53 protein-coding genes (2 of these 53 cut by a window edge) are annotated in these 55,994 nt (G+C 69.3%); 27 read left to right on the top strand and 26 right to left on the bottom strand.

The annotated features are described in order from the left end of the window. Together ABRP18_RS12415 and ABRP18_RS12410 are read right to left on the bottom strand one after the other, a co-directional pair. Positions 1 to 993, bottom strand: partial view of a serine hydrolase domain-containing protein gene (locus tag ABRP18_RS12415; protein ID WP_349884748.1) — the 5' portion only. 354 nt of this gene lie to the left of the window's left edge; the window shows 993 of its 1,347 coding nt (coding positions 1–993); the start codon lies at positions 991 to 993; the stop codon falls past the left edge of the window. Further along, the gene (locus ABRP18_RS12410) at positions 990 to 2,477 is read right to left on the bottom strand and encodes an amidohydrolase family protein (RefSeq protein ID WP_349884747.1); all 1,488 of its coding nucleotides are present in this window, start codon (positions 2,475 to 2,477) and stop codon (positions 990 to 992) included. The genes ABRP18_RS12415 and ABRP18_RS12410 overlap by 4 nt, the downstream gene beginning before the upstream one ends. Before the next feature lie 180 nt (positions 2,478 to 2,657). On the opposite strand from ABRP18_RS12410, the gene ABRP18_RS12405 reads away from it, so the two are divergent. From ABRP18_RS12405 to ABRP18_RS12385, 5 genes are all read left to right on the top strand, one after another. After that, entirely contained in the window at positions 2,658 to 3,671 is a 1,014-nt protein-coding gene (locus tag ABRP18_RS12405; RefSeq protein ID WP_046749709.1) for a LacI family DNA-binding transcriptional regulator, read from the top strand. Positions 3,672 to 3,933: 262 nt separating this feature from the next. Beyond that, positions 3,934 to 5,454, top strand: a complete 1,521-nt coding sequence (gene mmsA, locus ABRP18_RS12400) for a multiple monosaccharide ABC transporter ATP-binding protein (RefSeq protein WP_218867587.1) — start codon at positions 3,934 to 3,936, stop codon at positions 5,452 to 5,454. Continuing rightward, complete coding sequence (gene mmsB, locus ABRP18_RS12395) at positions 5,451 to 6,821, top strand: multiple monosaccharide ABC transporter permease (RefSeq protein WP_349884746.1); 1,371 nt, start codon at positions 5,451 to 5,453, stop codon at positions 6,819 to 6,821. Before mmsA ends, mmsB begins: the two co-directional genes overlap by 4 nt. A 62-nt stretch (positions 6,822 to 6,883) precedes the next feature. Then, positions 6,884 to 7,999 (top strand): sugar-binding protein, encoded by a 1,116-nt coding sequence (locus ABRP18_RS12390; RefSeq protein ID WP_113680701.1) that lies wholly within the window; start codon positions 6,884 to 6,886, stop codon positions 7,997 to 7,999. Positions 8,000 to 8,122: 123 nt separating this feature from the next. Then, positions 8,123 to 8,371 (top strand): hypothetical protein, encoded by a 249-nt coding sequence (locus ABRP18_RS12385; protein WP_193761577.1) that lies wholly within the window; start codon positions 8,123 to 8,125, stop codon positions 8,369 to 8,371. Between the two features lie 78 nt (positions 8,372 to 8,449). On the opposite strand, the gene ABRP18_RS12380 is transcribed toward ABRP18_RS12385, so the two are convergent. Both ABRP18_RS12380 and ABRP18_RS12375 read right to left on the bottom strand, forming a co-directional pair. Further along, positions 8,450 to 9,883, bottom strand: a complete 1,434-nt coding sequence (locus tag ABRP18_RS12380; protein ID WP_349884745.1) for a DUF222 domain-containing protein — start codon at positions 9,881 to 9,883, stop codon at positions 8,450 to 8,452. A gap of 60 nt (positions 9,884 to 9,943) precedes the next feature. Beyond that, a complete protein-coding gene (locus tag ABRP18_RS12375) occupies positions 9,944 to 10,801 on the bottom strand; it encodes a MurR/RpiR family transcriptional regulator (RefSeq protein ID WP_349884744.1) in 858 nt (285 codons plus the stop codon). Positions 10,802 to 10,948: 147 nt separating this feature from the next. Between ABRP18_RS12375 and ABRP18_RS12370 the strand changes: the two genes are divergently transcribed. From ABRP18_RS12370 to ABRP18_RS12360, 3 genes are read left to right on the top strand one after another with little or no spacing between them, the layout of a single operon-like run. Continuing rightward, positions 10,949 to 11,845, top strand: a complete 897-nt coding sequence (locus ABRP18_RS12370; protein ID WP_349884743.1) for a BadF/BadG/BcrA/BcrD ATPase family protein — start codon at positions 10,949 to 10,951, stop codon at positions 11,843 to 11,845. Further along, positions 11,835 to 12,770 carry an N-acetylmuramic acid 6-phosphate etherase gene (gene murQ, locus ABRP18_RS12365; RefSeq protein WP_113681730.1) on the top strand — a complete coding sequence of 312 codons (936 nt, stop codon included), beginning with the start codon at positions 11,835 to 11,837 and terminating at the stop codon, positions 12,768 to 12,770. Before ABRP18_RS12370 ends, murQ begins: the two co-directional genes overlap by 11 nt. A gap of 36 nt (positions 12,771 to 12,806) precedes the next feature. After that, positions 12,807 to 13,472, top strand: a complete 666-nt coding sequence (locus ABRP18_RS12360; RefSeq protein WP_127012442.1) for an SDR family oxidoreductase — start codon at positions 12,807 to 12,809, stop codon at positions 13,470 to 13,472. A gap of 88 nt (positions 13,473 to 13,560) precedes the next feature. On the opposite strand, the gene ABRP18_RS12355 is transcribed toward ABRP18_RS12360, so the two are convergent. Further along, complete coding sequence (locus tag ABRP18_RS12355) at positions 13,561 to 15,546, bottom strand: primary-amine oxidase (RefSeq protein WP_113681731.1); 1,986 nt, start codon at positions 15,544 to 15,546, stop codon at positions 13,561 to 13,563. A 112-nt stretch (positions 15,547 to 15,658) separates the two neighbouring features. Beyond that, complete coding sequence (locus tag ABRP18_RS12350; protein WP_349884742.1) at positions 15,659 to 16,243, bottom strand: TetR/AcrR family transcriptional regulator; 585 nt, start codon at positions 16,241 to 16,243, stop codon at positions 15,659 to 15,661. Between the two features lie 81 nt (positions 16,244 to 16,324). Here ABRP18_RS12350 and ABRP18_RS12345 point away from each other — a divergent pair, with 81 nt between their 5' ends. Continuing rightward, positions 16,325 to 16,876 (top strand): hypothetical protein, encoded by a 552-nt coding sequence (locus ABRP18_RS12345; protein WP_153002351.1) that lies wholly within the window; start codon positions 16,325 to 16,327, stop codon positions 16,874 to 16,876. A gap of 9 nt (positions 16,877 to 16,885) precedes the next feature. On the opposite strand, the gene ABRP18_RS12340 is transcribed toward ABRP18_RS12345, so the two are convergent. From ABRP18_RS12340 to ABRP18_RS12315, 6 genes are read right to left on the bottom strand one after another with little or no spacing between them, the layout of a single operon-like run. After that, positions 16,886 to 18,103, bottom strand: a complete 1,218-nt coding sequence (locus ABRP18_RS12340) for a multidrug effflux MFS transporter (protein ID WP_349884741.1) — start codon at positions 18,101 to 18,103, stop codon at positions 16,886 to 16,888. Then, positions 18,100 to 19,083, bottom strand: a complete 984-nt coding sequence (locus tag ABRP18_RS12335; RefSeq protein ID WP_193761583.1) for an alpha/beta hydrolase — start codon at positions 19,081 to 19,083, stop codon at positions 18,100 to 18,102. Before ABRP18_RS12335 ends, ABRP18_RS12340 begins: the two co-directional genes overlap by 4 nt. Then, entirely contained in the window at positions 19,080 to 20,087 is a 1,008-nt protein-coding gene (locus ABRP18_RS12330; RefSeq protein ID WP_141369090.1) for an alpha/beta hydrolase, read from the bottom strand. Before ABRP18_RS12330 ends, ABRP18_RS12335 begins: the two co-directional genes overlap by 4 nt. A gap of 46 nt (positions 20,088 to 20,133) precedes the next feature. Further along, positions 20,134 to 21,102, bottom strand: a complete 969-nt coding sequence (locus ABRP18_RS12325) for an aldo/keto reductase (RefSeq protein WP_349884740.1) — start codon at positions 21,100 to 21,102, stop codon at positions 20,134 to 20,136. A gap of 7 nt (positions 21,103 to 21,109) precedes the next feature. Continuing rightward, the gene (locus ABRP18_RS12320; RefSeq protein WP_349884739.1) at positions 21,110 to 22,210 is read right to left on the bottom strand and encodes a zinc-binding dehydrogenase; all 1,101 of its coding nucleotides are present in this window, start codon (positions 22,208 to 22,210) and stop codon (positions 21,110 to 21,112) included. Between the two features lie 10 nt (positions 22,211 to 22,220). Then, complete coding sequence (locus ABRP18_RS12315) at positions 22,221 to 22,967, bottom strand: SDR family NAD(P)-dependent oxidoreductase (protein WP_349884737.1); 747 nt, start codon at positions 22,965 to 22,967, stop codon at positions 22,221 to 22,223. 88 nt (positions 22,968 to 23,055) lie between these two features. On the opposite strand from ABRP18_RS12315, the gene ABRP18_RS12310 reads away from it, so the two are divergent. The 10 genes from ABRP18_RS12310 to ABRP18_RS12265 all read left to right on the top strand — a co-directional run bounded on the left by ABRP18_RS12310 (position 23,056) and on the right by ABRP18_RS12265 (position 33,735). Continuing rightward, positions 23,056 to 24,018, top strand: coding sequence for an aldo/keto reductase (locus tag ABRP18_RS12310; protein ID WP_349884736.1), 963 nt, complete (start codon positions 23,056 to 23,058; stop codon positions 24,016 to 24,018). 39 nt (positions 24,019 to 24,057) lie between these two features. Continuing rightward, on the top strand, positions 24,058 to 24,345 hold the full coding sequence (locus ABRP18_RS12305; RefSeq protein WP_349884735.1) for a hypothetical protein: 288 nt from the start codon (positions 24,058 to 24,060) through the stop codon (positions 24,343 to 24,345). Positions 24,346 to 24,362: 17 nt separating this feature from the next. After that, a complete protein-coding gene (locus ABRP18_RS12300; protein ID WP_349884734.1) occupies positions 24,363 to 25,712 on the top strand; it encodes a DUF222 domain-containing protein in 1,350 nt (449 codons plus the stop codon). Between the two features lie 407 nt (positions 25,713 to 26,119). Then, positions 26,120 to 27,649: an ABC transporter substrate-binding protein gene (locus tag ABRP18_RS12295; protein ID WP_349884733.1), complete on the top strand. Its 1,530-nt coding sequence runs from the start codon at positions 26,120 to 26,122 to the stop codon at positions 27,647 to 27,649. Between the two features lie 70 nt (positions 27,650 to 27,719). Beyond that, on the top strand, positions 27,720 to 28,661 hold the full coding sequence (locus tag ABRP18_RS12290) for an ABC transporter permease (protein WP_349884732.1): 942 nt from the start codon (positions 27,720 to 27,722) through the stop codon (positions 28,659 to 28,661). Beyond that, the gene (locus tag ABRP18_RS12285) at positions 28,658 to 30,463 is read left to right on the top strand and encodes a dipeptide/oligopeptide/nickel ABC transporter permease/ATP-binding protein (RefSeq protein ID WP_349884731.1); all 1,806 of its coding nucleotides are present in this window, start codon (positions 28,658 to 28,660) and stop codon (positions 30,461 to 30,463) included. The genes ABRP18_RS12290 and ABRP18_RS12285 overlap by 4 nt, the downstream gene beginning before the upstream one ends. Next, the gene (locus tag ABRP18_RS12280; RefSeq protein WP_046749686.1) at positions 30,460 to 31,293 is read left to right on the top strand and encodes an ATP-binding cassette domain-containing protein; all 834 of its coding nucleotides are present in this window, start codon (positions 30,460 to 30,462) and stop codon (positions 31,291 to 31,293) included. Before ABRP18_RS12285 ends, ABRP18_RS12280 begins: the two co-directional genes overlap by 4 nt. Before the next feature lie 47 nt (positions 31,294 to 31,340). Next, entirely contained in the window at positions 31,341 to 31,928 is a 588-nt protein-coding gene (locus tag ABRP18_RS12275) for a TetR/AcrR family transcriptional regulator (RefSeq protein ID WP_046749685.1), read from the top strand. A 34-nt stretch (positions 31,929 to 31,962) separates the two neighbouring features. Further along, positions 31,963 to 32,673: an alpha/beta fold hydrolase gene (locus tag ABRP18_RS12270; protein ID WP_058632911.1), complete on the top strand. Its 711-nt coding sequence runs from the start codon at positions 31,963 to 31,965 to the stop codon at positions 32,671 to 32,673. A 72-nt stretch (positions 32,674 to 32,745) separates the two neighbouring features. Further along, on the top strand, positions 32,746 to 33,735 hold the full coding sequence (locus ABRP18_RS12265; protein ID WP_349884730.1) for a methyltransferase dimerization domain-containing protein: 990 nt from the start codon (positions 32,746 to 32,748) through the stop codon (positions 33,733 to 33,735). Between the two features lie 116 nt (positions 33,736 to 33,851). On the opposite strand, the gene ABRP18_RS12260 is transcribed toward ABRP18_RS12265, so the two are convergent. From ABRP18_RS12260 to ABRP18_RS12250, 3 genes are read right to left on the bottom strand one after another with little or no spacing between them, the layout of a single operon-like run. Next, entirely contained in the window at positions 33,852 to 35,198 is a 1,347-nt protein-coding gene (locus tag ABRP18_RS12260) for an amidohydrolase family protein (protein ID WP_349884729.1), read from the bottom strand. 58 nt (positions 35,199 to 35,256) lie between these two features. Next, positions 35,257 to 35,580, bottom strand: coding sequence for a multidrug efflux SMR transporter (locus ABRP18_RS12255; RefSeq protein ID WP_058632908.1), 324 nt, complete (start codon positions 35,578 to 35,580; stop codon positions 35,257 to 35,259). After that, on the bottom strand, positions 35,577 to 35,945 hold the full coding sequence (locus tag ABRP18_RS12250) for a multidrug efflux SMR transporter (protein WP_046749681.1): 369 nt from the start codon (positions 35,943 to 35,945) through the stop codon (positions 35,577 to 35,579). Before ABRP18_RS12250 ends, ABRP18_RS12255 begins: the two co-directional genes overlap by 4 nt. Positions 35,946 to 36,150: 205 nt before the next feature. On the opposite strand from ABRP18_RS12250, the gene ABRP18_RS12245 reads away from it, so the two are divergent. Together ABRP18_RS12245 and ABRP18_RS12240 are read left to right on the top strand one after the other, a co-directional pair. Continuing rightward, positions 36,151 to 37,599, top strand: a complete 1,449-nt coding sequence (locus tag ABRP18_RS12245) for a glyceraldehyde-3-phosphate dehydrogenase (protein WP_349884728.1) — start codon at positions 36,151 to 36,153, stop codon at positions 37,597 to 37,599. A 57-nt stretch (positions 37,600 to 37,656) separates the two neighbouring features. Continuing rightward, the gene (locus tag ABRP18_RS12240) at positions 37,657 to 38,718 is read left to right on the top strand and encodes a winged helix DNA-binding domain-containing protein (RefSeq protein WP_058632907.1); all 1,062 of its coding nucleotides are present in this window, start codon (positions 37,657 to 37,659) and stop codon (positions 38,716 to 38,718) included. 45 nt (positions 38,719 to 38,763) lie between these two features. Here ABRP18_RS12240 and ABRP18_RS12235 read toward each other — a convergent pair whose 3' ends face one another. Beyond that, on the bottom strand, positions 38,764 to 40,206 hold the full coding sequence (locus tag ABRP18_RS12235; RefSeq protein WP_349884727.1) for a helix-turn-helix domain-containing protein: 1,443 nt from the start codon (positions 40,204 to 40,206) through the stop codon (positions 38,764 to 38,766). A gap of 109 nt (positions 40,207 to 40,315) precedes the next feature. Between ABRP18_RS12235 and ABRP18_RS12230 the strand changes: the two genes are divergently transcribed. Continuing rightward, positions 40,316 to 42,178: a phosphoenolpyruvate carboxykinase (GTP) gene (locus tag ABRP18_RS12230; RefSeq protein ID WP_058632905.1), complete on the top strand. Its 1,863-nt coding sequence runs from the start codon at positions 40,316 to 40,318 to the stop codon at positions 42,176 to 42,178. Between the two features lie 284 nt (positions 42,179 to 42,462). Here the strand turns inward: ABRP18_RS12230 and ABRP18_RS12225 are convergent, their stop codons facing one another. Together ABRP18_RS12225 and ABRP18_RS12220 are read right to left on the bottom strand one after the other, a co-directional pair. Then, on the bottom strand, positions 42,463 to 44,349 hold the full coding sequence (locus tag ABRP18_RS12225; protein ID WP_349884726.1) for an ABC transporter ATP-binding protein: 1,887 nt from the start codon (positions 44,347 to 44,349) through the stop codon (positions 42,463 to 42,465). A 78-nt stretch (positions 44,350 to 44,427) separates the two neighbouring features. Next, the gene (locus ABRP18_RS12220) at positions 44,428 to 44,634 is read right to left on the bottom strand and encodes a hypothetical protein (protein WP_045262938.1); all 207 of its coding nucleotides are present in this window, start codon (positions 44,632 to 44,634) and stop codon (positions 44,428 to 44,430) included. A 74-nt stretch (positions 44,635 to 44,708) separates the two neighbouring features. On the opposite strand from ABRP18_RS12220, the gene ABRP18_RS12215 reads away from it, so the two are divergent. After that, positions 44,709 to 45,332 (top strand): HAD-IA family hydrolase, encoded by a 624-nt coding sequence (locus ABRP18_RS12215; protein WP_061017688.1) that lies wholly within the window; start codon positions 44,709 to 44,711, stop codon positions 45,330 to 45,332. On the opposite strand, the gene ABRP18_RS12210 is transcribed toward ABRP18_RS12215, so the two are convergent. Then, positions 45,329 to 46,789: an MFS transporter gene (locus tag ABRP18_RS12210; RefSeq protein WP_046749673.1), complete on the bottom strand. Its 1,461-nt coding sequence runs from the start codon at positions 46,787 to 46,789 to the stop codon at positions 45,329 to 45,331. The two genes, ABRP18_RS12215 and ABRP18_RS12210, sit on opposite strands and share 4 nt — an antisense overlap. A 150-nt stretch (positions 46,790 to 46,939) precedes the next feature. On the opposite strand from ABRP18_RS12210, the gene ABRP18_RS12205 reads away from it, so the two are divergent. The 3 genes from ABRP18_RS12205 to ABRP18_RS12195 are packed head-to-tail and all read left to right on the top strand — an operon-like array spanning position 46,940 to position 47,807. Then, positions 46,940 to 47,437 (top strand): metallophosphoesterase, encoded by a 498-nt coding sequence (locus ABRP18_RS12205; protein ID WP_349884725.1) that lies wholly within the window; start codon positions 46,940 to 46,942, stop codon positions 47,435 to 47,437. Further along, the gene (locus tag ABRP18_RS12200; RefSeq protein ID WP_349884724.1) at positions 47,434 to 47,643 is read left to right on the top strand and encodes a hypothetical protein; all 210 of its coding nucleotides are present in this window, start codon (positions 47,434 to 47,436) and stop codon (positions 47,641 to 47,643) included. Before ABRP18_RS12205 ends, ABRP18_RS12200 begins: the two co-directional genes overlap by 4 nt. A gap of 5 nt (positions 47,644 to 47,648) precedes the next feature. After that, on the top strand, positions 47,649 to 47,807 hold the full coding sequence (locus ABRP18_RS12195; protein ID WP_230977834.1) for a hypothetical protein: 159 nt from the start codon (positions 47,649 to 47,651) through the stop codon (positions 47,805 to 47,807). Positions 47,808 to 47,837: 30 nt separating this feature from the next. Here ABRP18_RS12195 and ABRP18_RS12190 read toward each other — a convergent pair whose 3' ends face one another. The 7 genes from ABRP18_RS12190 to ABRP18_RS12160 all read right to left on the bottom strand — a co-directional run bounded on the left by ABRP18_RS12190 (position 47,838) and on the right by ABRP18_RS12160 (position 53,439). Continuing rightward, complete coding sequence (locus ABRP18_RS12190) at positions 47,838 to 48,191, bottom strand: hypothetical protein (protein WP_046749662.1); 354 nt, start codon at positions 48,189 to 48,191, stop codon at positions 47,838 to 47,840. 53 nt (positions 48,192 to 48,244) lie between these two features. Continuing rightward, positions 48,245 to 48,718 carry a 6,7-dimethyl-8-ribityllumazine synthase gene (gene ribH, locus ABRP18_RS12185; RefSeq protein ID WP_058632892.1) on the bottom strand — a complete coding sequence of 158 codons (474 nt, stop codon included), beginning with the start codon at positions 48,716 to 48,718 and terminating at the stop codon, positions 48,245 to 48,247. Continuing rightward, on the bottom strand, positions 48,715 to 49,983 hold the full coding sequence (ribA, locus tag ABRP18_RS12180) for a GTP cyclohydrolase II (RefSeq protein WP_349884723.1): 1,269 nt from the start codon (positions 49,981 to 49,983) through the stop codon (positions 48,715 to 48,717). The genes ribH and ribA overlap by 4 nt, the downstream gene beginning before the upstream one ends. Next, a complete protein-coding gene (locus tag ABRP18_RS12175) occupies positions 49,980 to 50,609 on the bottom strand; it encodes a riboflavin synthase (RefSeq protein WP_179515890.1) in 630 nt (209 codons plus the stop codon). The genes ribA and ABRP18_RS12175 overlap by 4 nt, the downstream gene beginning before the upstream one ends. Next, positions 50,609 to 51,670, bottom strand: a complete 1,062-nt coding sequence (ribD, locus tag ABRP18_RS12170; protein WP_046749658.1) for a bifunctional diaminohydroxyphosphoribosylaminopyrimidine deaminase/5-amino-6-(5-phosphoribosylamino)uracil reductase RibD — start codon at positions 51,668 to 51,670, stop codon at positions 50,609 to 50,611. Before ribD ends, ABRP18_RS12175 begins: the two co-directional genes overlap by 1 nt. Positions 51,671 to 51,955: 285 nt before the next feature. Further along, on the bottom strand, positions 51,956 to 52,819 hold the full coding sequence (locus ABRP18_RS12165) for an Fpg/Nei family DNA glycosylase (RefSeq protein ID WP_193761598.1): 864 nt from the start codon (positions 52,817 to 52,819) through the stop codon (positions 51,956 to 51,958). A gap of 56 nt (positions 52,820 to 52,875) precedes the next feature. Next, complete coding sequence (locus tag ABRP18_RS12160) at positions 52,876 to 53,439, bottom strand: GNAT family N-acetyltransferase (protein ID WP_349884722.1); 564 nt, start codon at positions 53,437 to 53,439, stop codon at positions 52,876 to 52,878. A gap of 78 nt (positions 53,440 to 53,517) precedes the next feature. Here ABRP18_RS12160 and mfd point away from each other — a divergent pair, with 78 nt between their 5' ends. Beyond that, a protein-coding gene (gene mfd, locus ABRP18_RS12155; RefSeq protein ID WP_349884721.1) for a transcription-repair coupling factor crosses the window boundary here: on the top strand, positions 53,518 to 55,994 show its 5' portion. The gene runs 1,099 nt beyond the window's last position; the window shows 2,477 of its 3,576 coding nt (coding positions 1–2,477); it begins with the start codon at positions 53,518 to 53,520; the stop codon falls past the right edge of the window.

Below are 55,994 nucleotides of genomic sequence, written 5' to 3'. Positions count from 1 at the left end.
CGCTTTCCCGCCACCGCTGTTGGTCAGGACCGTGACCGCGAGGTCTTCGTCGGGGGCGAGGACGAACTCGCTGAGCTGCGTGTCGGCGATGTTCCCTCCGTGCATCACGACCCGCGCCGAACCGTGATGGCCGAGCAGCCACGGCAGACCGATCGCATCGACGGGCGGGCCGGCCGCGAGGTGGGGCTGCTGCATCAGGAGTCGCGTGGCGTCGCTGACCGGCGTCGTTCCCGAGGTCTCGCCGCGCATCTGGAAGCGGGCGTATGCGAGCTGATCGCGTACGGACGACACGATCCCGCCCTCCGGTGCGATGTCACGGGTCAGCGGCCAGTGCGGGAACGTCGTCATCGCTCCTGACCCGTCGGGGACGTGACCCACCGCGTGCGGACGGGCGATCACATCCCAGGGGAAGAAGAACGTCGCCGACATGACCAGTGGATCGAGCACGACGCGCTGCACGGCACGTTCGAACGTCTCGCCGGTGACCCGCTCGATCACACGGCCGAGCAGCCGGATTCCCGCGTTGCTGTACGAAGCGATGGTGCCGGGAGGGAAGAGCTGCGGGAGCTCGGCGAAGGTCGCGACGTTGCGGGCGAGGGCATCGTCGTCCCACCCGGGGCGCTCATCCGCATCGCCGAGGAAGCCGCCGGAGTGCGTGAGGAGATGCCGGATGCGCAGCTCAGCCAGCGCCTCCTCGTCGGCGAGCCGGAGGCCGGGGAGCACCTCGACCACGCGGGTGTCGAGGTCGATGGCCCCGGTCTCGACCAGATGCATCGCGACCGTCCCGGTGAAGGTCTTCGAGGTGGAGCCGATCTGGAACAGGGTGCGCTCCGTCACGGCTGCGCCCGTGTCGACCGCCGCGACACCGGTCATCGAGACGATCTCCCTGTCCCCGTCGATCACCCCGACGACCGCGCCAGGCACGTTTAGGGCAGCGGCCGTCTCATCGAGGAACCCCTGCAGGTCTGCGCTCGTCCCCCGTGCTGTGCTCATGATGCATCCCCCCGCACGGCGCGCCCCGGAAGCGCAGCGGTCACGAGCTCTCCTTCGTGCACGACGCGAGTGCCGTGCACGAACAGCTCCCGTACGCCCTGCGACGGTCGGGTCGGATCGGCGTAGGTCGCCCTGTCGCTCAGCGTCGTCGGGTCGATCACCACCACGTCCGCATCCGCTCCGACGGTCAGATGCCCCTTGCTCCGCATCCCGGATGAGACCTCGTCCAGCACGCGCGCGGGCAGGAAGGAGCAGCGGCGGAAGGCGTCGAGCCAGCTCCACGTGCCGCTCTCGAGCACCATGAGCCGGAGCGACTTGGCGAACGTGCCGGCGGTGCGCGGATGCGTGTGCCCACCGGGAGGGAGCGGCCAGTCGCGCTGCTCGTACAGCGTGCGGCCGTCGATCCCCGTCCAGGAGACCGGCATCGCGTCGCTCGCCACGATCGCGTCGGGGTAGGCGAGTGCGCGGTGCAGGTGCGCGCGGTCGAACGGATCGGCCTCGTCGAGGAACGTCACGATGCAGGTCGCTCCGGGGTCGGTCGCCCGCACCTCCCGCAGCCGGGCTTCGTCGGCGATGCGCTCGCCGGTGTCCACGAGCACCAGCGAGCTCGGGGTGATGCCCAGGCCCGGGAGCTTCTCGGGGGCGAGGAAGAACGCGCCGATCGCGGTGCTGCCCGCGCCGTAGGGGTAGGCCTCGACCGTGACGCGGGACCCGGCGGCGCGGCTGCGGTCGATCAGCCCCAGCACGCGGTCCACGTGCCGCAGCGAGGTGCTGTTCACGTGGCAGTGGTGCATCGCGGCACCCGTCTCGGCGGCGGCGCGGACGAGCTCCTCAGAGCCGTCGATCGGAGTGCGGGGGTCGGCTTCGATCAGCTCTCGCACATGCGTGAAGGTCGGAGCGTGCGCGGCGGCGGCGAGGCGAGAGAGGTCGAGGTACTCGTCCGGATCGGAGCGTGGCGCGTACCCCATGAGCACGCCGATGCCGAGGGCACCGGCTCCCAGCTCGTCCTCCAACAACCCCAGCCAGCGGCGGCGCTCCGCGGGGGAGGACGAGCGCTGCCACTCCGGCTTGCCGAGCAGGTCCATCGACGCGGTGAAGTCGGCGACGGGCACCCGGTCGAGGTGCGCGTACGCCCGCGCCTGCGACCAGGAGGCCGAGAATCCGTAGTTCAGCGGTCGGCCGTCCGCGGCGGCACGGGCGAGGGCTTCGGCGATGGGCATGAGTCCGGCTTCGAGGTCGAGTGCCGTGGTGACGCCGTCCATCGCCTGCAGCCGCTGTCCCGCGATGGAGTGCACGTGGCTGTGCAGGTCGACGAACCCCGGCCCGACGATGAGACCGGTGGCGTCAACCACCTCGGCATCGGCCGGCGCCGTGAGTCCGTCGCCGAGAGCCGCCACGCGCCCGTCGGCGAGGAGGAGGTCGGTGATCCGGTCGGTCTCCGTCTTCGGGTCGATGACGCGCCCGCCGCGCAGCAGAGTGTCCACGCTGTCACCCTGCCACGCGGGACGAGGGCGATCCGGTGCGGTGCGACGAAACCGGGTGGTGGTTCCGGTGCCGCCGTACAACCCGTTCTGCGCGCCCCGGTCCACGGGGAGGTGCACGGGAAGGCGTCGACAGACATAATGTACTGGGGATGTGACCGTGCACACGCAAGGAGGCAAGTGATGTCCACCGCCTCCGAGCGCGCCCGCCTGCCGAGTATCCGCGACGTCGCCCGCCTCGCCGGTGTCTCGCATCAGACCGTGTCCCGCGTGCTCAACGATCATCCGAGCATCCGGCCGGAGACGAAGGCCAAGGTGCTCGACGCCATCTCGGTCCTCGACTACCGGCCCAATCTCGCCGCGCGCGCCCTGGTCACCAGCAAGTCGAACATGCTGGGGATCCTGTCCGCGACGATCGGCGAGTTCGGACCCACCTCGTCCATCGCCGGCATCGAGGATGCGGCGCGGGAGGAGGGCTATTCGGTCTCGACGCTGAACCTCGCCGACACGACGCCGGAGGCGATCGGCCATGCGGTGCGGCAGCTGTCGCGTGAGCAGGCCGATGGGATCGTGGTGCTCGCCCCCCAGGTGCGGGTCTTCCATGTCCTGCGCGGCATGTCCGTCGACATGCCGTTCGTGACGCTGCAGACGGCGTCCGGATCCGACGGCGTGAGTCTGTCGGCGGACCAGGTGGCCGGTGCGAAGGCGGCAACGGAGCACCTCATCTCCCTCGGACACAGCGACATCCTGCACCTGGCCGGTCCCCAGGACTGGATCGAGGCGGAGTCGCGCATGCGGGGCTATCTCGACGGATTGCGTGAGGCCGATCTGCCCACGTTCCCGCCCATCCGTGGCGACTGGACGGCGGACTTCGGGTACTTCGCGGGCAAGGAGCTCTCGCTTCGACGCGACTTCACGGCGGTGTTCGCCGCGAACGACCTGATGGCCATCGGTCTGATGCACGGGTTCCGGGATTCGGGCGTGCGGGTGCCGCACGACGTGAGTGTCATCGGCTTCGACGACATCCCCGTCGCGGCACACGTCGCTCCGACGTTGAGCACCGTGCACCAGGACTTCCCCGAGCTCGGTCGTCGGGCGGTGCGGATCCTGCTCGCGGAGATCCGCGGCGAGCAGGTGCCGGCCTTCGGTCCGCTGCAGACGATCCTGCGCGCCCGCGAATCCGCCGTCGCCCGCTGACTCGTTCCCTGCGGCGCTGCGCGGAGGCTCGCGAACCCATCGAATCCTTTCGATCCGAGCTGTCGCCTGGGGGCTCGCGATCGCGCGCATCTCGGCAGTGTCACGGTCCGGATTCGAAATGCCGATGCCGACTTGACAGCAGTCCCGACGAAGACGACGATATAGCGATGTGAACGGTCACATCGAAGGTGACCGCACGTCGCGAGGAAGATCCGTGAGCACCACAGCAACGTTGCCTACCGTGTCAGGCCCCATCCTGGAGATGCGCAGCATCACCAAGGAGTTCCCTGGGGTCAAGGCGTTGGCCGACGTCTCCATCACCGTCCGAGCCGGCGAGATCCACGCGATCTGCGGTGAGAACGGCGCCGGGAAGTCGACCCTGATGAAGGTCCTGTCCGGGGTGTACCCCTACGGGACCTACGACGGCGAGATCCTGCTCTACGGCGAGGAGCAGCGGTTCAGGGACATCGCGGCCAGCGAGCAGGCGGGCATCGCGATCATCCACCAGGAGCTCGCCCTCATCCCCGAGCTCTCGGTCACCGAGAACATCTTCCTCGGCAATGAGATCCAGCGCGGTGGCCGCATTGACTGGACGGCTCAGAAGGAGCGGGCCATCGAGCTCCTCGCCCGCGTCGGGCTGAGCGAAGACCCCGACGCGCAGATCAAGACCCTCGGCGTCGGCAAGCAGCAGCTCATCGAGATCGCGAAGGCGCTCAACAAGGACGTCAAGCTCCTGATCCTCGACGAGCCGACCGCCGCGCTCAACGAGAACGACTCGCAGCATCTGCTCGACCTGATCCTCGGGCTGAAGGCCAAGGGCATCGCGTCGATCATGATCAGCCACAAGCTCAACGAGATCGAGCAGATCGCCGACGAGATCACGATCATCCGCGACGGCCGCACGGTCGAGACGCTCGACATCTCGCGCGGAGAGATCAACGAGGACCGCATCATCCGCGGCATGGTCGGTCGTTCCCTGGAGAGCCGCTACCCGGATCGCACCCCCGAGATCGGCGAGGTGTTCTTCGAGGTCAAGGACTGGTGGGTGCAGCACCCGACCGTGCCCGAGCGCATGGTCGTCAAGGGCTCGAACATCAACGTGCGCCGCGGCGAGGTCGTCGGCATCGCCGGTCTCATGGGAGCGGGTCGCACCGAGTTCGCCATGAGCATCTTCGGGCGCTCGTACGGCACCTTCCTCTCCGGAACCCTGATCAAGGACGGCCAGGAGGTCGCCCTGCACGACGTCGCCTCGGCGATCAAGCACGGGCTCGCGTACGTCAGCGAAGACCGCAAGGTGCTCGGACTCAACCTGCTCGACACGATCAAGCGGTCCATCGTCGCGGCGAAGCTCTCCAAGATCGCGCACAACGGCGTCGTCGACTCCCGTGAGGAGTTCTCGGTGGCTGAGCGCTACCGCAAGGCGCTGCGCATCAAAACGCCGTCGGTCGAAGAGGGCGTCGGCAAGCTCTCCGGTGGAAACCAGCAGAAGGTCGTGCTGGCCAAGTGGATGTTCACCGATCCCGACCTGCTGATCCTCGACGAGCCGACCCGCGGCATCGACGTGGGCGCGAAGTACGAGATCTACGCGATCATCAACGAGCTCGCCGCCCAGGGCAAGGGTGTCATCGTCATCTCCAGCGAGCTTCCCGAACTCCTCGGCATCTCCGACCGCATCTACACCGTCTTCGAGGGTCGGGTCACCGACTGCATCCCGGCCGATCAGGCGACACCCGAGGACCTCATGCGCAGCATGACCTCCACGAACCAGAAAGCATCCGCATGACCACCGACACCACCGCAACGAAGCGCGGCTTCCACTTCAAGGACATCACGAAGATGTTCGGGGGAGGGCAGTCGACCCTCCGTCAGTTCGGCATCCTCGGCAGCCTCGTCGTGATCCTGGTCGTCTTCCAGGTGCTGACGTGGATCTTCAAGGGCACCGGACTGACGCTGTCCTCCGGCAACCTGATCAACGTCGTCAACCAGTACTCGTACATCCTGATCCTGGCCATCGGCATGGTGATGGTCATCATCATGGGTCATATCGACCTCTCCGTCGGATCCGTCGCCGCGTTCACGGGCATCGTCGTGGCCAAGGCCATGGCCGACTGGAACCTCCCCTGGCCGCTGGGCATCCTGCTCGGTCTCGGTGTCGGCGTGCTCGTCGGTGCCTGGCAGGGGTTCTGGGTGGCCTACGTCGGGGTGCCGGCGTTCATCGTGACGCTGGCGGGCATGTTGTTCTTCCGAGGCGCGAACCAGTGGGTCGGCGACTCGCAGTCGGTGCCGGTGCCGCAGGGCTTCAAGGTGATCGGTGCCGGGTACCTGCCCGAGTTGCCGTTCATCCCGGTGGACTTCAACGTGCTCACGATGCTCCTCGCCCTTCTCGGGGTGGCCTGGATCGTGTTCTGGGAGTTCCGCACGCGTCGCATCCAGCGCAAGATGGGTGCCGAAATGGCGCCGGCGTGGGTGAGCGTCACCAAGGTCGTGCTGATCTCCGCCGTGATTTTGATCGCGGGCTGGCTGTTCGCCACCGGGCGCGTGGGCACCAGCTTCCCGATCTCCGGCATCATCCTGCTCGCCCTGGTCATCCTCTACTCGTTCATCACGAACAACACCGTCTTCGGTCGCCACATCTACGCGGTCGGCGGCAACCGGCAGGCTGCGCGCCTGTCGGGTGTGAAGGACCGCTGGGTCGACTTCTTCGTGATGATGAACATGTCGGTGCTCGCGTCGCTGGCCGGCATGATCTACGTCGCCAGGGCGACCGCCTCCGGTCCCCAGGACGGCAACGGCTGGGAGCTGGATGCGATCGCCTCGGTCTTCATCGGTGGCGCGGCCGTCTCCGGCGGGATCGGAACCGTGATCGGGTCGATCATCGGTGGTCTCGTGATGGCCTTCCTCAACAACGGTCTCGCCCTCCTGGGCGCCGGTGCCGACGTGGTGTCGATGATCAAGGGCCTCGTGCTGCTGTTCGCCGTCGGTGTCGACGTCTGGAACAAGCAGCAGGGACGCCCGTCGATCATCGGATTCCTCACGCGTCGCTTCGGCCGCAAGCAGGACCCGGCGACCGACACGTTCGATCCGACCAAGACGAACTACCCCACCAGCCAGAAGTACGAAGCCCCCGCCGTCGAAGAGACGCGCGGATAGTAGGGGCCCAGGCGCGTACCGCACGCGCACCTGGACCTTCACACACCAGAGAAAGAGATCACATGAAGAAGATTCTTCTGTCGGCGACAGCGCTTGTCGTCGCGGGCGCCTTCGCCCTCACCGGCTGCTCCTCGGAGCGCGGTGGCACCGGATCGGGAGCGGGGGAGGAGACCGCCAAGGGCTTCGCCGCCGACGCCACGATCGGTGTCGCCCTTCCGGACAAGACCTCGGAGAACTGGGTTCTCGCCGGTCAGCTGTTCACCGACGGCCTGAAGAAGGCCGGATTCAAGCCGGACGTGCAGTACGCACCGGCCAGCAACACGGTCGCCGAGCAGCAGAACCAGATCCAGGCGATGGTCACCGGTGGCGCCAAGGTCATCATCATCGGCGCGAAGGACGGCAAGCAGCTCGCCACCCAGGTCGAGGCCGCCCGTGACGCCGGCGTCACGGTCATCGCGTACGACCGTCTGATCGAGAACACCGAAGCCGTCGACTACTACGTGGCGTTCGACAACTTCAAGGTCGGTCAGCTGCAGGGTCAGGCTCTGCTCGACGGTCTCGCCGAGCGCGCGGGTCACGAGGCTCCGTACAACATCGAGCTGTTCTCGGGCTCGCCCGATGACGCGAACTCGGCCGTGTTCTTCAACGGTGCGATGGACGTGCTGCAGCCGAAGATCGATGACGGCACGCTCAAGGTCGTCTCGGGTCAGACCGAGATCGCCCAGACGGCGACCGAGGGCTGGAAGGCGGAGAACGCTCAGCGCCGCATGGACTCGATCCTGACGTCGACGTACAGCTCCGAGACGCTCGACGGCGTCCTGTCCCCGAACGACACCCTCGCTCGCGCCATCATCACCTCGGTGCAGGGTGCGGGCAAGCCGGTCCCGGTGGTCACGGGTCAGGACTCCGAGGTCGAGTCGGTGAAGTCGATCATGGAGGGCATCCAGTACTCCACGATCAACAAGGACACCACGCTCCTCGTCGAGCAGTCGATCAAGATGGTCGGCCAGCTCCAGAAGGGCGAAGAGGTCGACGTCAACGACACCGAGCAGTACGACAACGGCGTGAAGGTCGTTCCGGCCTACCTGCTCGACCCGATCATCGTCACCAAGGAGAACGCGGCAGAGGCCTACGCCAACGTCCCGAGCCTCCTCGAGATCGTGAAGTCGTACCAGTAAGACACATCGCTCCGCGACGCTCGTCGTCGCGGAACACGAGCCGTCCGGACCCTCGGGTCCGGGCGGCTCGTTCGCGTTGCGAGGGTGCTCGCGTCGGGTGGCTCCGATGATTACGGTGAAGGTGTGAAGCTCGCTCTGCGTCCGATGATCCCCGCCGATGCGGAGACGTTCGCGTCGTGGGCCGAGGATCCGGTGTTCCGCGCACACGCGGGGTGGAGCCAGGACACGACGGTCGATCGAGTCGCCTCGTGGTGGCGCGAGATCATCGAACACCCCGACCCCCGCTTTCTCGGCGCCGATTCGCGGTACCTGCGGTTCCACTTGTCACGGGCCGATTGGGTACGCGGCAGTCCGTTCAGGTCGGCACGCTGATCAGAAGCGTGCTCCTGAAGCGTGCTCCTGAAGTGTGCTCCTGAAGCGTGCTCCTGAAGCGTGCTCCTGCGAGGTGTCTCAGAAGCGCGGGCGAACTGGCTCGTCCGGTGCCGGCTCGTCTGGCGGTGACTCGTCGGTGAACACCACCGTGTTCTGGGGCGGTGGGCGGTCGATGTACTCGCGCCCGGTCGGGCTCGTCCATTCCAAGACGCCACCGCGGCGCTGCTCGACATGCCAGGGGGAATGGTGTTTGAGCATGTGATGTCGTCGGCAGAACGCGGAGAGGTTCGATTCGCAGGTGGCACCGCCGCTCGCGGCCGCATGATTATGGTCGAGGTCGCACTTTCGGGCGACGATCCCGCACCCGGGGAACCGGCAGCGTTGATCTCGGGCTCGAAGCTGTCGTCGCAGCCGCGCGTTCGGTCGGTAGCGATCCACCGCGAGCATCTCGCCGGAGATCGGATGCGTGAGCACCCGATCCCACCCGGAGGCGAGACCGGCGAGTGCTCGAGCAGTCGCCGTGTCGATCGGAACCACACCGTCGAGCTCGGCCGGCGGCGGCACGGAACCTGCTCGCGGCGGCACGGAACCGGGCACGAACGGGAGCCCCTGTCGTGTGGCATCGTCGCGGCCCATCAGCGTCATCACCGGAACCGTGACCTCGACGCGGGCCTCGATCTCTCCGAGCAGGCCGTCGGCGGTGTCGTGTCCGGTGGGCGTTCCGGTCAGCACGAGGTCGGTCAGCAGGTCAGTGCGCAGCTGATCGACCGTACGCGCCTCGCGGTCGTGCTCCTCGGTGGTGCTTACATCAGCGGTGCTTACATCAGCGGTGCCTTCATCAGCGGTGCCTTGATCAACAACGGCGCTCTGCTGCTTCACCGCATGAGCCATCTGCGAGAGCCGATCGAACATACCGTGCACGAGCACGGCGGGAGCCTGGACGCCGAGCTCGGCCATGCCGTCTTCGAGGTCGCGCACCCAGACCCGACGCCTCTCCCGCGCATCGAGGTGCCTCTCGGTGAGCGTGCGCTCCTGGAACCGCTCCGCGAGCCGGCGGGCCAGCCTGCGCAGCCGGTTGGGGGATTCGCCCGCGGCCAGTTCCACCGCCTCGTCAGCGAACGCCTGTCGATCGCCCGCGTGCTCGAGGTGCGCGCCCGCATCGACGATGACGCGCGAATGCGCCGCGCTGATGCGCCCCTCGCCCTGGGCCCGCCACACGGCCGGGAAGCGTTCGACCAGCCAGGAGGCGTCGGCCATCCGCCGTTCCACCGTGCGGTCGCTCACGCGCTGTGCGGCCCCGATCTCGGCGGCCACGGCGCGGATTGCAATGTCTCCCCGGTCGGGGTGCTCCGCGGCGCGGGCGATGTCGACGGCGAGGCGCCCTGCCATCGCCAGCATGCCGTCGCGAGCGGCGTGCATGCTGCTCAGCGTGGCCTCCGCCGCTTCGAGCGACGCGACCAGATCGGCGAGCATCGCCATCTGGGTGTCCGTCGCGTCGAGCAGTGCGTTCATGGACTCAGTCCATCATGGGCCACCGACATTCCGACGGCGGCGGCACTCGGGTGAGATCGCTCAGCCGCGAAGCTCTCGGGTCGCCTGGCCGGTGCGCTGCAGCGCGTCGACCGTCTCGGCGTAGCGGCGCTTGGCGACGCCGAGGAACAGGCAGTCCACGAGGGTGAGCTGGGCGATGCGACTCACCATCGCCCCCGCGCGGAAGCTCGACTCGCGCACCTCGGTGAACAGCGCATGGTCGGCCGCGCGGGCGAGCGGAGAGTCCTTGGCGGAGGTGACCGCGATCGTGGTCGCGCCGCTCGCACGCGCGGTCTCCAGGAACCGCACGGTCTCGAGGGTCGAACCCGAGTGCGAGAAGCCGATGGCGACCGTGCCCGCGGTGGGCAGCGCCGACACGGCGACGGCCTCGTGGGGGTCGGCGGGCATGTGGGCGTTGCGTCCGACACGGAGCAGCTTGTGGCTGAGGTCCTCGGCCACGAAGCGGCTGGCACCGAGGCCGTAGAGGAGGACGCGCTCCCCGCGGTCGATCGCGTCGACGGCAGCCTCGAGCACCTCGAAGTCGAGCCGCGCGACGGTCTCCTCGATCGCCAGCAGCTCGAGTGATGCGACCTTCGACACCGCTTCCTGCAGGGTGTCCGACTCCGAGATCTCCGACCCGTAGGCGCCCCGTGCCGAGAACTGGGCGGCCTCCTTGCCGAGTTCGGAGGCCAGGGCCATGCGCAACGGGGCGTACCCGCTGAAGCCGATCGCCCGGCAGAAGCGCACGACCGACGCGACGGAGGTGCCGCACTCCGCGGCGAGTTCGTTGATGGTGCTGTCGATCACGACGGAGGGGTTCTCACGCACGACGAGGGCGATGCGGGCGAGGGAAGGGGTCAGCGTGGATGCTGCCGCCTCGATCGTCGACTGGATGCTCATGCCGTCCTCCGTCGTGGTGAGTGCGAGGTGTGAGGTGCGAGGTGCGAGGTGCGAGGTGCGAGGTGCACGGTGTAAATTCTTTTTGCCGAGTCTACTTCCGATGTAGGCTCTTTTCACAGACTTTTTCGCCGATCCGGAGGAGGGCCCATGGACGCACGCGTCACGGCATCCGTCGACCTCGGCAAGTCGCGGTGCCGCGTCCTCGTCACCGGCCCCGACCGCCGGATCGTGCGTGACGGCGTCGGAGCGCCCGGACTCGCCGCAGCGGGCGGGGTGAAGAGCGCGCTCGAGGCCATCCTGCGGCTCCTGTCGGGCGACGAGGGTCTGGAGCTGGTCGGGGTGGGTGCGGCCGGCGCATGGCTCGCACCCGATGCTGCGCGGGATCTGGCCTCATCGCTCGCCGCGGCGACCGGAGCGCAGACCGCTGTCGCGTCCGACGTGGTCACCGCTCATGCGGGAGCCCTCGACGGCGGCGCCGGCGTGCTCCTCATCGCCGGGACCGGGGCGGCCGCGTTGGGCATCGACTCCGACGGCGCGCGCCTCGTCGACGGCTGGGGCCCTGAGCTCGGCGACCTCGGCAGCGGCTCGTGGCTCGGACGGGAAGCGCTGCGCGCCGTACTGCGCGCGAACGACTCGCTGGGGCCGAGCACGGTCCTCACCGCGGCGATCGCCGATCCGGTCGGCGACGTCGCCGACATCCAGGCGTGGCTCGCGGGCGGCGAGCCCCTTCCGCGGCGCCTCGCGACGCTCGCGCCCCTCGTGCTCGATGCCGCGCAGAACGGCGATGCGGCTGCCTCCGCGATCGTCGACGAGGGCGTCCGTCTGCTCACGGCGACGGCCACCGCCGCTTCCGCGCGCACCGCCGACACCGTCATCCACGGCGGTCTGACCGACCACGTCTGGTTCCGCCAGCAGCTCACGTCGTCCCTGCAGGCAGCCGAGCGTCGGGTCGTGCCCGCGCGCGGCGACGCCCTCGACGGGGCGCTGCTTCTCGCGCGCCGCACCGACCTCCCCCATGAAAGGTTCGTCCACCGTGCCGAATGACGACTCCCGCCTGACCGCCCTCCTCTCCGTGCTGGAGCGCCTCGACACCGAGGCCTCGACGACGGAGCGGGGCGACCTCGACCTGCTCGGCACGGCCGAGCTCGTGCGACGGATGAACGCGGAGGACCGCCGGGTGCCGGAAGCCGTCGCCGAGCGCGCGGAGGAGATCGCGACTGCCGTCGACGGCATCACCGAGCGGTTCCGTCGCGGCGGACGCCTCATCTACATCGGAGCGGGCACCGCGGGCCGCATCGGCGTGCTCGACGCGAGCGAGTGCCCGCCGACGTTCGGCACGGATCCCTCGATGGTGGTCGGTCTGATCGCGGGTGGTGAGGCGGCCATCCGCTCCGCCGTCGAGAACGCCGAGGACGACGACGCGGCCGCCGAGGCGTCGCTGCGCGAGCTCGGACTCACCGAGCGCGACACGGTGGTGGGCATCTCGGCCTCCGGCCGTACTCCTTACGTCGTCGGCGGCCTGACGTATGCGCGCGGCATCGGCGCGTTCACGGTGGCGATAGCGTCGAACGCCGACTCCGAGATCGGGGCCGCGGCCGAGGTCGCGATCGAGGTCGTCACCGGACCCGAGTTCATCTCCGGGTCCACGCGGCTGAAGTCCGGGACGGCGCAGAAGCTCGTCGTGAACATGCTCACGACGCTGTCGATGATCAACCTCGGCAAGACGTATCGCGGCGTCATGGTCGATCTGCTGGCCACGAACGAGAAGCTGCACGCCCGTTCGATCCGCACGGTGTCGCAGCTGTCCGGCGTCGACACCGCGGGGGCGGCCACGGCGCTGCAGGCGGCGGACGGCTCGGTCAAGCTCGCGCTGCTGATGCTCGCCGCCGACGCGACGGCGGATGCTGCGGCATCCGCGCTCGACGAGGCCGACGGGATCCTTCGCGACGCCATCACCGCGCTCGCCTGATCGGCGCGCTTCCCGCGCGTCCGATACGGTATGCGGATGCCCCTCGCTCTGATCACCGGCGCTGCGCGCGCCGACAGCATCGCCGCCGGAATCGTCCCCCGACTGCGCGCCGCCGGCTGGACCGTCGTCACCAGCGACCTGCGCGATGCCGACCACCCGGCCGACCTCTCCACGGTCGAGGGACCAGAAGCGCTGATCGCGGAGGTGACGGCGGCTCATGGACCGATCACCGCCCTCATCCTGAGTCACGCGCACGATGTGGAGTCAGGAGTGCTCGACACCACAGCGGAGAGCTTCGACCTGCACGTCGCCGTGAACGCGCGAGCGACCCTGCTGCTGATCGCGGCCTTCGCCCGTCAGGTCGGCGACGACGGGGGAGTGGTCCTGGCGTTGACCAGCGACCACGTGACCGGCAACCTCCCCTACGGCGCGTCGAAGGGGGCGCTCGACCGCCTCGTCATCTCCGCGGCGCGCGAGCTCGGCCCCCGGGGGATCTCCGCGAACGTGCTGAACCCCGGACCCGTCGACACCGGCTGGATGGACGACGAGACGCGCACGGGCCTGGCCGGCATGACCCCGCTCGGACGCCTCGGCCGGCCTGCGGATGTGGCGGCCGTGGTGGAGTTCCTCGTGTCCGACGAGGGTCGCTGGATCTCGGGGCAGCTGCTGAAGTCCGACGGGGCCTTCTCGGCGCAGTACTGACCGACGCCGGGCCCTGCGACCTGCGGGCCCGGTGCCTGTGCCTGTGCCTGTGCCGGTGCCCTGCAGGCTCGGCTCCGCAGGCGCAGGATCAGTGCTCGCAGGTGCAAGACCCTCCGCCGCAGCAGGCCGATGCCGCACCTCCGTGCGCCTGCGAGGACTCCGGCACGTCCATGGCCGGGTTCTGATCGAGGAACCCTGCGGGCTTGAACCAGAAGCCGGCGTAGTCGACGGGCATGATTGGCCAGTCCTCGGGGCGGGGGAAGTGCGTCAGGCCGAAGGTGTGCCAGAGCACGATGTCGTGTCCGTCGATGTCACGGTCCGCGGCGGCGTACTCCGGCAGTCCGGAGCCGCCCTGGTGGGCGTTCGGGTAGCGACCGGCCGGCCAGATCTGCCCCGGCTCGAAGCGCGTCGCCCACAGGTGCTTCGTCGCGAAGGCGGCGCGCGCGGCGACGGAGGACTCCGGGTCGGCCATCAGCAGCGCGGTCGGCTCCGGGATCAGGTGGTACGCCGTGGGTCGGCCGACGTGGTTCGTCCGCGAGGCGCTCTGCACCTCCCAGACCCGCGCCACAGAGGAGTCCGCGTCGCGCTGCGCCTCCGACTCCGTGCGCAGCGGTGTCTCCGACCATGTGAAGGCGTTGCCGAAGGGGTTGTCCTCGCCCATCGGGATGCGCTGGGCATCCACCTCGACGAGCCGGTTGTCCTCGCCGTCGATCGCGACGTCGAGGCGCGCGCAGAACAGGTGCTGGTGGACCGGGGCGAACACGCCGGGCGCGAGTTCGGTCGCATGCCTCTGCCGCACGCCGGGTTCACCCGCACCGGCGAACACGATGCCCGTGGCTTTGGCGACGACCTCGATCGAGCCGTCGAGGCCGAAGTTCCAGTAGAAGCCGTAGTCGTAGTTGCCGATCGTGGAGAAGTACGACACCACGAACCGACGGGAGCGGCGCACGTCGGAGCGACCGGCGAGGTCGGTGTGCTTCCAGAGGATGCCGTAGTCCTCCTCGTGCATGCAGATCACGTTCGGGATCCGTACCGGGTGGCCGTGGTCGTCGGCGACGTAGCCGTCGACGTACCGGATCACACCGAGGCAGTCGCAGCCGAGCTCGAGGTGGTTGGCGTTCTTGCCGAGCAGGTATTCGCCGGCGTCGAAGTAGCTGATCCAGAAGCGTCCGGGAGCGGTGTCGCCGTAGGGGACCACCATCTCCGGAACGCTCGCCCTGCTCAGCACGGATCGTCCCTGGAACGTGACGTCGTGCAGAACGAGTCCCTCGCGGGCGTTGAAGTCGACGCGCATCGACCAGCCCTCCCACTCCACGAGCGACCCGGTGACGGAGAAGCTGGGCCCCTCCGGCTGGGTGATCTCGATGGGCTTCAGAGTGGTGCGCGCCTCGCCCTGCACTTCGGGGTAGTAGTTGCCGTGTCCGGCCGGCACGGGCACGTCGCCATGGTCCTCGACGCGGATCACGCTGTTCGAGGTGAGGTCGATGTGCACGATGAGGCCTTCGACCGGGTGCGCCCACGGGGAGTCGTGCTCGTCGTGCTTGAGGAACGTCAGCGAGCGGATCACCCGGCGGCCCACCTCGTCGGCACGCCCGGTGTATCCGGGGGCGAGGGGGCCGCAGAAGGCGAGAGCCATGTGCTCCTCGAGCCCCCGACGCTTCATCGCGGCCTGCCATTCCGGCGAGGCCTTCGCGATGCTCTCCGCGCGCTCGTACTCCTCGAACAGATACTGCGGCTGTCCGTAGGGCGGGGCGTCGTTCGGCACCCGGTGCGTGCGCAGCACCTCACGACGGGTGATCGAGACCACGACCTCCGTGGCGATCCCGGTGGCGATGTCGAGCAGTGTCACGTCGACGCGGCGGTCGACGGCGGATCCGGCGGTCCACGTCGCGAGCTCGTCCTTGGTGGGCTCGTCGGGGAGCAGCATCGGCACGCGGGTGGTCGCCGTCATCAGACCAGCGGCGTCGAGCACCTCACGGGCGGCGGCGATCTCGGTTCCGGTGAGGGGATCGTGCGGGTGCGGAGCGGCGATCTTCCCGATCGACACGGGCTGCGGAGCATGGTGGGACATCATCGACCTCACTATTTTCGAGCGACTGCTCAATAAACGGGTTGGCACGATGATAGGGCCGACAGCCCGTCCTTCGCAACGGGGCGTCTTCCCGACGAGGCGTGCGGAGGGGGTCTCAGGCGCGCCAGGGGGCGAGCGCGGCGTCGAGCACGGCGAGGTGCGCGGCGGCGGACTGCGGCTCCGTGACCTCGACGATCTGCTGCCCGTAGGTGATGGAGCGCAGCAGCGTCACGATCGTCTCGGTCGGGGTGTCGGTGCGCAGCTCGCCGTCCTCGACTGCCTCGCGCAGCGCGAGCCGGGTGCTCTCCTGCCAGGTGGCGAGGGTGGGTACCGCCGCGTCCGGCGCGGGGGCGAGTGCTGCGAGGCGCCCCCAGAATCCGACCACGACGTGCGCCTCGGTGCGGGTGCGCTCATCGATCGGGAGCACCTCGCGCATGAGTGCGTGGAGGCGGGGGAGGCCGCGAAGTCCTGCCGTGGCCGCGGCGATGCGCTCCTCGGTGCGCCGGGTCACCTCGGTCGCGGCTGCGCGCACGACCTCGTCGAAGCCGTCGAAGTAGTGCCAGAGTGCACCCGTCGCGATGCCCAGCTCCTTCGCGACCGCCCGCGATGACACGCTCTCGTGTCCGTCGCGAGCGGCGACGGCGAGCAGCGCCTCGGCGATCTGCCTGCGGCGCTCATCGTGGTCGACGATGCGGGGCATGACTCCATCCTGGCGCATGGCGTCGAGACCTGCGGGATTGCGGTCTAGCGTTATTGAGCGATTGATCAATATACTGCGGCTGTGGATCACCTCCTCCCCGCAGCACCGTGGCTGATGGCCGCGGCGGCGGTCGTCTCGGCCGCCGCTACAGCGGCGCTCTGGCGCGCCGTGCCCTGGCAGGGGCGGCAGGCATCGCTCATCATGGCTGCAGCCATGCTCGCGCTCGCGGCGACCGACGGCCGCAACCCGCTGGTCGGGCTCGTCCTGGGTGCCGTGCTGCTGGTCTCGGCCATGGTGGGCACGATGGGGGTGCGCGGCACGGCGGCGGCGGCGAGCTGCTGTCATCGAGCGCTGGTCTCCCTGGTGATGGCGATGTGCGCGTTCGACGGAGTGGTGGCGGCAGATCCGGTCGGAGGAGGCGCCTCGGCATCCGTGTCGTCCGGTCACGGCGGGCACGGGCTGTCGGGAGTGCTGTCGGTGCTCGTGCTGGTCGGAGTCGTCGGGGTCGTGCTGTGGACGGTCGTCGCGGAGTGGTTCGTCGCCCCCGTGCATCGAGGTCGCACGGCGCGTCTGCTCACGGTCGAGTCGTGGGCGATGGCTGCCGGCGTCGCTGTCATGTGCCTCGGATTCTGAGCGGAGCTCTCAGACGACCGCGGCCGGGCGCACGAACGCCCACGCGGCGACCGCGGCGACGGCCGCAGCCACGGTCATCGTCACCGCCATCGTGACCGCGTTCGTGCCGCCGACTCCCGCGGCGATCGGCGCGAGCACGGGGCCGAACAGGAACGTCGACATGCCGAGCAGGGCAGAGGCGGTGCCCGCTCGTGCTCCGTGGTGGGCGAGCGCGAGGGTCTGGCCGTTGGGGCCACCAAGCCCCGAGCACAGCATGAAGCCGATCAACGCGGCGACGATGCCCGTGACGCCGACATCGGAGAGGGCGAGCGCCAGGAATGCGGTCGTCGCGACCAGCGTGGCCGAGATGCCGCCGAGGTACACGCGCAGCGGGCCCCATCTGCCGACCACGAGACGGCTGAGCTGGCTGCCGGCGATGCTGGCCAGCGCTCCGGCCGCGAAAGCGAGGCCGAACGACTGCGGGCTCAGGCCGAATTCGTCCTGCAGCACGAACGACGACATCGACAGGTAGGTGAAGAAGGCGACACCGCCTCCTGCTGCGGCGCACAGCACGGCCACGAACAGACGATCGCGGACGACGGCCCCGGCATGGAGTCCGAGCGTGCGCAGACCTCCGCCGTGACGGGCGGCGGCAGGCAGGGTCTCCGGCAGGGCGAGCACGACGACCAGGAGCAGCACGACACCCACCGCGCTGAGCACGCCGAAGATGCCTCGCCAATCCATGATCAGTGCGAGTTGACCGCCGACCACGGGTGCGACGATCGGCGCGGTGCCCGAGACCAGGAACAACAGCGACAGCATGCGCGACAGCTCGACGCCCTCGAACTGGTCGCGGGCGATCGCGAGGCAGATCACGATGCCGGCCGATCCCGCGAGACCCTGCAGGAAGCGGACCACCAGCAGGACCTCGATCGTCGGGGCGAGAGCACACAGGAGGGAGAGCACGGCGAAGGCCGAGACGCCCACCATGAGCGGGAACCTCCTGCCGAGACGATCGCTGAGCGGCCCGGCGACGAGCTGGCCGAGGCCGAGGCCGATCATGCACGCCGACATCGTCGCCTGAGCGAGCGCCTCGGTGGTGTCGAGGGACGCGGCGAGCTGCGGCAGCTGGGGCAGATACAGATCCATCGACAGCGGACCGAACGCCTCCAGCATGCCGAGCACGAGCATGGCACGCAGCGTGCCCATCCGCGGGCGCGGGGTCGGTCCGGACGAGGTGATGCTCATCCGTCCAGGCGCAGGGTGCGCCGCAGCCAGCTGTCGCGAGCGGCGACGGCCGCCCGTGAGACCTCCGCTTCGGGGGAGAAGCCGGAGAACCCGTGATAGCCGCCGGCCCAGACGTGCAGCTCCGCCCGACCTCCCGTCGCCCAGATGCGCAGGGCGTAGTCGACCGCCTCGTCTCGGAACGTCTCGGCCGCTCCGACCTCGATGAACGCGGGCGCGAGGCCGGACAGGTCGTCGGCGCGCGCGGGCGAGGTGTACGGGGAGACCCGGTCCGTGCCGCGGTCGGATCCGGTGATGGCGTTCCAGGCCGTGTCGTTGTTGTGGCGATCCCAGGCGCCGAACCCGTCGTACTGGCGACTGGAGACGGTGTCGTTGCGGTCGTCGAGCATCGGGCAGCCGAGCAGCTGTCCTGCCAGGCGTGGGCCGCCGCGGTCGCGTGTCATCAGGGCGACGGCAGCGGAGAGCCCGCCGCCCGCGCTCATGCCGGAGGCGATGATGCGGTCCGGGTCGATGCCGAGCTCGTCGGCGTGCGCGGCCATCCACTCCAATGCCGCGTAGCAGTCCTCCGCCTGTGCGGGACCGGGATGCTCGGGGGCGAGGCGGTACTCGACGGCGACGCCGATCACGCCGTGGCGTTCCGCGAGGTCGATGAGCTCGCCCGTGCCGAAGAACCGGGTGCCGAGGACCATGCCGCCGCCGTGGATCGACAGCACGGCCGGCGCCGGTGCATACGCGGGTGCGGTCGGGCGGACGATCGTGACCTCGATGTCGGGGGCGCCGTCGGGGCCGGGGATGGTCCGGTCCTCCCAGGTGACCGCCCGCCCGGCGGCCTGTGTCGCCATGGGCGGGATGATCGTCGCGAAGTGGTCGCGGTTGGCGTGGATCGTCTCGGCGCGCAGCGGGATCACCTCGACGAGGTCGACGAACGCGGTCAGCCCCGGGACGAGCGCGGGGTCGTACGGCACCGGCGCGGGGGCGGTCATCGGGCTTCCAGCCAGATCCGGCGCAGCCAGGAGGCGCGGGTGGCGAGGGCCGCGCGCGAGATCTCGGCATCCGGCATGTACATGTCGAAGCCGTGCGCGCCACCGCCCCACACGTGCAACTCCGCCTGACCGCCGGTGGCCCAGATGCGCAGCGCGTACTCGGTGTCCTCGTCGCGGAAGGCCTCCGCCTCGCCGACCTCGATGAAGGCGGGTGGGAGGGAGGCGAGGTCGGTCGCACGGCTCGGAGCGGCGTACGCCGGGGCTTCCGGGCTGAAGGCGAGGTCGTCGCCGAGCACGCACGACCAGGCGAGCAGGTTCATCTCCCGCTGCCAGGTGCCGATGCCGTCGTACTGGCGGCTCGCGACGGTGGTGTTCGTGTTGTCGATCATCGGGCACAGCAGCAGCTGCCCTGCCATGACCGGTCCGCGCCGGTCGCGGGCCATCAGCGCGACGGCCGCCGTGAGGCCACCACCGGCGCTGCCGCCTCCGACCACGATGCGATCGGGGTCGATCCCGAGGTCGGCGGCGTGGGCGTGCACCCAGAGGAAGGCGGCGTAGCAGTCTTCGACTCCGGCCGGGAAAGGGTCCTCCGGCGCGAGACGGTACTCGACGTTCACTGCGACGACGTGGTGCTCGGCGACGATGTCGACCACGCGGCCGGTCTCCCAGGAGCGGTGTCCGACGATCATGCCCCCACCGTGGATGTTCACGAAGCCGGGGAGCACCTCGTGCGCGGTGCCGACGGGACGGAACACCGTGATCTCGATGTCAGGGGCGCCGGCGGGGCCGGGGATCATCCGGTCCTCCCACTCGATCGCACGTCCGGCGATCACAGCGTCGTTGTCGGGGAACATGCGGTCGGTGCCCTCGCGCGGGAGGGTGTCGCGGGTCAGCGCCGGCTGCGGGTTCCTGTCGAGCTCATCGAGCACGGCCTGCACCTCGGGGTCGAACGGCACGGGGGTGAGGGTGGGGCGTCCGGTGGCGGTGGCGGTGGGGGTGGTCATGGGTCTCCTTGCGAGGCTTCGGGCGGGCACGGTCGCGGGGCGGTGTTCAGGGGCCCTCGGGGTCGACGACGTCGCGGTCGGCCCAGAACGGTTCGACGAGTTCGCGGAGCGTCGTGGCGCCGACGCGCTCGACCAGCGCGGCGGCGTCGAGGTTCGCCCGCAGCTGCGCGACGCTCGATGCGCCGAAGAGCGTGGTCGTGAGGGCGGGATGCGTGAGGGTGAACGCCAGGCCGAGCTGTGCGGGCGAGACGTCGAGCGATTCCGCGAGCGCCGTGAACGCGGGCACGTCGGCGATGATCCGCGTTCGGATGTCTCCGGGGTCGCGGCCGATCTGCCGGTCGCCGTTCACCTTTCCGGCGAGCACGCCGCCTTCCAGGCAGTCCGAAGCCTGCAGGGTGAGGCCCTGCTCCCACAGGCGGGCGAACGGGGCGCCGTCGGGGATCGAGCGTCGGGACACGCTGTACTTCAGCTGTGCGATCTGCGGGCCGGCGACCCCCTCTCGTGCGGCGAGGTCGATCAGGGTCTGGATGCTCGAGGTCGACCAGTTGTTCACGCCCCACGCGCGGATGAGTCCGGCTTCGGTGAGTCGGGCGAGATCGATCACGAGGTCGCGCAGGTCGAGGTCGTCCCGCCGCAGGTCGCCCAGGATCACGAGGTCGGCGTGCTCGACCCCCACCCGCATCAGGGCGTTCTCGAGCTGCGGGCGGAAGCCGTCGGCGTCGAAGGCCTCGAGCCACAGCTTCGACGACAGCAGCCAGTCCTCACGGGCGAGACCGGCGGCGCGGACCATGGCGGAGAAGATGACATCCGTGAACACGGGCGGGGCGCCGGGTGCGGAGTACACGCCGACGTCGAAGAGGTTGACACCGCGCTCCACGGCCTCCCGCAGCATGGCCACCGCGTCGGCGAAGTCCATGCGGTCGTAGGTGTGCCAGGAGCCGAGGGAGAACAGCGAGGCGTCGATGCCGCTGCGACCGATCTCGCGGCGGGGGACGGTGCGGAGGGGAGTGGTCATCGGAGGCTCACATTCTCGGGTCGATGACGGCCTTGACCTCATCGAGGTGGTGCATGCGGGTGATCTTCTCCGAGGCGTCGGCGAGACCGACGGGGGCGCTGAACAGGGCGTCCCACGGGTAGCGATCGGCGAAGGCGGCGAAGAAGTCGATGGCCCTGGCGTAGTCCGAGATGTCGCCGTTCAGCGAGCCGACCACCGTGAGCTCCTTGCCCATGATCGTGCTGAGGGCGAAGCCGTCGCCCGCTGGCCCCGTGGAGCCGACGATCGCGATCGTGCCGCGCTGCGCGGCCATGCCGACGGCGTCGGGGCCGACGCTCGGTGCCCCGGCGAAGTCGAAGACGTGGTCGGCGCCGAGGCCGCCGGTGAGCTCGAGAACCTGATCCACGACGGGTCCGTCGCGGAAGTCGACGACGGCATCCGCACCGAAGCGCGCGGCGAGCTCGAGGCGGACGGCGGGAGCGCCGACCGTGATGACGCGACCCGCACCGGCGATCTTCGCGACGGCGGTGGCGAAGATGCCGAGGGCTCCGGACCCCTGGACCACGACGGTCGAGCCTGGACGGATGCGGCCCGCGCGCTCGAAGGCGCGCAGCACGGTCTTCGCCGCGCATCCCGCCATCGACGCCCACGTGTCCTTGACCGTCGGCGGCAGCAGCAGCTTGGCTGCACCGGGGGTGACGTAGGCGTACTCGGAGAGCCCCGCGGTGGCGAACGGGTGCACATCGGCGCGCTGCAGGAATCCGTAGCCGCGGCGCGAGCAGGCGACGGGTTCGCGCAGCACGACGCAGCCGTGGCACTCCCCGCAAGTCGACTCCGACCAGCCGATGCGGTCGCCGGCGGAGAGCGGTCGACCCAGCGCATCGCGGGTATGCGTGCCGACGGCGACGATCTCGCCGACCATCTCGTGCCCGAGGACCATGGGCAGCATGCCGGGGAAGGTCATCCTCCCCTCCCAGATCTCGATGTCGGTGCCGCACAGCGTGGTGCAGGCGATGCGCACGAGCGCGGCGCCCGGTTCGACCTCGCTCGGGAGGGGGAGCTCCTGCAGTGTGAGGGGTTCGCCGTGGGCGGTGAGCACGGCGGCGCGGGTGAGGGTGGGTATCGACATGGGGGTCCTCTCAGACCAGGAGCTGGCCGCCGTCGACGGCGACCGAGACTCCGGTGATGTGGTTGGCGGCGTCGCTCGCGAGGAACAGCACGAGCGGCGTGATCTGGTCGACCTCGGCGATGCTCCCGAGGGGGATGCGGGACTCCCAGGCGGCTCGGGCGTCGGGGTCGGAGGCGAAGCCGGCCGTCAGCGGGGTGAGGACCGGACCCGGTGCGACGGCGTTCACGCGCACTCCCGAGGCGGAGAGCTCGAGGGCGGCGGTGCGAGTGAAGGCGTCGACCGCGGCCTTCGTCGCCTCGTAGTGTCCGAGGCCCGCGGTGGGCTGGCGGGCGCCGATCGAGGAGATGTTGACGATCGAACCGTGCCCCGCCTCGGCCAGCAGTGCGCCGAAGACGTGGAGCATGAGGAACGTGCCGCGCACGTTGACGCGGAGGACGGCATCCACCACATCCACCGGTACCTCCTGCAGCGTGCCGCCACCAGCGACGATGCCGGCGTTGTTGACCAGCACCTCGATGCCGCCGGACTCCCTGACCCGCTCGGCCGCCGCTCGCACCGACGCTTCGTCGCCGATGTCGAGGGGGAGCGGGGTGGCGCCGATCTCGGCGGCGACGGCAGCGGCTGCGTCGGCGTCCACGTCGCCGATGAACACCTCGTCGCCGGCCGTGCGGAAGGCGGTGGCGATGCCGCGGCCGAGCCCGGACGCCCCTCCGGTGACCAGGATGCGGCGGGGGGAAACGGTCGTGTTCGTCCTCACTGACGGGTGTTCTGACGGGATGAGTCCGTTATATTCTACAAACATAGAAAAACACAACCCCGTGCCACGAGACGGCGAAGGAGCCCTCATGCCCGATCCGACATATCCCCGCACACCCCTGTTCTCGGGCGGGGCGCCGGTGCCGCCGCTCGCCCTGGGGTCGTGGAACACCTGGGATCGCATGGAGCGGGACGAGGCGGTCACCCTCATCCGGCGCGCGGTGGAGCTCGATGCGGGGTTCTTCGACGTCGCGTACTACAACATGGGTCCGCACGCCGAGAACTCCCGCACCGACATCCTGTTCGGCGAGGCGCTGCGGGCGAGCGGCGTCGACCGCGCGGACATCGTGCTGTGCGGGAAGCTCTGGGTGTGGGACTGGCCGAACCAGGGGTTCCGTGCGCAGCTCGTGGAGTCGCTGCAGCGGGCCGGCCTCGACCGGTTCGACACCCTCGTGGTGGGCGACTACGTCGATGCCCCCGACCTGCCGCGGCTCGTGGCCGACGTGAACGCGCTGATCGACGAAGGGCTCGTCGGTTCCTGGGGCATCAACAACTGGCGCATCGAACACACGCGGCAGGCTCTCGCGGAATCCGAAGCTCAGGGGGTGGCCGGACCGGTGTTCGCACAGTTGAAGTACGGCATCGCTCGTCGGTCGATGGCGGAAGGCGACGCCTACGGGCCGCTGTTCGCCGACGGCACGCTCACCCTCCAGGCGTCGGACGTTTTCGAGGGAGGCATCCTCGCCACCGGACGGATGCCGGAACGGAAGATCGGCGCCGACGTCGGCGGGATCCGTGAGCGGATCGCGGCCGTCTACCCCGAGGTCGCGCGGGTCGCCGAGGGGTTCGGCGTGACGCCGGCAGCACTCGGCATCGCTTTCTGCCTGTCCAACCCCGCGACGGCGAACGTGCTGTTCGGCGCCTCACGCGTCGCACAGCTCGAGCTCAACCATGCCGCCCTCGCGCTGGCGCGCGACCACGGCGACGAGGTGCGCACCGCCCTCGCCGACTGCTGGGTCGACCGCGGAGTGCGGGCGGATGGAGCGTGGTGAGTGGTGAGTGGTGAGTGGTGAGTGGAGGGGGAGTGCGGGGTGGTGTTCACGACTGGCATGATGCGCATGGCGGGAAGCGGAGAGAGGGTGTCGGTCGAGCTGCAGCTGACGGCTGGCGAAGCGCTGGTGCTCTTCGAATGGCTGGCCGCTGCCAACGGGAGTGGTGAGCTCGTGGTGGATGAGGCGCAGCGGCGCGTGCTCTGGGATCTGGAGTCGCAGCTCGAGACGAAGCTCGTCGAGCCGTTCCTCCCCGGGTATCGTGCGCTGGTCGATGAGGCGCGGAATGCCGGAATGAGATCGAACATAACTTCGAATGTCGAGCGCTGATTCGATAGAATCGAGGCATGTCGAAGTTGGCCGTGTTGCACGAGGCGATGTCCCGCCTCGATGCGGCGTGGGCCGACGCCAAGAGTTCGGAAGACCTCTCGCGTGAGCAGCTGATCGCGGTGAGCACGTCGATCGGCGTGCTGCAACGCCGGCTGGACGCGGTGCACATCGAGGTCGCCGCATGCATCTCGCGGGAGTCGCGTCCGGAGTTGGGGGCGGAGAGCCTTGCGAAGCAGCAGGGCTTCCGGAATCCGGCGACCTTGATCGCGGCGACTGTCGGGGTGTCGCGCGGTGAGGCGCATCGGCTGGTGAAGGTCGGAGAGGCGGTCGCATCACGCGCCGATCTCCTCGGTGTACCGCTGCCGGCGAGGTATCCGCTGATTCGGGAGGCACTCGACGCGGGCGCACTCAGCGCTCAGGCGGCAGCGGTGATCATCGCGCTGCTCGACCGATGCCGCGTGGTGGTCGGTGTCGAGCGTGTCGCCGAAGCGGAGCGTGTGCTGGTAGAGAAGTCGGCGGGGCTCGCGATCGACGACGTACGGAAGCTGGTCGTGCGGGCGGAAGCCTGGTTGGACCCGGATGGGGTGGAGTCGCGTCTCGAGGAGCAACGTTCCCGACGATCCCTGACCATCCACGAGCGCGGCGGGATGGTGCATCTGAACGCCGTCCTCGATGCGGAGACTGCCGCGCCCGTCGTGACCGCCATCCGCGGCTACGTGAGCGCCGCATTCGCCGCCCGGAAGGATGCGACGGCCCCGGACGCGCCCGATGCCGATCGTCGCACCGTGCCGATGATCCAGGCCGATGCGCTCGCGGTGTTCGCCGGGCATGTGCTCGACTGCGAGGCTCGCGTGCCGTTGGCGGGCGCGACCGTCATCGTGCGGGTGGATCTCGACGCGCTGGAAGCGGGTGTGGGATCGGCCGAGATCGACGGAATCGAGCAGCCCGTCAGCATCGGAGCTGCGCGGCGGATGGCTGCGGGCGGGGGAGTGATCCCGTGCGTACTCGGTACCGTGAGCGAGGTGCTCGACTGGGGGCGGGAGAAGCGCCTCTTCACGCGGTCGCAACGACTGGCCCTCGTGGATAGGGACGGCGGCTGCGCCATGTGCGGACTCCCCCCGGAGATGACGAAGGCGCACCATATCCGCTGGTGGACACGCGACCAGGGGCCGACCGATCTCTCGAACGGCGTGCTGCTGTGCGAGACCTGTCATCACCGCATCCACGACAACGGGTGGGGCATCCGCATCGGTGGCGGTGGCGGTGGCCGTGGTCGCGAAAAGGTGTGGTTCCTGCCGCCCGCCTCGGTTGATCCGGCGCGCACTCCGCGGCTGGGTGGGCGAGCACGCTTCGATGTCGCTGCCTGAGGGTGGTGCTGCCTGAGGGTGGTGCTGCCTGAGGGTGGTGCTGCCTGAGGGTGGTGCTGCCTGAGGGTGGTGCTGCCTGAGGGTGGTGCTGCCTGAGGGTGGTGCTGCCAGAGGGTGGTGCTGCCTGAGGGTGGTGCTGCCTGAGGGTGGTGCTGCCTGAGAGGGGCGCTGCCTGAGGCGGGCGTCGCCTGAACGGGGTGCCGATCTGCCGCTATGCCTGCGCGCTCGGACAAGCCCGGTGCGCCCCCGGGCATGGGGTGGGGCATCCGCAGCAACAATCGCCCTTGCGCTCTTTTTCCACACCTGTAGACTAACCAGCGCGACACATCGAGGTGACGCCGGATCCGGCTACCGGCCAGCGGCACTCCGAGCCTTCTTCACCACCCTTGCACCCGAGAGAAGGAACCATGAAACGAATGCCCCTCGCGCTCGCCGCAGCCGTGGCCGCGACCCTCGCGCTCACCAGCTGCAGCGGCGGCGCAACGCCCTCCCCGTCCGACGGCAGTGCTGCCGAAGACCCCGACGCCCTGAACATCGGCAACTTCCTCGACATCACGTCGTGGGATCCCTCCCTCGCCGACATCGGCTTCGACGGTCCGTACCTCTCCGCGGTCTACGACGCCCTGATCGCCCTCGACGCCGACGGCGAACCGATCCCGTCGCTGGCCACAGACTGGACGGTCGCCGACGACGACCTGAGCATCGACCTCGACATCCGCACCGACGCCGTGTTCAGCGACGGCACCCCGGTCGACGTCGACGCCGTCATCACCAGCCTCGAGTACCTGAAGGCCGGAGCGCGCTCCGGGGAGGCCTACGTCAACGTCGCCTCGTTCGAGAAGGTCGACGACGACACCGTGCGCATCGTGCTCACACAGCGCGATGACACGATCCTCTACTTCATGGGCCTCGGCCGCAGCTACGTGGCCTCGCCCGCGGCCATCGAGGCGGGAACACTCGGCAGCGAGCCGATCGGCTCCGGCCCGTACGTCCTCGACAGCGCCACGAGCGTCGCCGGTGCGGAGTACCACTTCACCAAGACCGCCGACTACTGGGATGCCGAGACCTATCCGTTCTCCGAGCTCGCGATCTACCCGATCACCGACGCCACCGCCCGACACAACGCGATGCTCAGCGGCCAGATCAACGTGCAGTACGGCGACGTCGCCAACCTCGAGCAGGCGAAGCAGCAGGGCTGGAACACCGCGGAGCGCGTCTCCGGCTGGGCCGGACTCGTCATCACCGACCACACCGGCGCGAAGAGCGAGCCCCTCGGCAAGCTCGAGGTGCGCCAGGCCCTGAACTACGCCTTCGACGGCGCCGCGATCCTGGCCGCCGTCGGCAGCGGTGCCGGCGTCGCCACGAACCAGGTGTTCCCCGACGGCGGCACAGTCAACGACCCCGCCCTCAACGAGACCTACGCCTACAACATGGACAAGGCCAAGAAGCTGCTCGCCGACGCCGGCTACCCCGACGGGTTCGCGATCTCGATGCCCATGTCGCCCATCTTCGAGATGTGGAAGCCCTCCGCGGAGCAGGCGCTCAACGAGCTGGGTGTCACGGTCACCTGGGACAACATGCAGATGCCCGACTACCAGCTGAACGCGCCGAACTACCCGATGTTCATCTCGTTCCTCGCGATGGACGGCAACGACGTCGCGACGGTGGCCCGTCAGGTCACCAGCGTGCAGTGGTTCAACCCCGAACCCGACTATGCCCAGAACGAGGTCATCGCCCCGCTCGTCGACAAGGTGCAGAAGGAACGCGGCGACGCGCAGACCGACGCCGTCAAGGAGCTCAACAAGGCCCTCGTCGATCAGGCGTGGTGGTCGGTCTGGTACCAGGCCAACAACATCTACTACACGGCACCCGGCATCCAGCTGCAGCCCGTCGTCGGGATGATGTTCCCCACCCTGCGCTACATCACCCAGGGCTGATGCCCTCCGGGGGCGGCCACGACACGGCCGCCCCCGGGTCCTGCCCCCTCCGACCCCTCCCGAGGTTCTCATGCTTGTGTTCACGGCGAAGCGGGTGCTGTCCGGCATCCTCCTGCTCGTCGCGGTCTCGATCGGCACCTTCTTCCTGGCGCACCTGGCCATCAGCGACCCGACCGCATCCCTGCTCGGCACCACGGCGAGCCCAGCGCAGCAGGCGGCGTTGGCCGAGAAGATCGGTCTCGACCGTCCGCTCCTCGTGCAGTTCTGGGACTGGCTCTCACACGCCGTGCTGCTCGACTTCGGCGTCTCCTGGCGCAACTTCCAACCGGTGAGCGCGCAGCTCGCGATCAAGGTCCCGGTGACGCTGAGCGTCGTGACCTTCGCGACGCTCATCACCGCGGTCGTCGGCATCGGGTTCGGCATGATCACCGGACTCCGACCCGGCACCTGGTTCGACCGCATCATCAAGGGCATCTCCGTCGTGCTGTTCGCACTCCCGGGATTCTGGGTCAGCCTCGTGCTGGTGATGTGGCTCGCCGTGCAGCTGAAGTGGTTCCCGGCCGTGGGCTACGTGCCCCCGACGCAGTCCGTCGACGGCTGGCTGCGCTCCATCACCCTTCCGGCGATCTCGCTCGCGCTGGGCGGCATCGTCGCGGTGTCGGAGGAGCTGCGCAACGCCGTCATCGCGCAGAGCCGACAGGACTGGGTACGCACTCTCCGCAGCCGAGGACTCTCCGCCGCCCGCGTCAACCTGCACATCCTGCGAAACGCCTCGCCGGCGGCCCTCACCGTGATCGCGCTCATGTTCGTCGGCCTCCTCTCCGGCGCGATCGTGGTCGAGCAGATCTTCAGCCTCCCGGGGCTCGGCCAGCTCACGAACCAGTCATCGCAGAACGGTGACATCCCCATGCTGCTCGGCATCACGGTCGTCTCCGTCGTCTTCGTCGTCCTCATCAACCTCCTGCTCGACCTCGTGCTCGGCTGGATCAATCCGAAGGTGCGCGTCGCATGACCACGACAGACATCAGGGTCGCGTTCGACCGCGCGGCGCAGAAGCGGAGGTCGAGCCTGTTCCGGCGGTTCCTCCGTCACCCCGGCGGGTATATCCCGCTCGCGATCTTCGTGCTCATCGTGCTGGTGGGCGTGTTCGCCCCGCTGCTCGCACCGATGGACCCGAACTTCGTCGACCTGTCCGCCGCGAAGGCCGCACCGGGACCGGAGCATCTGCTCGGTGGCGACTCCACGGGGCGGGACATCCTCAGCCGCCTCATCTACGGCACCCGCACGACGCTGTGGGGCGCGCTCATCACGATCGTCACCGCCCTCGTGATCGGTGTGCCCGCCGGTGTCGCCGCCGGTTACTTCGGGGGAGCGTTCGACCGGGTCTCCACATGGATCAGCGATGCCCTGCAGTCGATCCCCGGCATGATCATCCTGCTCGTCGTGGCCGCAGGGTCTCGCAACAATTTCGAACTGCTGATGGCCACCGTCGGCGTGTTCATGGTGCCCGGCTACTTCCGCATCGCCCGCTCGCAGACGCTCGCCGTGCGCAGCGAGCCCTACATCGACGCCGCGAGGGTCTCCGGACTCTCCGACGGACGGATCATCTTCCGCCACGTGATCAAGGCCGTCTATCCGCCCGTGATCATCCAGACGGCGCTGACCGCCGGTATCGCGATGGGCATGCAGGCAGGCCTCCAGTTCCTCGGCATCGGCGACTCCAACGTCCCGAGCTGGGGAGCCATGATGCTGGAGGGCTTCCGCCTCATGCTCACGTATCCGCTCATGCTGCTGTGGCCGTCGGCGGCCCTCGGGCTCACGATCGCGGTGCTCGCGATCATGGGGTCGACGCTCGCCGAGCTGGTGCAGGTGCGCACGCCACGGGTGTCCCGTCGTCGGAAGGACGTCGCCGTCTCCGCTGCCGGGTCCGCCGCCCTCTCCGGACCGGATTCCCCGTCCGGCACGGTGCAGCACGCCGCGGAGGCCTCGGCTCTGCGCGTGGAGAACCTCCGGGTCGTGCACGCCACACCGAACGGCGAGACCGAGGTGGTGCACGGGGTGACCCTCGACGTCGCGCCCGGCGAGGTCGTCGGCATCGTCGGCGAGTCGGGATCCGGCAAGTCGCAGACGGTCTTCTCGGTGCTCGACCTGCTTCCGGCCACCGGGCGGGCGACCGCCGACGCGATCTGGGTCGGTGGTGTCGACGTCACGCGGGCGACACCCGCGCAGCGCCATGCCCTGCTGGGGCGCTCCATCGGCTACGTGCCGCAGGAGCCGATGAGCAACCTCGACCCCTCGTACACGATCGGCCATCAGCTGGTCGAGCCGCTGCGCCGCACGCATGGGCTCAGCAAGGCTGCGGCGAAGGAGCGCGCCAGGGCGATGCTCGTGCGAGTAGGCCTCACCGACCCCGACCGGGTGATGCGCAGCTACCCCCACCAGGTGTCGGGAGGCATGGCGCAACGGGTGCTGATCGCGGGGGCTATCGCCGGCAAGCCGTCGCTCCTCGTCGCCGACGAACCGACGACCGCGCTCGACGTCACGGTGCAGGCCGAGGTGCTGGAGCTGCTGCGCGAGCTGCAGGCGGAGTACGGGATGGCGTTGCTCATCGTCACGCACAACTTCGGCGTCGTGGCGGACATCTGCGATCGGGTGATTGTGATGCGCGGCGGCGACATCGTGGAGTCGGGCCCTGTCGACGACCTCTTCGCCGCCCCTGCCGTCGACTACACGCGAGAACTGATCGCCGCGTCGCTCGACGACGCCGAGGGCAGAGCCGAGCTCGACCGCCGCACGACGGGAGTCCCCGCATGAACCCGCTGCTCGAGGTGAACGACCTGGTCGTGGAATACGGTCGCGGACGGCAGGCCTACCGGGCACTGCACGGCGTCTCGCTCGACATCGCACCCGGGGAGTGCCTCGGTCTGGTCGGAGAGTCCGGGTCGGGGAAGTCGACACTCGGCAAGGCCATCCTCGGGCTCGCTCCCGTCACAGCCGGCAGCATCCGGTTCGACGGGCGTGAGATCAGCCACCTCGGCACCCGTCATCGCCGAGCGCTCGCCGATGACGTGCAGGTCGTATTCCAGGACCCCTACGGCTCGCTGAATCCCGCAATGACGATCGGCGACATCCTCGCTGAGCCGCTGCTCACCACCGGCATCGGTGCCAAGGCCGCAGAGGCGAAGGTACGGGAGATGCTCGATCGCGTGCGGCTGCCGTCGACGTCGGTGGACCGGTATCCGAGCGAGTTCTCCGGCGGGCAGAGGCAGCGGGTCGCGATCGCCCGCGCGCTGGTGCGGGGCCCTCGCCTGATCGTGTGCGACGAGCCGGTGAGTGCGCTCGACCTCACCACGCAGGCGACGATCCTCGACCTGTTCATCGAGCTGCAGCGCGACACCGGTGTGGCCTACCTTTTCGTCTCCCACGACCTGGGCGTCGTGCGACGGGTCTGCCATCGGGTCGCGGTGATGTACCGCGGTGAGCTGGTCGAGGTCGGGGAGGGCGAGCAGGTGACCCGTGCCCCCGAGCACCCCTACTCCGAGCGCCTTCGGCTGGCCTCGCCTGTCGCCGACCCGCGCGCCCAGCGCGAACGTCGCGCGCAGTGGCTCGCTCTGCGGGAGGTGCGCGATGCGGCGGTACGGTAGCTCCAGGCCGGAACACTCCACGCAGCAGAATCGGCCGGAAGGACGACATGCCGAAGATCATCGACCACGACCAGCGTCGACGGGACATCGTCGAGGTGGCGAAGAGCATCATCCTGAAGGGCGGATTCGAGGCGGCGACCATGCGCAGCATCGCCGCCGAGGCCGGATTCGCGAACGGTGCCCTGAAGCACTATTTCCCCGGGAAGGAGAGCATCGTCGCCGCCACCTTCGAGACCGTGCTGCTCGAGCACGACACCTGGCTCCAGGAGTCGATCTCCGAGGGCGCGACGCCCGAGCGGATGCTGCAGCAGGTGCTCGAGGGCACGCTGCCGAGCAGTGTCGGGGAGATCGCGAGTGGGCGTGTGCTCCTCGCCCTCTGGGAGTACGCGATGTCGAACGATCAGCTCACGGTGCTCTACCGCACGCATCTCGCGCGGTGGCACGCGATGCTCGTCGAGCGGATGGAGGCGGCGCGCGATGCCGGATCCATCCGGGATCAGGACTATGCGGCCCTCGCGAACGAGTTCATCTCGGTCGCCGTCGGAGCGACGGTGATCAACCTCATGTATCCCGAGGGCGAGCGCATCGCCGACTACGAGGACTACATCCGGAAGTTCCTGGCGCGACTCCGCTGACCGCGAGGCGCCGCATTCGAGAGGAAGGCGCCTCATGACCGCACCACTGTCCGTCTCGCACCATCCGGGAGCGGGGCGTCCTGTCGTGTTCCTGCACGGCCTGGCCTCGAGGGGGCGTCTGGACTGGCCCGAAAGCGAGTGGGACGCCGTTCTCGGCGATCGACCGCGTGTGGTGATCGACCTTCCGGCTCACGGCGACAGTATCGCGCTCGGGACCGCGACGACATCGGCCGTGACCGACGCCATCGCCGCATCGATCCGTGCGGCCGTCGGTGAGCAGGAGGTCGACCTCGTCGGCTACTCGCTCGGGGCGCGGCTGTCATGGGACCTCGCGTCCCGTCACGACATCGCCGTTCGGCGGCTCGTGCTCGGCGGGCTCAGCGCGGGGGAGCCCTTCTCCTTCGTCGACCTCCCGGCCGCGCGAGCCTCCCTCGCGGACGGCAGCGCGCCGAGGGATCCGCTCACGGGCATGATCCTCGGCATGGTGTCGATGCCGGGCAACCGTCCTGCCGACCTGCTCGATCTGATCGAGGGTCTGGCGGCGGAGCCCTTCGTCGCCGATCGCGGCGGGCCGAGCGTTCCGGTCCTCCTGATCGGTGGAGTCGACGACGGGATGGCGGCGGGGATCGACGACCTCGCGGCGCTGCTACCCGATGCGCGGACACGGCGCGTTCCCGGCGACCATCTCGCGGCCCTGCACGCACCGGGGTTCCGGACCGCGGTGCGGGAGTTCCTCGCGGATTGAAGCCCCCTCGACATCCGGCTTCAACCATGATCTTTATTTCCAACATTCGTAGATAATTCGAAAGGCTCGCTCATGACCGAAACCCCCACCGCCGACGCGGCGCGGATCCTCGACATCGCCACCGGCTACATGACCTCCAAGCAGCTCTTCCAGGCCAGCAGGATCGGCCTGTTCGCCGCGATCGCCGACGGGGCGGACACGGCGGCCGCGATCGCCGAGCGGTGCGCGGTCAGCGAGCGCATCGCGACGCTGCTCGCCGATGCGATGACCGCCAAGGGCCTGCTCACCAGGACCGGCGGACGCTACGCGCTCGCCGAGGACGCCGCCGCGTACCTGGTCGGCAACGAGGCGGCGATCGACCTCGCTCCCTTCCTCACGTTCCTCGACGAGATCAGTTACCCGCACTGGCTGCAGTTCGCGCATACGGTCGACACGACCGAGCCGGGCGACCTGCAGATGGACGACGCCCGCTGGGCGACCTTCATGGCCGGCGTCATGACGTACAACCGTCTGCACGCGCAGGAGTTCGGCCGTCACGTCGACCTCGACGGTGCGACCAGGGTGCTCGACTTCGGTGGCCTGTCCGCCGAGTTCGCGCTGTCCGTCATGGCGGACAACCCCGAGCTGCACACCACGTTCCTCTACGCTCCCGGCTTCGAAGACGGCATCGCCGACGCGGTCGCAGCTGCGGGAGTGCAGGAGCGTGCCACGGTCGAGGTCGGCGACACGGCGACCACCGCTCCCGAGGGAGAGTACGACGCGGTCTTCGCGAACCACGTGATCCACCGCTTCTCCGCCGAGGAGAATGCGCAGATCTTCCGCAACCTGCGGGCGGCTGCCGTCGACGGCGCGACCCTGACCGTGCTCGACTTCTTCCTGGACGAGGATGTGGAGCAGCGCGCGCTCGACGCCCTGCACGCGGGCGAGTACCTCGTGATCGACGGCACCGTCGTCTATCCCGAGACCGAGGTGCGCGGATGGCTCGCCGACGCCGGCTGGTCGGTGCGCGACAAGGTCGCGCTGCCCGGCAGCCCGCGGGTGCTCGTGGCGACTGCGGTGTGAGACTCGTCCCGGCGCCGGGTGACCGGCGCCGGGGCACACGACTGGTCCGAGGGGGATCAGAGGCGGGCGGCATGCGTGAACATGCCGCCCGCCGTTTTCGTGCATCGCTTTCGGGATCAGCCGCGCAAGAAGACCGTGCGCCCGTCCACGATCGTGCGGGCGACGCCAATCGTCGCGAGGTCGCGGCCGGGCGTCAGGGGGTCCTCATCGAGGACGGTGACGTCGGCGACCATGCCGATGGCCAGCGAGCCCTTCCATGTGGAGGCACCATCCTGTCGAGCAGGGTCGACGGTGACGGAGCGCAGCAGCCGGTTCCTGGTGCCCGCGTCGTCCGTGGCGCCCGCGGCGGTGAGCAGCGCGAGGGACGCGTCGAGACCCAGCCGCCAGTCCGGGCTCGCGACGGGGGAGTCGCTCGTGATCGTGGTCAGCGCGTCCGAGGTCAGCATCTCGGCGAGCGGCCATGCGGAGGCGAGTCTGGCTTCTCCCAGTTGCATCGCCGCCCAGGAGTGCGTGTGCGCCGCGATCAGCGGCTGCACCGCGAACCCCGCGCCGATGCGCCCCATCCTGGCGATCTGCTCGGTCGTGGCGAGATCGCCGTGCACGACGTAGTGCGGACCCGACGGCGTGGGGTGCTGTGCGTGCAGGCCCTCCAGCACGGACAGGAACTCGGCGATCGAACGGTCTCCCGTCGCGTGCACCGCGATCTGCAGCCCGCGGGCAGAGGCCAGTTCGAGCATGCGTCGGAAGGCGGTGCGGGCGTCGGGCTCGCCACGGGTGAGCAGTCCGCCGGTGGTGCCGTCGGCGTACGGTTCATCGACCCAGGCGGTCGCCATCGGGGGGATGCCGTCGGCGAAGATCTTCACGCCGGGGATCGCGAGCCATCGAGGGTCGGAGGGCGGTGCGGGGATGCGCACCCCGCGCTCGAAGTCGTCGAGCGTGCTCTCGCCGTCGATCGTGCCGAACAGTCTCAGCAGGGTCACGCGGGAGGTCTGGGCGCGCTCGCGATGCAGCTCGAGGTAGGTGTCGAGCATGTCGGAGCCGAAGCATCCGGTCTCGCCGTCGTCCTCGCCGGGGCCGATCCCCGGCTCGGTGTAGCTCGTGATGCCGAGCTCGGCGAGCAGTGCCCATGCGCGTCGCAGCGCCGACCGGCGTTCCCCCGACGTCGAGACGAGCCGTCCGGACGGCTGCTCCTCCGGCGGTGTGTCGGAGAAGAAGAGATGCGGCCACCGTGCCCCCAGCCATGCGGCGTGCAGGTGGGCGTCGTTGATGCCGGGGATCGCGGTGCGCCCGTCCAGCTCGATCACCGCGCGTGAATCCAGAGCCTCCGCCTCCGCACCCAGAGCGACGATCACCCCGTCGCGGACGGCGAGCGACTCCGTGATCGTGTCGGAAGGGTCGAGGGTGCGGATGCGGCCGCCGCGGATGATCAGGTCGGCATCGTCGCCGTGGAGTGACTGTGTCATTATTCCACCAGTGTAGACGCAAAACTGCTGCCGAGGAGAAGCTCATGGCGCGTTGTCGTCAGTGGCCGCCGCCGAACTCGATCATCGCCACTCCGACCGCGATCAGCGCGACGCCGATCGCCATCATGGCCGAGAAGTGATCCTTGAAGATCACCCGCCCGAGCACCGCGGTCAGCGCGACACCGGCGGCGGCCCAGATCCCGTAAGCGACGCCCACCGGCATCCCCATCGCGAGGATCGTGCCGAGCAGGGTGAAGGCGGCGAGATAGCCGACGACGATCACGGGGATCCAGCGGCGACGGCGCAGGCCCTCGGATGCGCGCAGGCTCAGCGTCGCCGTGACCTCGCTCGCGATCGCGAGGGCGAGGAACACCCAGGTCACGACGTCGCCTCCGTCGTATCGCGCGTATGGGATCCGAGTTCGACGAGCAGCACGCCGACCACGATCACGCCGACGCCGACGATCTGCACCGGTCCCAGCAGCTCGCCGAACAGCACCGTGCCGAGCGCGGCCGTGAGCACGACGCCGATCGCCGACCAGATGCCGTATGCGACGCCGACGGCCATGCCGCGGTCGAGCACGACCGACAGCAGCCAGAGCGACCCCGTGTAGCCGAGCACCACGACGACGAGCCAGAACGGATGCGTGAACCCCTCGGCGGCTCGGAGGGAGAGGGTCGCACTCACCTCGAGGGCGATCGCGAGCAGCAGGGGCGGCCATGCCGAGCGGCGGGGGCTGGGGGTCATCGCGAGCCTTTCGTGGAGCGTCCGAGGGGGAGAACGCGACGGGTGACCGGGGGATTCCCGCGAGAAGCCGGGCCTGCTCGACCCCGGTCCGCAGCCGTCGGATTCGGCACGTGTTCCTGCGACTTGTACGCTGGATGCATCCCCCGATCCACCCGGCAACTCGCGCGCCGGCGACCTCGGCGCGCTCACACATGCAAGGACGCAGATGAACGATTCCGCGGCACACCGCGACGACTGGACAGAGAGCGAAGAGCTGGCGGAGCGGATGATCCCGCTCATCGGGGCGCTCCGACGGGAGCACGACGTCGTCACGTCGCTCCACGGGCATCGTCTGCTCGGCCTGTCGGCGACGGGGCTGGTCGAGGTGCACGAGCGTGTCGCCCAGCTCGGTCACGAGCGTCTGCCGATCGAGGACAGCCTTGCGGTGCTGGAAGCGATCCATGCTCTCGCGCCCGGGGCATCCTCCCTCGACGTCGCCCGCCTGGTCGCCGGCCACGCGGAGAGCGGTCAGCCGTTGGAGGCCTATCTCGCAGATGTGCTCGCTCCGGCCATGGGAGCTGTCGCCGCTGAGGCCATCGACGTCGTGCTCTACGGGTTCGGGCGGATCGGCCGCCTCCTCGCTCGTATCCTCATCGCCCACACGGGAGGCGGGAGCGGGCTGCGTCTGCGTGCCATCGTCGTCCGCCGCGGTGCCGAGAACGATCTCGTCAAGCGCGCGTCACTGCTGCTGCGCGACTCCGTGCACGGCCGCTTCGCCGGTTCGGTCACGGTCGACGAAGATGCCGAGCAGATCATCGCGAACGGCACCCGCATCCAGGTGATCTACTCCGACGACCCGGCGACCATCGACTACAACGCGCACGGCATCCACGACGCGATCGTCGTGGACAACACCGGACGCTGGCGCGACGAGGCGGGGCTCTCCCAGCACCTGCAGTCGAAGGGCGTCGCCCGCGTGCTGCTCACGGCCCCCGGCAAGAGCCCGCTCAAGAACATCGTCCACGGCATCAACGACGACACCATCGCCGACTCCGACCGCATCATCTCGGCCGCGTCCTGCACGACCAACGCCATCACTCCGGTACTCGCGGCGATCGATGAGGCGTACGGCGTCGTCAAGGGGCACGTGGAGACCGTGCACTCGTTCACGAACGATCAGAACCTGATCGACAACTTCCACAAGGGCGACCGACGCGGACGTTCGGCCGTGCTCAACATGGTCATCACCGAGACGGGGGCGGCCAAGGCCGTGGCCAAGGCGCTCCCGCAGCTCGAGGGCAAGCTCACCGGCAGCTCGATCCGCGTCCCGACGCCCGACGTGTCGCTCGCGGTGCTGCACCTGACCATCGAGCGTCCCGCGACCAAGGACGAGGTCAACGACTACCTGCGCCGCGTCTCGCTGCACTCCAAGCTCCGTCAGCAGATCGACTACGTGGAGAGCCCCGACGTCGTCTCCACCGATTTCGTCGGCTCGCACCGTGCCGGCATCGTCGACGGCCTCGCCACCATCGCCGACGAGGACACCCTCATCCTGTACGTCTGGTACGACAACGAGTTCGGATACTCCTGCCAGGTCATCCGTGTGCTCGAGGTCATGGCGGGCTCGCACCCGATCGTGCTGCCGGAGCGCCGCGAGGTGACCCTGCAGGGCTGAGTCTCGCCGTTCGCCGGGTTTCGTCGTATCGTCGGGAGTACCCGGCATGATGAGGTCATGAAGACCGCGGCTCAGCGCACCGATCGTCTCCGTTCACAACGCCTCCGTTCGCATCGCCTGACCGCTCCGGCGCGCACCGTGACGGATGCGGCGCAGCACATGCTCGCCGTGCAGAGTCAGGACTTCACGGCCGGTCGGTGGGCGCTCGCCGTGCGTACCCGCGGTGAGCCGACACTGCGCGACGTCGACCGGGCCTTCGACCGCGGCGACATCGTGCGCGCGTGGACGATGCGCGGCACCCTGCACACCGTCCCGGCGCGAGACCTCGGTTGGATGCTCCAGGTCACCGCCGGGCGGCAGCGGCAGCAGGCAGCCACCCGTCACCGTGACCTCGGCATCGACGACGACATGGTCGCCGCTGCCGTTCGCGCCCTGACGCCGCGCCTGCGCGATGGCGGGTGCACGCGTGCGGAGGTGTTCGAGGTGCTGGAGGGGATCGGCATCGACCCCTCCGGTCAGCGCGGCATCCACCTGCTGTTCACCCTCACGATCGCCGGGCTGATCTGCCAGGGACCGGTCGTGGCCCGCGCCGGTGTCGCCCGCGAACAGCGCTTCGTCCTCGTGGAGGAGCACATCCGCGAGCACGCAGCACCCGACGATCCGCTCGCCGAGCTGTTCGTCCGCTACGTCGACGGCCATGGTCCTGCCGGGGTCGCCGACTTCGCGTGGTGGTCGGGCCTCACTCTGGGTCAGTCGCGTGAGGCGGCAGAGCGGGCGGCCTCCAGCGTCGAAGAGGTCGACGAAGGGCTCTTCGTCGCGTGCCGGCCTCCGCGTCGGGCGAGCGGCGCCGCATCGGTCCATGCGCTCGGCGCGTTCGACGAGTACTACATCTCCTACGCCGATCGCACGGCCGTATGCGACCCGGCGTATCTGGCGGCGATCGGGCCGGGGAAGAACGGCATGGTGCGTCCGACGATCGTCGAACAGGGCCGCGTCATCGGCTCCTGGTCGCATGCGAGCGCGACCAGGAGTGCACCGCCAGAGCTCTTCGAGGCGCCAGAGGATCCCGAGGTCGTGGCCGCAGCCCTCGCGCGGTTCGCCCGCTTCGCCGACGACTGAGACGCCTGCCCGAGCCCGACCCGCCCCTACTCGCTGGCGTGGCGCCTACTCGCTGGCGTGGCGGGCGAGGAAGCTGTAGACCTCGTTGTCGTCGACGCCCGGGAACGCGCCGCGGGGGAGAGGGGAGAACATGTGCGTGTGCACGCGCGCGCTCGGCCAGGCCCGTCCGCTCCACCGATCGCTCAGCTCGGCCGAGGGGCGACGGCAGCACGACTCGTCGGGGCACGTCGATACCGCGCGGTCGTTCGTCTCGCGTCCACGCCACCACCGTGCGTCGTCGAAGGGCACCCCGACCGTCACCGAGAACTCGCCGTCGGTCGACGACCCGGTCTGCGTCGAGCACCAGAAGGTGCCGGACGGGGTGTCGGTGTACTGGTGGTGCTCCACCGTGCGGTTCTGCTGCGTGAACGCGGCGCGGGCCTGGAACTTGCGACACACCCGCTGTCCCTCCACGGCACCGGTCACATCCATCGGCAGCGGCAGGTCGTCGTTCTCGTACACACGGGTGATCGCCCCGGTGGAGTCGACGCGCAGGAAGTGCAGCGCCATGCCGAGGTGCTGTGTCAACAGGTTCGTCATGCGCATGCCCGCCGCCTCGTGCGTGACGCCGAAGCCGTCACGGAAGTCCTCGACGGCGAGGTTGCGGTCCTTCTTCGCCTGTTGCAGGAACGCGACGGAAGCCGTCTCCGGCATCAGGCAGCATGCGGCGAAGTAGTTGATCTCCAGGCGCTGCTGCAGGAAGTCGGCGTAGTCGGTCGGCGGGGTGTGTCCGAGAAGTCGGTGTGCCATCGCCTGCAACGCCATCGAGCGCAGGCCGTGACCGCCGGGGATCGAGGCCGGCGGCAGGTAGATCCGCCCGTTCTCGAGGTCGGTGACCGACCGTGTCGAGTGCGGGAGGTCGTTGACATAGATCAGTGCGAACCCGAGCTTCTCGGCCATGATGCTCACGGTGCGGTGGGTGAGTGCACCCTGCACGTGTCCCGCAGCCTTGAGGTGCTTCTCGGCGAGCTTCTCGATCTCGGGGAGGTAGTTGTTCTGGGCGCGCATCCGCAGCCGCAGCTCGGTGTTGGCGCGGCGTGCTTCCTCCGGGGTCGCGATGGCCTCGCGCTCCCGCCTCTCCAACTCCCGGTGCAGGCCGAGAACGGATTCGATCGTCTCGTCGCTCATCCCCTTGGTGACGCGCACGGGGGCGACGCCGAGCTGCCGGAACACCGGGCTCTCCTGCGCGCGCTCCAGGGCGATCTCGAGCGCGGCACGCCGGTTCGGCGGCTCACCGGAGATGAGATCGGTCACCTCGGTCTTGGTCGCTTGCGCGATCGCCTGAAGGAGGGAGAGCTTGGGCTCGCGCTTGCCGTTCTCGATCAGGCTCAGCTGCGAGCCGGCGACGCCGACCAGCGCGCCGAGCTCATCGAGCGTGTAGCCGTTCTCCAGTCGGTGGTGACGGATGCGGTGGCCGAGGGTCGTGAGGTGGATGCCGGAGGACGCCATTCCTTGAGTCTAGCGAAAGAATTCCAGTTCTTATCGCTTGAAATGGCCGAAAGTCACGTTCGAACCGGAAGAAGATAGGTGCAACGCCCCACACTTCTAAGGAGCAGTCATGGCCATGGCCGAAGTCCTCACCCCTCGCACGTCTCCCGTCTCCCCGACGCGCACGTTCGGGGCGGCTCCGACGTATGACACTCCTGCCATGGCCGAGCTGGCCGCCTGGGTCGAGGAGATCCGGGCGCTCACCCAGCCCGACTCCGTGCACTGGGTCGACGGCTCGCGGGCCGAGAACGACTGGCTGCTGCGCGGACTGGTCGACGAGGGCAAGCTGATCAAGCTCAACCCCGAGTGGCGACCCGGCTCGTACCTCGCGCGCTCGCACCCCAGCGACGTCGCTCGCACCGAGGGGCGGACGTTCATCGCCTCCGAGCGCGAGGAGGACGCTGGCCCCACGAACAACTGGGCGGCTCCGGCCGAGATGCACGCCAAGATGGATGAGATCTTCGAGGGATCGATGCGTGGGCGCACCATGTACGTCGTCCCGTTCTCGATGGGACGCGTCGGCGGCCCGCTCTCGCACATCGGCGTGCAGATCACCGACAGCGCCTACGCGGTCGCCTCGATCGGCATCATGACCCGCGTCGGCGATGCCGTCACGCGTCAGATCGCCGAGGGTGCGCCGTGGGTCAAGACCGTGCACACGGTCGGTGCCCCGCTCGCGCCGGGTGCGCAGGACGTGGAGTGGCCCTGCAACGACGACAAGTACATCGTGCACTTCCCGGAGACGCTCGAGGTCTACTCGTACGGCTCGGGCTACGGCGGCAACGCGATCCTCGCCAAGAAGTGCTTCGCGCTGCGCATCGCCTCGGTGATCGCCCGCGACGAGGGCTGGCTCGCCGAGCACATGCTGCTCATCCGCGTGATCGACCCGCAGGGCAAGGCCTACCACGTGGCTGCGGCCTTCCCTTCGGCATGCGGCAAGACGAACCTCGCCATGCTGCGTCCGACCATCCCGGGCTGGCGCGTCGAGACCCTCGGCGACGACATCGCCTGGATCCGTCCGGGTGAAGACGGTCGCATGTGGGCCATCAACCCCGAGGCGGGCTTCTTCGGCGTCGCACCTGGCACCGGCGAATCGACCAACGTCACCGCGGTCGAGACGCTCTGGGGCAACACCATCTTCACCAACGTCGCGCTCCGCCCCGACGGCGACGTGTGGTGGGAGGGCCTGACCGACGAGGCGCCGGCGAACCTGATCGACTGGGAGGGCAACGACTGGACCCCCGAGTCGGGACGCCCTGCCGCGCACCCCAACTCCCGTTTCACGGTGTCGGCGGCCCAGTGCCCGCAGATCTCCGAGGACTGGGAGGAGGCCGTCCCGCTCGACGTCATCCTGTTCGGCGGACGCCGCGCGAGCAACGTGCCCCTCGTCGTCGAGGCAACCGACTGGACGCACGGCGTGTTCCTCGGCTCGAACATCTCGTCCGAGCGCACAGCTGCCGCTGAAGGCACGGTCGGGGAGCTCCGCCGCGACCCCTTCGCGATGCTGCCGTTCTGCGGCTACAACATGGCGGACTACTTCGGCCACTGGCTCAAGGTGGGCCGCGGTCTGCGCTTCGACCGCGCACCGCGCATCTTCCAGGTCAACTGGTTCCGCCGCGGCGACGATGGCCGGTTCCTGTGGCCGGGCTTCGGCGACAACTCGCGCGTCGTCGACTGGATCATCCGCCGCATCGCCGGTGACGTGCCCGCGGTCGACAGCCCGATCGGACGCCTGCCGCGCGTGGAAGACCTCAATCTCGACGGACTCGACATCCCCGCCGCCGACCTCGACGAGCTGTTCTCCGTCGACGCCGAGGCGTGGAAGACCGAGGCCGATCTGACCGAGGAGTTCTACGACACCTTCGGCGACAAGGTTCCGGCGGCGCTGCGCGCCGAGCTGGCCTCGCTGCGCTACCGCCTCGACAAGGCGTAGCTCCCCAGACCGGTGCCGGTTCGGGGGAGCCGGCACCCTCAGGGCCTCGTGCCCTGCAAACCCGCGAAGGCGGGACATCAGAGACGAACCCATGGCTGAGTGGTCTCCGACGTCCCGCCTTCGTGTTGCTCTGGCGCTGGTCGAGACCCACGCTCGTCGTCGAGACCCACGCTCCCAAGCGTGGGGGAGGATGGGTCTCGACGAGCACGATGGGTCTCGACGCCGCGGGGGCGGGGCGAGGGCGAGGGTGGGGCGCGGGTGCGGGGTGGGGGTGGGGGTGGGGATCAGGTCAGCAGCTGGTGCCGGGCGAGATCGCGGTACAGCGGTGTCGACTCCACGAGCTCGGCGTGCGTGCCCTGGCCGACCACGACGCCGTCCTGCAGGACCACGATCAGGTCGCTGTCGACGACCGTCGACAGGCGGTGGGCGATGACCACGAGCGTGCGGTCGGTGGAGACCGCATCGATGGCCTCGCGCATGCGCTGCTCGTTCACACCGTCGAGCGACGACGTCGATTCGTCGAGCAGCAGGATCGGGGCGTCGGTCAGCAGCGCGCGGGCGATCGCGAGTCGCTGACGCTCACCGCCGGAGAGCATCACGCCGTCCTCGCCGACGGGCGCCTCGATCCCGAGGGGGCTGCGCTCGAGCACGTCGCCGAGATTCACGGCGCGCAGCACGCGCTCGCAGTCGGCGTCGGTCGCCTCGGGAGAGGCGAGCCGCAGGTTCTCGGCGAGAGTGCCGGCCAGCGTCGGCGCGTCCTGCTCGACGTAGCCGAAGTGGGCGCGCAGCTCGTCGCGCGGATACGTGCGCGCGTCGTGGCCGTGCAGGCGGATCGAGCCGCCCGTCGGGTCGTAGAAGCGCTCGATGAGCGACAGGATCGTGCTCTTGCCGGCGCCGCTGGGGCCGACGAGGGCGACGCGGGAGCCGTGGGGCACGGCGAAGGACACGCCGCGGAGCACCTCGTGGTCCTGCACGGTGGCCGTCGCATCCTCTGCGGACTCCAGGTGTGCATCCGCGAGCAGGGTCCGGGCCTCCTCGGCTGCGGCCGCACGGGCTGCGACGACGTTCGCGGGGTAGTGGAAGCGCACGTCGCGGAACTCGATGGCCGGCGCGTCGGGGGTCGGCGTCTCGCGAGGCAGCGACGCGGCGATCTTCTCGTCGTCCTGCGACTCGGTCGGCAGATCGAGCACTTCCTGGATGCGACCGAGCGCACCGAGGGCCTGGTTCACCGAGGTGATGGCGCCGAACGTGGTGGCCAAGGGCATCACGAGCAGGAACAGGAACATGATGAACGAGATCAAGGAGGCGATCGTGATCGCTCCGGCCGCCACACGGAAGCCGCCGACGCCGAGGACCACCAGCAGCGAGAGCTGCAGGGCGATGCCGGAGACGGGCACGACCATGGAGGAGATCTTGGCGATGCGCACGCCGATCCCGTAGGCGTCTGATGCGAGGGCGGTGACGGCGGTGGTCTCGCGTTCGGTCGCCCCGGAGGCGCGGATGGTGCGGATCGAGCCGACGGCACGCTCCACGCCGGAGGCGAGCTCACCCACCTTCTCCTGCTGGGCGGTCGATGCGGTGCGGATGCGTCCGCTCAGCATCACGACGACCGCGACCGAGATGCCGATCACCACGACGATGAGCAGCAGCAGGATCGGGTCGATCACGAGCATCGCGATCAGTGCTCCGGCGAAGAGCACTGCGCTGCCGACGGCATCGGCGAGGCCCTGGGTGAGCACGGCGTACAGCAGCGTCGTGTCCGTGCCGACGCGTGAGACGAGGTCACCGGTGCGGCGGGCGTCGAACTCGGAGGTCGGCAGGTGCAGGATGCGGGCGATCAGCTTGCGACGGCTCGAATACACCACGGCGGTGCCGGTGCGCTGGAGCAGGTAGTGCTGGAAGCCGGAGATGATCGACGACACGATCACGAAGCCGACCAGGAGCCAGACGAGGATCCCGATCCCCGTATCGGACTGCACGGCTTCGATGACCTGACCCACGAGGAGCGGCTGCACGAGCGACGTCGCTGCGCCGATGACGCTGAGCACGGCGACCACGATGAGGGTGCGCTTGTGCTCGAAGAGGAAGGGGAGGAGCTGGCGGAACGTCGCGCGGGGGCCTTCGGGCTGTGCGCCACGTCCGCGACGGCGTGCTGTCGCCGAACCGGACATGCGGGACCTCTATCTGGAAGATGGTACTTCGACCGTACTTCGTTCGCGGTCGGATCCTATGGAGTGGCTGTAAGAGCTTCAGGAGCGGCCGAAACGGCGGTGGGCCGCCTGTTTGCTCACACCGAGAGCGCTGGCGATGGCCTGCCACGAGTAGCCGAGGTTGCGTGCGCGACGCACGTTCGCCTCCTCGGCGCGGGCGACCTCCTTCCGCACCTCGGCGAGGCGGTGCAGGGCGGCCAGCGGCTCGCTCCCGTCGTCCTGGGCGATTGCCGTCGGCAGTGTCATGATGAACCTCCTGCGTCAATATTCGTTGACGCGGGCCGGGAAGTCAATACATGTTGACGTGACAGTCTGGGGCGATGATTTCGAAGAAGTGGGTCCTGTTCGACATCGGTGGAGTTCTCGAGGTCGTCGACGACGACGCATGGCAGCAGGAGTGGTGGGATCGCTGGCAGGTGGCGAGCGGTCTCGACCGCGGTGTCTTCGATGCGCGCATCGCGGCCGCCCATCTTCCCGCGATCGACGTCACCACTGGGACGGAGTCGGATTTCTGGGACGCGGTGAGCACAGCGCTCGACCTCGATGCCGCGCAACGCAGCGCCATGCGCGCCGACTTCTGGGACGCGTACTGCGGCACCGCCAACGGGGAACTGATCGAGTACGCGCGAACCCTCTCGTCGCGCGCGGGAACCGCGATCCTCTCCAACTCGGCCGATGGCGCGCGAGAGGAGGAGGAACGCCGCTTCGGGTTCTCCGAGATCTTCGATCCGATCTGCTACAGCCACGAGCAGGGCGTCAACAAGCCGGAACGTGAGGCCTACCTGCGTGCGCTCCAGCGCATGGGGGCGAAGCCGGGAGACGTGCTGTTCATCGACGACCACCAGGTGTCGGTCCACGGAGCCGAAGCGGTCGGGATCCGCGCCGTGCGGCATGTCGACAACGCGACGACGATCGCCGCGATCGAGGGATTCCTCGCGGACTAGAGCTCGACGGCTGCGGCCACGCCGAGGTCGTCGTCGTAGTCGTGGTCCTTCGTCTCCGGCGAGAGGATCAGCGCGATGAAGGTCAGCACACCCATCGCCGACAGGTACAGACCGACCAGCCAAGGCGCGCCGCCGGCCACCTCCCACAGCTTCAGAGCGATGAGCGGGGCCACCGCCGCGCCGAGGATGGAGGAGACGTTGTAGGCGATGGCCGACCCCGTGTACCGGACGTTCGTCGGGAACAGCTCGGGCAACAGGGCTCCCATGGGCCCGAACGTGGCGCCCATCAGCATGAAGCCGAACACCAGGAACGCCTGCGTGAGCGCACCCGTGAACTTGGGGTCGATCGCCGGGAGCAGGAACGCGTTGAAGGTGAGGCCGAACACGATGATGGTTCCCGTGACCCACAGCAGCAGCTTGCGCCGGCCCACCGCATCGGCGATGGGACCCGAGAGCAGGGTGAAGACGCCGAAGAACACCACGCCGATGATCTGCATCAGCACGAAGTCGGTGTAGCCGAAGCCGAGTCCCGGATAGAACTGCGCTGCGAACTTGGTGGGATCGAACGAGGCGCCGGTCGCCTCGGCCGCCGCCTTCGCCGCAGCCGAGGCCGTCTCCAGCGACGCGGGCTTGGTGCCGTAGGCGAGGGTGAAGTTCGTCATCAGGTAGAACAGCACGTACGTCGCCAGCATGATGAACGTGCCGAGGATGAGCTGCTTCCAGTGGTGGCGGAACACGGTCGCGAGCGGGAGCTTGCGGATCACGCCCTTCGTCTCGGCCTTCTTGAAGGTGTCGGACTCGACGAGCTTGAGCCGCACCCACAGGCCGATGATGACCATCACGGCGGAGAACAGGAACGGGATGCGCCAGCCCCAGGCGAGGAACGCCTCGGACTTCAGTGCCGGGTTGTCGGCGTGCGGCAGCAGCCAGTTGATCGCGAGGAAGAGGAAGTTCGCGATGATGAACCCGAGCGGGGCTCCCAACTGCGGGAAGGTGCCGTACCAGGCGCGCTTGCCCTTCGGGGCGTTCTCGGTCGCGACCAGGGCCGCCCCTGACCACTCGCCGCCGAGCGCGAAGCCCTGCGCGAGGCGGAGGATCAGCAGCAGCAGTGCCGCCCACCAGCCGATGTCCTGGTAGGTCGGCAGCAGACCGATCACGAAGGTCGCGATGCCCATCGTCAGCAGAGAGGCCACGAGCGTGGCCTTGCGTCCGAACTTGTCGCCGAAGTGGCCGAACACCACAGCGCCGATCGGTCGGGCGACCATCGCGGCGCCGAAGACGGCGAACGAGGAGAGGAGCGATGTCGTGTCGTCGCCGGTCGGGAAGAACAGCACCGGGAACACGAGCACGGCCGCCGTCGCATACGCGTAGAAATCGTAGAACTCGATCGTGGTGCCGACCAGGCTCGCGGTGATGACGCGCGAGCGGGGATTCGCCGGCGCAGTGGCAGTGCTCATGTGTGTTCCTCCGATCGAGTCCCCGGTATACCAAGGGACTCGGGCGAGTTTACGCCTTCCTGAGTGTTTGCTGTACGCGCATGTCGCGTGTCATCCCGGAGAGCGCGTGCGGTGCGTAGAGTCGGGGAGGCGGAACGCGGGGAGGACACCATGGCGACGAGGATGCTGCTGCTCGCTGACACGCACGTCCCGAAGAGGGCGAAGCGGCTGCCGGAAGCCGTCCTGTGGGCGATTGACGAGGCGGACATCGTCGTGCATGCGGGCGACTGGGTGGACGAGACGACGCTGGACCTGCTCGCGTCCAAGGCACGCATGCTGCAGGGCGTGTTCGGCAACAACGATGGCGATGAGCTGCGCGCGCGGCTCCCCGAGATCGCCCGCTTCACCGTCGAAGCTGTCGACGTCGCCGTCGTGCACGAGACGGGGCCGTCGAGGCAGCGCGAGAGTCGCATGGACGAGGCCTTTCCCGACGTCGACCTGCTGGTCTTCGGGCACTCCCACATTCCGTGGGACACCGTGTCGCCGGCGGGCATGCGGCTGCTGAATCCCGGGTCGCCGACCGACCGTCGACGACAGCCCGCCCGCACGATGATGTGGGCCGAGATCGACGGTGCCGCGGTGAAGGCCACGCTGGTGACGCTGCCGTGAGCGATGTTCCCGTGTACCGCGCGCCGATGCGTTCGCGTGACGACCGGGTTCCCGCAGGAGCCGCGGTCGAACGTGCTCTCGTCCTCGGCGTGCGCGGGCTGGGTGGACGCCTCGATGCCGCCCCCGAGGGGCTGACGGACGCGCTCGTCGCGGTCGACCTCCGGCACGGCGAACGCCCGATGCTGCTCAGCTCTGGCCGCCGCTGACCACCGTGCAGCAGCACCCCGAGCGCGTGGGCGCACTCGCGGTGGACGCTTTGCTCGCGGAACTCGAGGGCGCCGGGTCGGCCGGTCTCGACCGACCGCAGACGCCGCTGGTGGGAACGGAGCTCATCGTGAGAGGGAGCACAGCGCCTCCCCGGAAGCGCTGAGCGCTCCGGGCGTCATGTCGACGTGTGTGGTCAGCGCCAGATGACGGCGAGTCCCGCGTTCAGGAGTGCCAGGATGCCGATCAGCCAGAACACGGCCGGCGGCACGGCGTCTCCGCGCTTCTGTCGCGCCGAACCGATGCCGAGGAGCGCGCCGATGATGACCAGCACGACCAGCTTGACGCCGATCTTCACGTAGTTGAGGTCGTAGTCGATGCCCCACGGCGCGGCGAGGGCGAGACCTGCGACACCGGCGATCGCGAGACCGTAGTCCATGATCTTCGTGATCTGGCGCTTACCGCCGAAGGCCTGCGCGGCCCAGGCGCCGAACAGCACGGCGAAGCCGATCAGGTGGATGAACACGACGATATGACGCAGGGTCTCCATGCCCTCACCGTACGAGCGTGGAGCCCTCCTGCGCTAGCAAGGGCAGGCTGACCTCAGCCGCGGAGCTCCCTCGTGACGAGAGCGGTGCGCAGGGCGGCATCGGCCGCCTCGGCGCCCTTGTCCTCCTTGGAGCCCGCCAGCCCCGCGCGGTCCAGTCCCTGCTGCTCGTCGTCGAGAGTCAGCACGCCGAAGCCGACGGGCTTGCCGGCATCCAGTGCGACCCGAGTGAGGCCGTCGGTGGTCGCCGCCGAGACGTACTCGAAGTGCGGGGTTCCGCCGCGGATGATCACGCCCAGCGCGACGACCGCGTCGGCTCCCCCGGCGAAAGCGGCCTGCGCGGCGATCGCGAGCTCGAAGGAGCCGGGCACGCGCACGAGCCGGTGCGTGGCGTCGGCGGCGTCGAGCACGCGCTCCGCCCCGGCGATCAGGCCGTTCGAGATCGTCTCGTGCCAGGTGCCGGCGATGATGACGACGTTCAGACCCCGCCCGTCGATGTTGCCGGTCTCGGGTGCTCCTGCGCCGCTCATTCGTCGTCCTTTCCGTGGGCGAGTGCCTCTGCGAGGTCTGCTTCGCCGATGATGTGACCCATCCGGTCACGCTTGGTCTCCAGGTACTGGTGGTTGTTCGGACCCACTCCGACGATCAGCGGCACCTGCTCGATCACGTCGAGGCCGAGTTCGCGCAATTGCGCGACCTTGTCGGTGTTGTTCGTCAGCAGACGCACCTTCGATACGCCGAGGTCCGAGAGGATGCCGGCCGCCGCGGCGTAGTCGCGCGCATCTGCGGGCAGGCCAAGAGCGAGATTGGCATCGACCGTGTCGAGGCCCTCCTCCTGCAGGCTGTAGGCGCGCAGCTTGTTGATCAGGCCGATCCCTCGCCCCTCGTGGCCGCGCATGTAGATGACGATCCCGCCCTCCTTCTCGATCGCGTCGAGTGCGGAGTCGAGCTGTGGGCCGCACTCGCACTTCAGCGACCCGAACGCCTCGCCGGTCAGGCACTCCGAGTGCACGCGTACCAGCGCGGTGTCGCCAGTCTCGCCGGAGACGACCGCGATGTGGTCGGTGCCGGTGATGCGGTCCTTGTACGCGAGGAAGCGGAACGTGCCGTGCGTGGTCGGGACGGTGGCGTCGGCGCGCAGGCTCACGCGGCGTCCGCGGTGCGCACTGGGCGTCGCGCCATCGGGGTCGATCTCGTTCAGGTGGGCGATCAGCTGCTCGATCGTGATCACGGGTACGCCGTCTCGCGCACCGAGCTCGATGAGTCCGGGCAGGCGCATCATGCTGCCGTCCTCCGCGACGACCTCCGCGATCGCTCCGACCGGGCGGAGCCCCGCCAGCTTCATGAGCTCGACGGCGGCCTCGGTGTGGCCGCTGCGCTCGCGCACGCCGCCGTCGACCGCCCGCAGAGGCAGTACGTGGCCCGGGCGGATGATGCTGGTCGACGTCGACTCCGGGTTCGACAGCACGTTCAGCGTGTGGGCGCGGTCATGGGCGCTGATGCCGGTGGTGACCCCCTGCGCGGCGTCGACGCTCACGGTGTAGGCGGTCGAGCGGGCGTCTTCGCTGGCGGCGACCATCGGCGGCAGGTTGAGGTGGTCGGCGAGGTCGGCGGGCATCGGGGCGCAGATGAAACCGGACGACCAGCGCACGGTCCACGCCACCCACTCCGGCGTCGCGAGCTCTGCCGAGAGGATGACATCGCCCTCGTTCTCGCGGTTCTCATCGTCGGCGACGAGGACGGGTCGCCCGGCGCGCAGGGCTTCCAGGGCTTCGTCGATCGTGGAAAGGCTCATCGCGAGCCTCCTTCCGGTGCAGCCCGGAACGCGAGGAGGCGTTCCACGTGGCGGGCGAGGATATCGGTCTCCAGGTTCACGCGGTCCCCCACGGCGCGGACGCCGAGGGTCGTCGCGGCGAGGGTCTCGGGGATCAGCGAGACCTCGAACCACGGAGAGGGGTCTGCAGGGGCGGTGACGGCGCTCACCGTCAGCGAGGTGCCGTCGACCGAGATGGAGCCCTTGTCGACGACGAGTGGGGCGAGATCGGCGGGCAGACTGATCCGGAGCACGCTCCACTGCGCGCCGGGCCGCACCTCGAGCACCTCGCCGACCCCGTCGACGTGGCCCTGCACGATGTGTCCGCCGAGTCGGGCGCCCACCGGCATGGCCTTCTCGATGTTCACGCGGGTGCCGATGGTCGCCGACCCGATCGCGGCCACATCGAGCGTCTGCTTCATCACGTCGGTGTCGAAGGTGTCCGCGGTCGAGCCGACCACGGTCAGGCACACGCCGGAGACGGCGATCGACTCGCCGTGCACGGCATCCGCAGCGGCGCGGGGCGCGCGCACGGTGAGTCGCCAGCCGTCGCCCGCGGGGGTGATCGCGGTGATCTCGCCCATCTCCTCGATGATTCCGGTGAACATCAGGCGGCTCCTTCGCTCTGGGGGTTCGTGGTTTGCGCAGGGTCCGCCGCGTCCGCGGGGTGTGCGACGGCGAGCAGGTCCTCGCCGAGAGGTACCCATTCGTCGACGACGAGGCGGCGCGCCTCGCCGATGGATCCGACGCCGATCTCCGTCAGGGCGAGCCGGCGTCCGCCCAGCAGCACGGGCGCGATGTAGGCGAGCACCCGGTCGGCCAGCCCCGCCGCGATGAAGGCGCTGGCGAGCGTCGGGCCGCCCTCCACGAACACGCTCTGCACGCCGCGGGCATGGAGGTCGGCCGCGACGGCATGCAGGTCGCGGGTGTCGAAGAACAGGGGCGTCTGCGGGTGGCGATGCACCGCTGCCGCGGCGGGTGTGGGCCGCGTTCCGATGATCACGGGGATCGGCTGATGCGGGTGCAGAGCTTCACCGTCGCGGGCCGTGAGAGCGGGGTCGTCGGAGAGCACCGTTCCCGTGCCGACGACGATCGCATCGGCCGCTGCCCGGCGACGGTGCACGTCGGTGCGGGCTGCGGATCCGGTGATCCACCGGCTCGACCCGTCATCGGCGGCGGCGCGGCCATCGAGGCTCTGCGCCCACTTGACGGTGATGTGCGGACGGCCGAGTCGCTGGGCGGTCAGCCATCCGGCGATGAGGGCGTGCGCGGCATCCGCCTGTTCGCCGGACTCGACCTCGACGCCGGCAGTGCGCAGACGTTCCGCGCCGCCCCCGGACACCGCGCCGGGATCGTCGAGAGCGTAGACCACCCGTGAGATGCCCGCCTCGATCAGGGCGACGGCGCAGGGGCCAGTGCGGCCCGTGTGGTTGCAGGGTTCGAGTGTGACCACGGCCGTCGCGCCTTCGGCTTCGCCGGGAGCGAGTTTCGAGAGAGCGTCGACCTCGGCGTGCGGAGTGCCGGCGCCGTGGTGCCAGCCCTCGGCGAGCACGGTGCCGTCGGGGGAGAGGATGACCGCGCCGACCTGCGGGTTCGCCCCGCGGGGCCCGCGTGCGGCGAGATGGAGAGCGCGGTCCATCGCGGTGCGCTCTGCCGCGTTCACTGCCATCCGTCGTCCTCCTCTGAGGCTCCGGATTCGGGCAGGGATGGCGGAACGGACGCACGTATGCGTCTCGTGCTGCCTCCCTTCCGGACTAGCGAGGTCTCCCTCGCATCACCGTCGGTCCCGGAATTCCACCGGATCGGCATCTCGATCTCTCGAGACGCTCGCGGACTGTCACCGCCGGTTCGGATTCCCACCGACCCCGGAGCACGTTGTTGATCTGAGTGTAGTCAACGCATCTGCGCAGATTTCATTCCAAGACATGCATCCGGGTGCGCCACGCGCTCGCCGTCACTTGAGAAGCCGGGACAGTCGCCGGTCGGCGAGCACCTTGCCGCCGGTCTGGCAGGTGGGGCAGTACTCGAGCGAACGGTCGGCGAAGAACACGCTGCGGACCGTGTCGCCGCACACCGGGCAGGCCTCCCCCCGGCGGGCGTGCACCTGCATCCCACGGCGCTTCGCATCCTTCAGGTCGGCCGGTGGCTTGCCGGAGGCTTCGGCGACCGCTTCGGTGAGCGTGTCGCGCATGGCATCGAAGAGGCGATCGATCTCGGCACCGTCGAGCGTGTCGGCGATCGCATACGGCGACATGCGAGCGGCATGCAGGATCTCGTCCGAGTACGCGTTGCCGATACCGGCGATGACCGCCTGGTCGCGCAACAGCCCCTTGATCTGCATGCGGCGGCCGTCGAGCAGGGCGGCGAACGTCTCGCGCGTGAACGCCTCGTCGAGCGGATCGGGTCCCAGCCTGGCGATGCCCGGCACCTCCTGCGGATCGCGGACGACATACACCGCGAGCGACTTCTTCGTGCCCGCCTCCGTGAGATCGAACCCGCTCCCGTCGTCGAGCGCGACGCGCAGGGCGATCGGCGACTTGCCCGGCTTGATGAGCGTCGTGGGGAGGGTCTCGTACCAGCGCAGCCAGCCGGCCTTCGCGAGGTGGAACACCAGGTGCAGTTCGTCGCCGCAGGAGAGCACGACGAACTTGCCGAGACGGGTGGACGCCGTGATCGTCTGCCCCTGAAGCGCATGGATCGGCGGATCGTACGTCTTCAGCGCGGCGATCGCCGAGACGGTGGCGCGCGTGATCGTGTGCCCCACGGCGCGCTCGCCGAGGAAGGTGGACAGCCCTTGGACTTCCGGCATCTCCGGCATGCGTTCATCCTGTCATCGGCCGCCGACACTGTCACGTCCCGGCTCGTGAGCGCGCCTCAGAGGATGGGCCAGTCCACGGGGGTGCGGTCGTCGCTCGGCAGCAGCCCGGCCAACCAGCCGTCGTCACGGCCGCGCGGGCCGGTGAGCGCCTGTCGCTGCAGACCTTCGTAGTGGAAGCCGAGGGCGCGCGCGGCACGGGCGGAGGGGATGTTCCCGACCACGGCCTGCCAGCGGATGCGGACGAGTCGGAGCCCGACGAACCCCCAGTCGACCACGGCCCTGCCTGCTTCCGCGAGATACCCCTTGCCCCTGGCGGCCTCCGTCACCCAGTAGCCGATCTCGGCGGTGGCGCCCGTGAAGTGCTCGGTCAGGTTGTGCAGCCCGATCATGCCGACGAGCTCGCCCTCCGCGAACATGCCCCAGACGGCCTCCGACTCCGTGTCCCATTGCTCCGCGACGAGGCGCACGAACTCCGCGGCGTCCTCGCGGGCATAGGGGCTCGGGACGGTCGTCCAGCGCGGGATCTCCGGGTCCTGACAGGCGTCTGTGATCGCATCGATGTCGTCCTCCGTCGGGGCGCGCAGGACGAGACGTTCAGTGGTGAGGACGACGGATCGCATCCCGACAGCCTACGAAGACCTGTGCCTCCGCGAACGCGGAGCGGCCGGAGTGTCCGCGGGCGCGACTAGTCTTGTCCGGTGACTGTTCCGGGGATTCTGCGCGCCTTGGAAGAGGCGTCTCTGTACCGCGATGCCCTCAGCTGGGCGCGCACCGACGCCGATCTCGGCCTGGTCGACGGGCTCGATGCGCCCGCGCTCGCCGGGCTGCTCGAGAAGCGCGCCGCGGCAGGGCACCCCGCCGCCCTGCTCGCCGTCGTCCCCACGGGCAGGAGGGCGGAGAGCCTCGCGCTCGCGATGCACGCCTACCTTCCGGAGGCCGATGTCCTGACCTTCCCGGCCTGGGAGACGTTGCCGCACGAGCGGCTCAGCCCGAGCCCCGACACGGTCGGCCAGCGGCTGCAGACCCTGCGCCGGATCGCCGAGTGGTCGGGCGATCACCCGCTCGTCGTCGTGGCATCCGTGCGCGCCGCGCTCCAGCCGATCGCGGGCAACCTGGGAGAGATCGCCCCGCTCGAACTCGCCGTCGGCAGCAGGGGGAACGAACTCGACCTCGCGGTGGAGCAGCTGGTCGAGCGCGCTTACTCGCGCGTCGACATGGTGTCCCGTCGCGGAGAGTTCGCGGTGCGCGGCGGCATCCTCGACGTCTTCCCTCCGACGTCGGAGCATCCGTATCGCGTCGAGTTCTTCGGCGACGAGATCGATCAGATCCGCGCGTTCTCGGTCGCCGATCAGCGCTCGTTGCCCGGCGACGTCACCGGTGTCGATCTGCCTCCCACCCGCGAGCTGCTGCTCACCGCCGAGGTCCGAGATCGTGCCCGTGCCCTGGTCGGAGGCTTCCCCGCGATCTCGGGAATGCTCGAGAAGATGGCCGAGGGCATCCCGGTCGAGGGCATGGAGTCGTTGCTCCCCGCCGTCGCAGGGCCGCTGAAGTCGCTGGCCGAGTACCTGCCCGTCGGCAGCGCCACGGCGATCATCGACCCGGAGCGTTCGAGTGCGCGTGCCATCACCCTCGGCGACACGAATCGTGAGTTCCTCGATGCCGCGTGGAGCGCCGCGACCTCGGGGGCGTCGGCTCCCATCGACCTCGGTGCCGGCGACTTCCTGACGATCGCCGAGCTGCGCGAGGTCGTGCGGGATCGGGACGGCGTGTGGTGGCGGCTCAGCCCGTTCGGAGCCGGGCTCGGCGAGGGCGACGCGGACGCCACGAACCTCGGCGCCGCCGTCATCCCGTCCTTCCACGGCAACGTCGACGGCGCGATCTCCTTCGTCGAGGCGAAGCTGACCGACGGGTGGCGCGTCGTCGTGATCGCGGCGGGTGGCGGTCTGGTCGACCGCGCACGCGACGTGCTCGCCGACCGCGGCCTGGCCGCCCGAGTGGTCGAGACGCTCGGCGATGCACCGGAGGGCGGCGTCGCGACGCTGGTCACCGGGTCCGTGGAAGCCGGCTTCCAGGTGGCGGAGGCGAAGCTCGCGGTCCTCACCGACAACGAGTTCTACGGCCGCACGATCGGCGGCGACCAGCGCGTGGTCAAGAAGCTCGCATCGCGCCGCAAGAACGTGGTCGACCCGCTGCAGCTCAAGCAGGGCGACTTCGTGGTGCACGCCACCCACGGCATCGGCCGCTTCGTCGAGATGACCAAGCGCGAGGTGTCCACCGGTGGACGCAACGCCACGAAGTCCATCCGCGACTACCTCGTGCTCGAGTACGCGCCCTCCAAGCGCGGGTACCCCGGCGACAAGCTGTTCGTTCCGACGGATCAGCTCGACCTGCTCTCGAAGTACGTCGGTGGCGAGGCCCCCACGCTCTCGAAGATGGGCGGCAGCGACTGGTCGCAGGCCAAGGGCAAAGCACGCAAGGCCGTCCGCGACATCGCCGTCGAGCTCGTGAAGCTCTACTCCGCCCGGATGAGCGCGAAGGGCCACGCGTTCGGCCCCGACACCCCGTGGCAGCGCGAACTCGAAGAAGCCTTCCCGTTCGCCGAGACCCAGGACCAGTTGCAGACCATCGACGAGATCAAGGCCGACATGGAGCGGCCGATCCCGATGGACCGTCTGCTCTCGGGCGATGTGGGCTTCGGCAAGACCGAGGTCGCCGTCCGTGCCGCGTTCAAGGCGATCCAGGACGGCAAGCAGGTCGCCATGCTCGTGCCGACGACGCTGCTCGTGAAGCAGCACCTCGAGACGTTCACGGAGCGCTTCGCGGGCTTCCCGGTGAAGGTGCGGCCGCTGTCGCGCTTCCAGACCGACAAGGAGGCGCGCCTCACCCTGCAGGGCCTGCTGGAGGGCTCGGTCGACATGGTGATCGGCACCCACCGCATCCTCACCGATCAGGTGATCTTCAAGGACCTGGGCCTGATGATCATCGACGAGGAGCAGCGCTTCGGCGTCGAGCACAAGGACGCGCTCAAGAAGATGAAGACGAACGTCGACATCCTCGCTATGAGCGCGACCCCGATTCCGCGCACGCTGGAGATGGCGGTCACCGGCATCCGCGAGATGTCGACCCTGGCGACGCCACCGGAGGACCGGCATCCGATCCTCTCGTTCGTCGGTCC

Origin of the sequence: Microbacterium sp. WHRI 7836 (assembly GCF_040223885.2) — a bacterium.
GTDB lineage: Bacteria > Actinomycetota > Actinomycetes > Actinomycetales > Microbacteriaceae > Microbacterium > Microbacterium oxydans.
This window is presented reverse-complemented; position numbering and strand designations above follow the sequence as displayed.

Coding starts and splice junctions, on each gene's coding strand:
- ABRP18_RS12275 (WP_046749685.1), top strand. CDS start 31,341: ATGCCGAAGATCATCGACCACGACCAGCGTCGACGGGACATCGTCGAG.
- ABRP18_RS12285 (WP_349884731.1), top strand. CDS start 28,658: ATGACCACGACAGACATCAGGGTCGCGTTCGACCGCGCGGCGCAGAAG.
- ABRP18_RS12300 (WP_349884734.1), top strand. CDS start 24,363: ATGTCGAAGTTGGCCGTGTTGCACGAGGCGATGTCCCGCCTCGATGCG.
- ABRP18_RS12220 (WP_045262938.1), bottom strand. CDS start 44,634: ATGACACTGCCGACGGCAATCGCCCAGGACGACGGGAGCGAGCCGCTG.
- ABRP18_RS12355 (WP_113681731.1), bottom strand. CDS start 15,546: ATGATGTCCCACCATGCTCCGCAGCCCGTGTCGATCGGGAAGATCGCC.
- ABRP18_RS12250 (WP_046749681.1), bottom strand. CDS start 35,945: ATGACCCCCAGCCCCCGCCGCTCGGCATGGCCGCCCCTGCTGCTCGCG.
- ABRP18_RS12260 (WP_349884729.1), bottom strand. CDS start 35,198: ATGACACAGTCACTCCACGGCGACGATGCCGACCTGATCATCCGCGGC.
- ABRP18_RS12320 (WP_349884739.1), bottom strand. CDS start 22,210: ATGTCGATACCCACCCTCACCCGCGCCGCCGTGCTCACCGCCCACGGC.
- ABRP18_RS12310 (WP_349884736.1), top strand. CDS start 23,056: ATGCCCGATCCGACATATCCCCGCACACCCCTGTTCTCGGGCGGGGCG.
- mmsB (WP_349884746.1), top strand. CDS start 5,451: ATGACCACCGACACCACCGCAACGAAGCGCGGCTTCCACTTCAAGGAC.
- ABRP18_RS12295 (WP_349884733.1), top strand. CDS start 26,120: ATGAAACGAATGCCCCTCGCGCTCGCCGCAGCCGTGGCCGCGACCCTC.
- ABRP18_RS12330 (WP_141369090.1), bottom strand. CDS start 20,087: ATGACCACCCCCACCGCCACCGCCACCGGACGCCCCACCCTCACCCCC.
- ABRP18_RS12240 (WP_058632907.1), top strand. CDS start 37,657: ATGAAGACCGCGGCTCAGCGCACCGATCGTCTCCGTTCACAACGCCTC.
- ABRP18_RS12190 (WP_046749662.1), bottom strand. CDS start 48,191: ATGGAGACCCTGCGTCATATCGTCGTGTTCATCCACCTGATCGGCTTC.
- ABRP18_RS12290 (WP_349884732.1), top strand. CDS start 27,720: ATGCTTGTGTTCACGGCGAAGCGGGTGCTGTCCGGCATCCTCCTGCTC.
- ABRP18_RS12335 (WP_193761583.1), bottom strand. CDS start 19,083: ATGACCGCCCCCGCGCCGGTGCCGTACGACCCCGCGCTCGTCCCGGGG.
- ABRP18_RS12160 (WP_349884722.1), bottom strand. CDS start 53,439: ATGCGATCCGTCGTCCTCACCACTGAACGTCTCGTCCTGCGCGCCCCG.
- ABRP18_RS12380 (WP_349884745.1), bottom strand. CDS start 9,883: ATGAACGCACTGCTCGACGCGACGGACACCCAGATGGCGATGCTCGCC.
- ABRP18_RS12265 (WP_349884730.1), top strand. CDS start 32,746: ATGACCGAAACCCCCACCGCCGACGCGGCGCGGATCCTCGACATCGCC.
- ABRP18_RS12340 (WP_349884741.1), bottom strand. CDS start 18,103: ATGAGCATCACCTCGTCCGGACCGACCCCGCGCCCGCGGATGGGCACG.
- ABRP18_RS12370 (WP_349884743.1), top strand. CDS start 10,949: ATGGACGCACGCGTCACGGCATCCGTCGACCTCGGCAAGTCGCGGTGC.
- ABRP18_RS12270 (WP_058632911.1), top strand. CDS start 31,963: ATGACCGCACCACTGTCCGTCTCGCACCATCCGGGAGCGGGGCGTCCT.
- ABRP18_RS12225 (WP_349884726.1), bottom strand. CDS start 44,349: ATGTCCGGTTCGGCGACAGCACGCCGTCGCGGACGTGGCGCACAGCCC.
- ABRP18_RS12230 (WP_058632905.1), top strand. CDS start 40,316: ATGGCCATGGCCGAAGTCCTCACCCCTCGCACGTCTCCCGTCTCCCCG.
- ABRP18_RS12210 (WP_046749673.1), bottom strand. CDS start 46,789: ATGAGCACTGCCACTGCGCCGGCGAATCCCCGCTCGCGCGTCATCACC.
- ABRP18_RS12390 (WP_113680701.1), top strand. CDS start 6,884: ATGAAGAAGATTCTTCTGTCGGCGACAGCGCTTGTCGTCGCGGGCGCC.
- ABRP18_RS12165 (WP_193761598.1), bottom strand. CDS start 52,819: ATGCCGGAGATGCCGGAAGTCCAAGGGCTGTCCACCTTCCTCGGCGAG.
- ABRP18_RS12215 (WP_061017688.1), top strand. CDS start 44,709: ATGATTTCGAAGAAGTGGGTCCTGTTCGACATCGGTGGAGTTCTCGAG.
- ABRP18_RS12325 (WP_349884740.1), bottom strand. CDS start 21,102: ATGACCACTCCCCTCCGCACCGTCCCCCGCCGCGAGATCGGTCGCAGC.
- ABRP18_RS12205 (WP_349884725.1), top strand. CDS start 46,940: ATGGCGACGAGGATGCTGCTGCTCGCTGACACGCACGTCCCGAAGAGG.
- ribD (WP_046749658.1), bottom strand. CDS start 51,670: ATGGCAGTGAACGCGGCAGAGCGCACCGCGATGGACCGCGCTCTCCAT.
- ABRP18_RS12360 (WP_127012442.1), top strand. CDS start 12,807: ATGCCCCTCGCTCTGATCACCGGCGCTGCGCGCGCCGACAGCATCGCC.
- ABRP18_RS12245 (WP_349884728.1), top strand. CDS start 36,151: ATGAACGATTCCGCGGCACACCGCGACGACTGGACAGAGAGCGAAGAG.
- ABRP18_RS12280 (WP_046749686.1), top strand. CDS start 30,460: ATGAACCCGCTGCTCGAGGTGAACGACCTGGTCGTGGAATACGGTCGC.
- ribA (WP_349884723.1), bottom strand. CDS start 49,983: ATGAGCCTTTCCACGATCGACGAAGCCCTGGAAGCCCTGCGCGCCGGG.
- mmsA (WP_218867587.1), top strand. CDS start 3,934: ATGCGCAGCATCACCAAGGAGTTCCCTGGGGTCAAGGCGTTGGCCGAC.
- ribH (WP_058632892.1), bottom strand. CDS start 48,718: ATGAGCGGCGCAGGAGCACCCGAGACCGGCAACATCGACGGGCGGGGT.
- ABRP18_RS12350 (WP_349884742.1), bottom strand. CDS start 16,243: ATGCCCCGCATCGTCGACCACGATGAGCGCCGCAGGCAGATCGCCGAG.
- ABRP18_RS12175 (WP_179515890.1), bottom strand. CDS start 50,609: ATGTTCACCGGAATCATCGAGGAGATGGGCGAGATCACCGCGATCACC.
- ABRP18_RS12235 (WP_349884727.1), bottom strand. CDS start 40,206: ATGGCGTCCTCCGGCATCCACCTCACGACCCTCGGCCACCGCATCCGT.
- ABRP18_RS12405 (WP_046749709.1), top strand. CDS start 2,658: ATGTCCACCGCCTCCGAGCGCGCCCGCCTGCCGAGTATCCGCGACGTC.
- ABRP18_RS12375 (WP_349884744.1), bottom strand. CDS start 10,801: ATGAGCATCCAGTCGACGATCGAGGCGGCAGCATCCACGCTGACCCCT.